The sequence below is a fragment of the Pseudomonas sp. MF5691 genome, assembly GCF_016405645.1.
GTDB classification, from domain to species: domain Bacteria; phylum Pseudomonadota; class Gammaproteobacteria; order Pseudomonadales; family Pseudomonadaceae; genus Aquipseudomonas; species Aquipseudomonas shahriarae.
The window spans coordinates 1-57,671 of record NZ_JAEKDC010000004.1; the positions used below are offsets into that span (position 1 = coordinate 1).

The following is a 57,671-nucleotide window of genomic DNA, read 5'->3' on the forward strand; positions in this document are numbered from 1 at the left end:
ACGATCAGGTCGGCTGTCAGGCCGCCTCGCTTTGCTTGTGATTTTGATCTTAGGCGCCCCGTTAAACCACGCTGGCCGTCATCCGATATTGATTTGGGGGGTAACCCGGCAGGACGCCGGGTTAGCCACGCTGGGCCATGGATGGCCCATCGCGGCGGCCCCCCAAATCAATGTCGGATGACGGGCACACCGAGCCTAGGCGAGGTGCCGAGTGGTGGGGCAAAAGCCCTTTGCTTACTTTGGGGCTTTTCCAAAGTGAGCCGCTGTAAGAGCGGAACCCTAAGTGGCCATGACCGCAGCAACGGATATGTACACAAACCTAAGAATCACTAAAGAGATGTGTAGCCCATCGCAGGCAAGCCCGCTCCCACATTTGCTTGTGTTCAGCCAGCAACAACCTGCGCATCCATCTTCTGGCGCAAGCTCAGCGGGCGCATATCAGTCCAGACCTCTTCGATGTAAGCCAGGCACTCTTTCTTCATCCCGCTTTTACCCACGGTGCGCCAGCCCTCTGGCACGGCCTTGTAGTCAGGCCAGATGGAATACTGTTCTTCATGGTTGACCACCACCTGGAACAGGATGTCTTCGCGGTCAAATACTGAGGTCATTGCGGTTCTCCGTCACTCAAAGGCTGCCACGCACTGCGCGTGGCTGATGTATGTAGGAACGTATAGCGGCGCAGGAAAATTAGAGGCTGGCCACGGCCGCCGCCAAAGCCCGGCCGAAGATCTCTGCCACGCGGTCGATTTCTGCGGCGGTGATGACCAGCGGCGGCAGGAAACGCACCACGCTGCCATGGCGCCCGCCCAGCTCCAGAATCAACCCGCGCTTGAGGCACTCGCGCTGTACCAGCGGCGCCAATTGTCGATGGACCGGCGGGTGCCCCTGGACATCCGGCGCGCCGCTCGGGTTCACCAGTTCCACGCCCAGCATCAGGCCGCGCCCGCGGATATCCCCCAGTTGTGGAAAGTCCCGCTGCAGGATGCGCAGATGTTCACTCAAGCGCTCACCCATGGCGGCGGCGTGGTCGGCCACGTTGTGCTGCTTGAGGTAGCGCATCACCGCCGACCCCGCCGCCATGGCCATCTGATTGCCCCGGAAGGTGCCGGCATGGGCGCCCGGCAGCCAGGTGTCGAGCCACTCGCGATAGACCACCACCGCCAGCGGCAGGCTGCCGCCAATGGCTTTGGACAACACCACCACATCCGGAACAATGCCGGCATGTTCAAAGGCAAACATCTTGCCGGTGCGCCCGAAACCGCTCTGGATCTCATCCACGATCAGCGCCACCCCGGCCTGCTCGGTAATCCGCCGCAGGCCGCGCAGCCAGTCGAGGTCGGCCGGGATCACGCCGCCCTCGCCCTGCACCACTTCGACGATCACCGCCGCCGGTAGCAATACGCCGGCCTCCGGGTCGTTGAGCAGGTTTTCCAGGTAATGCAGGTTGACCTTGACCCCCTCTGCCCCACCCAGACCGAACGGGCACCGGTAATCATAGGGGAAAGGCAGGAACTGCACGCCGTTGGCCAGCAAGGCACCCAATGGTTTTTTCGGCCCCAGGCTGCCCATCAGGCTCAACGCGCCCTGGCTCATGCCGTGATAACCGCCCTGGAACGACAACACCGTGCTGCGCCCCGTGGCGGTGCGTACCAGCTTCAGCGCGGCTTCCACTGCATCGGTGCCGGTGGGCCCGCAAAACTGGATCTTCGCCTCCCGCGCCAGTTCCGCAGGCAGCAGGCCGAACAGGTCCTGCACAAACTGATCCTTGACCGGCGTGGTCAAGTCCAGGGTATGCAGGGGCAACTCGTCCTGCAGCACCTGCTGGATCGCCTCGATCACCACCGGGTGGTTATGCCCCAGGGCCAACGTACCGGCCCCGGCCAGGCAGTCGATAAAACTGCGCCCCTCGACGTCCTCGACATAAATGCCCTTGGCCCGCTTGAGTGCCAGGGGGATACGCCGTGGGTAACTGCGGGCATTGGACTCCTGCAGGCGCTGGCGGGCCAGCAGCGGTGATTCATCGAACTGGTAAAGCGTTTCCGCCGGCGTCGGGCTGGCCGACACCTGCAAATCGTCAATGCGACTGGTAGCGACTGACATCTCTAGATCCCTCAATACGCGGATGATGGTGACCAAACTGCCAACCCGTTGACGTCTGGCCCCCAAAGGGCATGCGCACGGATTTCCTGTTCTGGAAACGCTTCAGCGGCGTGAGGATTTACACCTGGGTCGTTGAAAAAACGGCGAATGGCTCACTCGCCGGCACTGCTGTACCTTTCGTTCAACGCATAGAGAATCGCGCAGGTGTCGATATCCAGTTGCCCACGATAGTCGGCTGGCCGGAAGTGCATCTGGAACGCACGCACCCGTTGCTGGAACGCCTGGCGGTTTCGTGCCGGGGCGTAGCCGTAGCGCTGAAAGGCCCGTTCGATCTCCACCTCCTGGGGCAAGCCCATGCGAAAGCGGCGCACATAGGCGTTTTTGACCTCTTCATCGAACCAGGCGCCAATGCCCGCCTCGAACAAGCCGTGCCAGGGCAGCCGTGGACCCGGGTCACTTTTGCGCCAGAACGCCACATCCGAATGGCCGACGATATCGGTGGCGCCGATCTGCGGATGACGGGCGCAAATGTCGTGGATCAGCGCGATCAGTACCTCGATTTGCTCCGCCCCGTAGGCAGGAAAGGTAAAAACCCCACCATCGTCGCGAGCCAGATTGACGATCTCGATGCCGATGGAGCGGGTGTTGACGTTATCGCGGCCCGCCCAATGACTGGCCCCCGCATGCCAGGCGCGCTGATGTTCATCCACGAGTTGGAATACCCGCAACTCGTCGTAGCCGGCGTCTCGATAACCCGCCTCGAGGGGGTCGGGCAGCAGGTAATGGGCACTGACACCCTGCTGCGTCAGGGTGCGCAGGGAAGAGGCGAAGGGCGCGGCGGTGTAATGCACCACCAACTGGCGCACGGCTTCGCCATTGCGTTGATTAAAATCCTGGGCGGGATAAGTGGAGTCGATGACCAACATAGGCGCTGTCCTTTTCAATACAGGCTGAGTCATTCAGCCGGCAAACCTGCAAACACAAAAATTAACGCCATCCTGAAGCGTCGGGCCTGAGGATGGCGGTAGTTATGTGGGTGCAAGGAAAGATCAGCGTCGCAGCGGCATCCCTAGGTCGACCCGCAGGCCGTCGGGCTGGCTGTCGAACGCCAGGGAACAGGAACAGCGCTGGACAATCGCCTGCACGATGGCCAGGCCCAGGCCACAACCACCGCTGTTGCCATTGCGCCAGAAACGTTGAGTCAGATGTTGCAGGTCTTCGCTGGAGATCGGCGCGCCATGGTCGCGCACGCGGAACACCACCTGATTGCCCTGGGTAAACACACTCAGTTCCACCCGCGTATCGGCCGGGGTATGGCTCAGGGCGTTATCCAGCAGGTTACGCAAGGCGGCAACCGCCAGGCCCACGGGCATTTCCACCGGGTTATCGGGCAGGTTGTCCGGCAAGATCAGGTCGATGCGCCGGTTGTCGCCGGCGTTGGCGTCCTGGATCGCCAGGCGCGCCACCTGCTCGGCACTGGACTGCAAGCCGTCATCAAACGACAGGCTGCCCTCGACCCGCGCCAGCAACAGCAATTGCTCAAGGGTGCGATGCAGGCGGTCGGCGCCCTCCTCGGCATGGGCCAGGGATTGGTCGCGGGCCGCGCCGTCGGTCATGCGTGCCACTTGCAGGTGGGTCTTGATCGCCGTAAGGGGGCTGCGCAGTTCGTGGGCGGCATCGCCCGTCAGCCGGCGCTCGCGCTCAATGGCCTTGGCGATGCGTTGCAACAGCTGGTTCTGAGTGTCGAGCAACGGCTTGAGCTCGCTGGGCAACGGGTGAATCTGCAAGGGCTCGAGGGAGTCGGCGCTGCGGCGCATCAAGGCATCGCGCATGCGGTTGAGCGGCACCAGGCTCTGGCCGATCCCCAGCCACAACAGGCACAGGCAGCCCAGCAGGGCCACGCCCACCGGCACCGAGGCCGCCAGCAGGATCGACATATTCAGCGCCTCGCGCTCCACCTGGCGGTCGGCGGTGGTGATAAACAAATCGCCCCGGGCCAGGGTAAAGCTGCGCCAGGCGGCGCCGTCGATGATCTGGTCGCGAAAGCCGCTCTGCCGGGATTCCAGGCCCTGATCCGGGGTGGTATGGCTGCGCGCGAGGACTTCGCCACGCAGCGAACTGACCTGGCACGCCATGCCCCCCGGCACATTCAATTGCTCGGCGCCAAAGCGTTTGCCCTCGCCCACACTGGCCAGGCCGGGCATCTGCTCCATCAGCCCGGCCACCATGCGCGCCGACGCCACCAGCCGCTGATCCAGGGAAAACATCATCTGGTTACGCAGGTCGTTGAGCATCCAGGTCGCTGCCAGCACCCAGATCAGCACAAAAGCGGCGCCCAGCTTGAACGTCAGGCGCAGACGCAGACTCATCACGAAGCGTCCTCTCCACCGTCCGCCGGGCCCAGGCGGTAGCCCAGGCCACGCACGGTCTCGACAATGCCATTGCCCAATTTGCGGCGCAGGTGGTGGATATGCACGTTGAGGGCGTTGCTTTCCAACTCGTCGTTAAAGCCGTAGACGCTGTCTTTGAGCTGCTCGCTGGACAGCACCCGGCCACGGTTGTGCAGCAGTGCCTGCAACAACGCCTGTTCACGGCGGGACAAGTCCACCGATTGGCCGCCCAACAGGGTTTCCCGGCTGCTGGGGTTGTAGGTCAGCCGGCCATGCTCGATCAGGTTGACGCTACGCCCGGCCACCCGGCGCAGCAGGGTTTGCAGGCGGGCCGCCAGTTCACGCAAGTCGAAGGGCTTGAGCAGGTAATCGTCGGCGCCGGCCTGCAGGCCGTCGACCCGATTGGTCACCGAATCCCGCGCGGTGAGGATCAGCACCGGAATCTCCAGGCCTGCACTGCGCTGTTGTTGCAGCAGTTTCAGGCCGTCTTCATCCGGCAGGCCGAGGTCGAGCACCATGATGTCAAACTCCGCCGCCTTGAGCATCGCCCGCGCGGCTGCGGCCGTGGCTACGCGCTCGACCGTAAAGCCCTGGGCGCCGAGACCGGCAACGATGCCACTGGCAATCAGGTCATCGTCTTCACAGACCAGTACGTGCATGCTGAACCCTTTGCAAAAATGCTGATTTAAAGGAGGGCGGATTAAGCGCGCATTATGCCGGCAAAAGAGGCGCGCCTCGAAAATCCCTACACTCTAGAATAGCCCGGTTAATCATCGGTTAATCAGCACCCCACATTGTGTGCCCCACTTGCATCGAACTAAGGCTTGACCATGCGGCATCTGTTTATCTTCCTGTTGGTGTTGTTCACCGGATTGGCCCAGGCCGCGCCTGGCAACAATCCGTTCGAGACCAAGGCCGAGTTCCTCCCGGTAGGCAAGGCCTTCACCTTTACCTCCGAGCGCCTGGCTTCCGGTGAAACCCAGCTGTATTGGCAGGTTGCCGACGGTTATTACCTGTACCAGCAACGCATGAAGTTCGAAGGCCTGGCCGAACAACCCGTGCTGCCCCAGGGCGAAGCCCATAGCGACGAGTTCTTCGGCGAGCAACAGGTGTACCGCCAGGGCCTGGAAGTGAAGCTTCCGGCCGGTGCCACCGGCAAGGTCAAGCTGGGCTGGCAGGGCTGTGCCGATGCCGGCCTGTGCTACCCACCGCAATCGCTCACCGTGGACCTGGGTGGTAACCCCGCCGTGGCCGCCACCGCCGAGGCCCAGGATGAAAGCCTGGCCAGTGGCCTGCAGCAACGCAGCCTGGGCTGGAGCCTGCTGGTGTTCTTCGGCCTGGGCCTGCTGCTGGCGTTCGCCCCGTGCTCGCTGCCGATGCTGCCAATCCTTGCTGGCCTGGTGGTAGGCAGCGGTGCCAGCCCACGCCGTGGTTTTGCCCTGGCCAGCAGTTATGTGGTGTGCATGGCTCTGGTGTATGCCGCCCTCGGCGTGCTGGCCGCGCTGGCCGGCAGCAACCTCGCCGCGCTGCTGCAAACCCCGTGGATCCTCGGCAGTTTCGCCGGGTTGTTTGTGATCCTCGCCCTGCCGATGTTCGGTTTCTTTGAACTGCAACTGCCGACCTTCCTGCGCGATCGCCTGGATAACGCCAGCCGCCAGCAAAACGGCGGCAGCCTGGTCGGCGCCGGGGTGCTCGGCGCCTTGTCCGGTCTGCTGGTGGGCCCGTGCATGACCGCGCCCCTGGCCGGCGCCCTGCTGTATATCGCGCAAAGCGGCAATGCCCTGCACGGCGGCCTGATCCTGTTTGCCATGGGCATCGGTATCGGCGTGCCCTTGCTGTTGCTGGTGACCGTGGGCAATCGCTTCCTGCCCAAGCCGGGCACCTGGATGAACGTGCTGAAGGGCGTGTTTGGCTTCCTGTTCCTCGCGACCGCCGTGTTGATGATTCGCCCGGTCGTCGACGAAAGCCTGTGGCTCGGCCTGTGGGGTGTACTGGCGCTGGTCATGGCCTACTGTGGCTGGAGCCTGGCCCGTGAGTACGGGCTGATCGCCAAGGCACTGGGTGCCGGCTCCCTGGTCCTGGGGCTGTGGGGCGCGATCCTGGTGATCGGCGCCGCCGCTGGCAGCGACGACCTGTGGCAGCCGCTCAAGGTCTTCGGTGGCTCGACGGTGGCCGGCGCGCCGACTGCCCATGACAGCTTTATCACCCTCAACGACCCGGTAGCCCTGCAAGCCCAGCTCGACAGCGCCAAGGCCCAGGGCCAATGGGTGCTGCTGGACTACTACGCCGACTGGTGTGTGTCGTGCAAAATCATGGAAAAACAGGTGTTCGGCAAACCCGAAGTGATGGACGCCCTGAAGGACGTGCGCCTGCTGCGCCTGGACGTTACCGCCGACAACGCCGCCAGCCGTGAGCTGCTCGGTCGCTACAAAGTCCCTGGCCCACCGAGCTTCGTCTGGATCGGCCCCGACGGTGCAGAGCGCCGCGCCCAACGCATCACCGGCGAAGTGGATGCCGCAGCCTTCCTGCAACGCTGGACCCAGACCCGGGAAGCACTCTGATGCTGACCTTGACCATCGGCACCTTTGCCATTGCCTTGAACCATCTGCTGCTGATCAGTGCGCTGATCCTCGCCACAGTCGTGGGCTGGCGCGTGGCCAAGCGGGGCGGCGAGAACCCCGAATCGGTGCTGTTCAGCCTGTTCCTGCTGGGCATGCTCAGTGCGCGTATCGGCTTTGTCTTGATGTACTGGTCGTACTACCGCGACGACCCGTTGCAGATCGTCGACCTGCGCGACGGCGGTTTCCTGGCCTGGCCTGGGGTGATCGTGCTGATCATCGCCGCCCTACTGTGGAGCTGGCGCCGCCCGGCCCTGCGCAAACCGCTTAGCGCCGGTGTGGTCAGCGGCCTGGCCTTCTGGGCACTGGCCAGTTTCTCGTTGAACATCTACGAAAAAGGTACGCGCCTGCCGGACATCGCCCTGCGCAATGCCGATGGCGAAACCGTGCAACTGGCTGACTACCAGGGCGGCCCGCTGGTGATCAACCTCTGGGCCACCTGGTGCCCGCCCTGCCGGCGGGAAATGCCAGTGCTGGAAAACGCCCAGAAGCAGCGGCCGGACGTGACCTTCCTGTTCGTCAACCAGGCCGAAAGCATGCAAAGCGTCAGCACCTACCTGGCTACCCAAGGCCTGAACCTGGACAACGTGCTGTTCGACGCCAGTGGCCGCCTGGGCCAGGCCGTGGGGTCCATGGCCCTGCCGACCACCCTCTTCTATCAAGCCGATGGCCGGCTGATCAACAGCCACCTGGGCGAACTGTCCCAGGCCAGCCTGGCCCGCGCCATGGAATATTTCGACCCCATGGACAAGACTGCCGCCAAGACGGCCCCTGCAAGGAAACCCTTATGCCCCGCCTCCGCCACCTGCTAACCCTGCTGCCCCTGACCCTGGCTGCCAGCCTCGTCCACGCCGAAGAATGGCCGGCGCCGATCAAACAGATCGAAGCCAAGGGCGCCAAGATCATCGGCAGCTTCGACGCGCCGGGCGGGCTCAAGGGCTATGCCGCGCAATACCAGAACCGCGGCATGGCGCTGTACCTGACCGCCGACGGCCAACACGTGATCGCCGGCAATCTGTATGACGCCAAGGGCAATGACCTGAGCACCGCGCCCCTGGAAAAACTGGTCTACGCCCCAATGGCCAAGGAAATCTGGGCCAAGATGGAACAGAGCAGCTGGATCCAGGACGGCGATAAAAACGCGCCGCGCACCGTCTACCTGTTCAGCGACCCCAACTGCCCGTACTGCAACATGTTCTGGGAACAGGCACGGCCCTGGGTCAAGGCGGGCAAGGTACAGTTGCGCCACATCATGGTCGGGATTATTCGCGAAGACAGCCCGGGCAAATCGGCGGCGCTGCTGGCAAGCAAGGACACAGCCCAGGCCCTGGAAGAACATGAGTCTGCCGGCAAAGCCAGCAAGCTCAAGGCCCTGACCAAGATTCCGGCCCAGATCCAGGCCAAGCTCGATGCCAATATGAAGTTGATGGAAGAGCTGGAGTTGTCGGCCACGCCGGCGATTTTCTATCTGGATGACAAGGGCCAGTTGCAGCAACAGCAGGGGGCGCCGTCGCCGGATAAGTTGGGGAAAATCCTCGGGCCCAAGTGACTCGGATTAACCACACGCCACTAACAAGAATGCCCGCACAAAGCGGGCATTCTTGTATCTCGTTGGTCCAATACCTAACGGCCGAACCCGAGCGTTTGCTCACCCCTTTTCTGCAGGGCGGGCATTAGCTCAATGACGATAAGTCTCGCCACCATGCCAGATGGTTAGCGAATCAATCGCTCCATGCACAAGACACAAAACGTCAATACGGACTATTTTTGCTCCGTTTTCAGCTTCGAAATCGACCCAGGTCCTAGTCGCTGCCTCACGTGTCCCAAGTAGCTGATTATTTTCACCAAAGAACCTGAACGTCGCGATATCGGTGCCGGTATTTGCATAACCGAATCTCACCCGTGCGCATCTGAACTTAAACTTCAGACGTGATAGCTGCATTGTATTAGCGCTACCGCAGCGCACTGCCAATGCCTTGCCCTCAATCATTCCCGGCACCAGTTCTCCGGCAGTTCTGACTGGATGAAGTCCAATTCCAGGGGGAGATGAGGCTGGTAATTCAAAATCCAATAAGCGCGTATTGATGATAGTCCCTGCCCCCAGATACTCCTGGCTCGGATAACTCTCAAAATCATCAAAATCGGTTAAGAAATTGGCCCGGATAATCAGCTCCAGAATCGGAAACGCCAGCGCTTCACTTTCACGGGTACTGCCATCGGCGGTCACCTTACAGGTAAACATCAGGCGGCTGAGGTCCTTCAAGAGCTCAAGTTCGAAACGCTGTAACGCCTTTTTCAAACCTGTACTCGCTTCACCTGCTGTCACCCCCTGACCCAAGTAAACGTTGATCGTATAAGGGTTGCCATTCTTTTGGGTACCGACGCCCCGCAACCATACTTTCTGGTCCGGCAAGATAAACCACCAGGGTTCAACGGTGATATCCGCGTTCCCATTAAAGGTGCGCAAGTCCAGAATATTGTTGGTTGCCTGCGGCACCACCGGCACCGGCAAATGTATCGGATCGCTGATTTGCAGATCGAGGTCCGGGGAAGTCGCCACTTTGCACAGGCTGGTAACGGTGTAGTTGATCTTCACCGTCTTGCCAATCCCACGAATCACCGCCTCCCGGGGGATATGGAAATCCACGTAATCCGGGTCATTGCTGCCAGGCTTCGAGGCCAGCGGCAGGCAGGTACCGTCTGCGCGTTTCCAGCACACGCTGATTGCATGGCCGGGGCTGATCAGGTCATAGGCCACTTGCACCGTCACGCCATCGCGGCCGTTGTATACCGTGAGCTGCGAGCCTACCGCTTCGCGCACCGTGGGCGCTTCGAGTACCAGGTCCTCCTGGGCGATTTCGAGGGTCAGCGATGCAAATTCCTTGGCGCTGGCCTTGTCGGACTCGCCATTGAAGTTCACCGCGAAATGCACTTCAAACGCACTGCAATCCGCCAGTTTTTGCAGTTCGTTGCGCGCCAGTGCCGCGGTGACGCCACCGGCCAGCCATTCCTCGGTTACCGCCTGACCTTCCAGCACCTCAAAACGGTAGGGGCTGCCATCCTCCAACTCACCCGTCACCCACAGCCAGCAAGGTTGGCCCAGGGCCAGATAGAACCAGGTAGCCACCATCGCCGTGGCATCACCCCCGAAGGTATTAAGGTCCAACGTGCTGCCCGTGGCCTGTTCCACCGCAGGCGCGGGCAGGCCGCTGAGATCCAGGACCTGCACCTCTTTCACCGGCGACTCCCAGAAGCCACCGCAGGCACGCGATACATTGTAAGAAACCGATATTTTCTGACACAGGTTGGCGCTGATCGCAGAGGCCGGAATCGGGAACACCATGTTTCGCTCATCTACACCGACAGTACGACACTCCAACGCCGGCGAACCGAGCCCTGGTGTGCCGGTAAACGTCGGGCACACCCAATCCCCCGGACACATATGCCCGTACGCTACCTGAAGATGCGCGCCCTCCACCGTGTTCACCGGGTTGAGTAGCCAGCCGTCGGCGCCGCAGTCTACGGACTCAACGAGATGGGGGGCCGTCAACTCCAAGTGGGGCTCGGTGAGCAGATTCACCAGCAGTGAAGGAAAAGACCTGTAGACCGGCCTTGAATCCTTACGCGGAAGAAACTCGACACTAAAGAGAACATACAACTGGCTGTCATGTTTGAGCGCCGCCAGTTGGGCCCGAGACAAGGTTCTGGTCCAACCGCTACGCACGTCTTCTTCAGTAATCGGCGCGTCATCAAAAGGGAGCAGCCGGGCTTTCGAGCCATCCGGGTAAACACCACCGATAAACAACTGAATAACCTGGCTGGTGCCGATAAACGGCCAAGGCGCGACATGAACAGTCACCGGGTCATCACAGCACATCCCTCCAAGGTCCAGGGTGTTGAACGGCGCTTCGAAAATCTGCGGCTGGGGCAGGTTGGCCGGCAGTGGGATCCTGACCACACCTTCAGGCGACGTGTACGGCTCCCCATCCCGGGTCACGGTATAGGAGAAATGCGCGAAGTTATCCAGGCGCATGCCCACGTATTCCGGCGGCACATGGAAGTCGATGCACCCCTCCTCTACGCCATACTGCGGTGCAATCGGCGCGCAATCACCGAAGGTGGATTCCCAGCACAGGGCAATATGGTCCGTGCTCTGCATATCCTCGTAACAAACACGTACCGTGGCCCCCTCCAACAACTTGAGGGGATCAACCTGGCCCTGGCCTTGCGCCTCGACCAATGTCGGGGCTTGCAAATGCAGGGAGGTATCGACAAACAACAGCGCCGTGTTGCGAGGATGAAATTCGTGGGCGTTTTCGGGCAGTCGGGTTTCGTAGATCGGATCGACCGGTACCGGCGGCTTGGGATCGGTGCCATCAAAGATCACGGCGATATGAAGGGTCAGTGCCGAATAGTCTTCCCGTCGCGCCATCCAGCCCCGTGACAGCTTGAACTCAAAGACATGATCGTCATGGGCTTCGGCCTCCATGACCACATGGTCCCGCGCCACCCAGCTAAACGCGAACGGCGGCTTGTGCTGATCACCGGCCACATTGATAAACAGGCGCTGCCCGGCCTGAATCATGGGCCAGGCGTTAAGGCGGATGGTCTCATCGCCCCTGAATGTCTTCATATCCAGTTGCCAGGTGCTATGGACATACTGGGCATGCTCAAACTTCGGCAGCGACTCCTTGAGGTCCGCCTCCCTGATCTGCTGGACCTCCAACTCCAGCACCAGCGATTCCTTCAACTGGCCCGCCACCCGCGCGGTGTACCAGACCAAAACCGTATGCCCAATGCTGGTGCTGACCGATTGCCAGGGAACCGGAATATCAATACTGCCGCTGGTACTGCCCGGTTGCACAACAGGTTCAAACACCGGCTCGTCCTGGCCCTTGATCGCCCAGTACAAGGTGATAGGACCCGTGCCCATCCCCGTAAAAGCGACGGTCGCGACAGTGCCGTTTTTCGCCTTGATGGGGTCCAGGGTGTTGTTATTGACGGCGTAGCGAATCTGCGGATAGGGCAATTCGACAGCAACCTCGGCAGGTGCCTGGGTAGCCGCCAACGGCGGGTTTTGGGGGGTGGTTTTTTTGACCATGATGCGACCTCCTGTCTGGGAAAGATAACCAGCAAGCCTGCTGGGCAGGCCCAAATCTGCAGTTATCTAGCCCCGGAAACAGGAGGTTTGCCTACTGTCAGAATTGACAGTAGGCACCCCAAAAATGTGCAAAACCGACCAATGGCGTGCCGCCTGTATGGCGACCCGTTCGCCGACTCAAAGCCCCTCCAGCTCCGCCATCAAATCGCTCAGGCGGTCCACCGTGCCGGCACTGATGTCACTGGCGGCCAAGCCCTCGATGTACGTCGCCAACTCCGCCACCGTGCTGCATTCGAACATCGCCCGCAGCGGCACATCCCGTTGCAGGCTCTTTTGCACCCGCGAGGCGATTTGCGTGGCCAGCAACGAATGCCCGCCCAGCTCGAAGAAGTTATCCAGCACGCCCACCTGCTCGACCTTCAGCACCTCGGCCCAGATTGTGGCCAGGGTCTGCTCCAGCTCGCTGCGCGGCGCCAGGTAATCCTGGCTGTGCAACTGACCGATCTCCAGAGCCGGCAAGGCCTTGCGGTCGAGCTTGCCGTTGGCATTCAACGGCAGGCGCTCCAGCCACAGCCAGTGCAACGGCACCATGTACTCCGGCAGTTCGCTGCGCAGGCGCTGCTTGATGCGGTCCAGGCGTTCGCCAGGGTTAAGGCTGGTATCGCTCGCCACCAGGTAACCCACCAAGTGCTTGCCATTCACGCCCTCCTGCACACCCACCGCCGCGTCGCGCACCTCGGGTTGCTCATGCAGGCGCGCCTCGATTTCACCGAGCTCGATGCGGTAGCCGCGAATCTTCACCTGATGGTCGATGCGCCCGACGTACTCCAGCACCCCATCGCTGCGCCGCCGCGCCAGGTCGCCGGTGCGATACAGGCGTTCTCCCGGCGCACCAAATGGATCCGCCACAAACACTTGCGCAGTACGCAGCGGGTCGCTGACGTACCCGCGCCCTACCCCGGTGCCCGCCACACACAACTCACCCACCGCCCCTTGCGGCACCAACTCCAGCGCGCCGTCGAGCAGGTACAAACGGTTGTTGTCGGTCGGCGTGCCGATCGGCAGGTAGGTGCCACGGGTCGAGGCCAGGTCGACGCAAAAGAACGCCACGTCATCCGAGCATTCCGCCGGGCCATAGGCGTTGACCAGGCCGATATCCGGGTAACGCAGCAGCCATTGGTGCGCCAACTCTGGCGGCATGGCCTCCCCCGTCGGCAGCATCCAGCGCAGGCCCTGCAGGCTGATGCGCTCCTGGGCAAGCATGCCCTGGATCAGCGATGGCACGCTTTCCAGCACCGTGATGCCCTGGGCCTGGACATGGGCCAGCAGGCCCTGCGGATCATGGGCAATGGTGTTGGGCACAATGTCCACCCGTGCGCCAAACAACGGCGCGGCGAGGAATTGCCACACCGAAATATCGAAGCTTTGCGACGCGGTCTGGGCGATCACATCCTGCTCGCTCAACTGCAGGTACGGCACCTTGCTCAACTGGTTATTGAGCATGCCGCGCTGCTCGACCATCACGCCCTTGGGCAGCCCGGTGGAGCCGGAGGTGTAGATCACATAGGCGAGGTTGTCCGGGGCACTGTAGATCCCCGGATTGCTATCCGCGCCCACCAACTCCTCCCACACCAGCAACTTCGGCCGCGCGCCGCAGGCAAAGTCTTCGAGCAACACCTGCGCCTGTTCAAGGCAGGCTGCCGTGCACACCAGCAGCGGCGTGCGGCTCAGGTCGATGATCCGGCTCAGGCGCTGGGCCGGCAGGCCGGGATCCAGCGGCAAATAACCGGCACCGGCCTTGAAGCTGCCGATGATCATGCCCAGCAGTTCCAGGCCGCGCTCGGCCAGCAGCGCCACCGGCTGATCCAGGCCGACACCTGCCGCGACCAGGGCATGGCCCAGGCGGTTGCTGTGCTGGTTCAGCTCGGCATAGCTCCATTGCCGCTCCAGGCAACTGGCGGCAATGCGCTGCCCATGCTGCGCCACCTGCGCTTCAAACAGTTCAACGTAGCTGCTTTGCAGCGGGTAGTCGTGGGCGCTCTGGTTGCAAGCGTGCACCAGGAACTCACGCTCCTGCTCGCCAATCAGCGGCAGGTCGGCCATATCGCCATGGAAGCCCTGCACCAGCGCCAGCAGCAGGCGCTTGAACTCAGCAAGCATGCCCTGCACGGTGCTTTCATCGAAATAACGCTGGTCGTAGGACAGGTGCAGGCCCAGGTCATCCCCCGGGTAACACACGGCGGTCAGCGGGAAGTTGGTGTGGGTACGGCCCGAGTCCGAGGTGGCGTTCAGGCTTTGCGCACGGTCCAGCACCGAGACTTCCACCGGAGCGTTTTCAAATACAAACAGGCTGTCGAACAGCGGCTGGCCCTTGGGCAGTTCGCTGTGTTCCTGGATTGTCACCAGCGGCAGGTATTCGTACTCGCGCAGCTGCATATTGCTGTCGAGCAAGGCGCTCAACCAGTGGCGCACGCTGCACGGCTGATCGTCCTCGGGCAACTTGACCCGCAGGGCGATGCTGTTGATAAACAGGCCGACGGTACGCTGCATGTGCGGCATGTCCACCGGGCGCCCGGCCACCGTGACGCCGAACAACACGTCACGCTCGCCGCTCAAGCGCCGCAGCACCAAGGCCCACGCCGCCTGGGCGAAGGTATTGACGGTCAGTTGATGAGCCTGGGCCAGCTCGCGCAATTGCGCACCATCACGGGCATCCAGACGGGTATAGCAATCCCCCACCACCATGCCGCCACTGTGGCCGGCGTGTTCACGCAGGAATGGCCGGTCGCTGGGGATCGGCGTGGTGCGCTCAAACCCTTGCAGGTTCTGCTGCCACCACTGCCGCGCCTCGGCCAGGTTCTGACGTTGCAGCCAGGCGATGTAATCGCGATAGCGTGGCGGCACAGCCAGTTGTGCTTCGCGACCTTCACCCAGGGCGGTGTAGATATCGAAGAAATCATTCATCAACAACGAACGGCACCAGGCATCAATCAGGATGTGGTGGTTGCTCATCATGAACCAGTAACGGGCCTCGCCGACGCGGATCAGGCGCAGGTGGAACGGCGCCTGATTGAGCAGATCGAAACCGGCCTCGCGCTCGCTTTTGAGCAACGCTTGCAGGCGCGGCTCCTGTTGCTCGGCCGGGGTGCCGGTCCAGTCCAGGTATTCGATCGGCGTGCTGCCGGGCTTGTGGATCACCTGCAACATCGCTTCGCCGACGTTCCAGCAGAACGACGCACGCAAGGCTTCATGCCGGGCGATCACGGCTTTCCAGGCCAGGGCAAAGCGCTCGGGGTTGAGCTCGCTGTTGATGCGGTAGCGGTCCTGCATGTAATAGAGGCCGGTGCCCGGCTCCAGCAGGGTATGCAACAGCAGGCCTTCCTGCATGGGCGTCAGCGGATACACATCCTCGATGGCGCTGGCCGGCACCGGCAACGCGTCCAGTTGCACCTGGGTCAGGTGCGCCAGGGGGAAGTCGGACGGCGTCAGGCCGCCGGCATCATCGCGCAGGCAATGGGCGATCAGGCTCTGCAACTCACTCAGGTAGGCCTCGGCCAGTTCGCTGATGGTCTGGTGGTCGTGACGCTCGCGGCTGAAGGTCCAGCGCAGCAGCAGTTCGCCGCCGTACACCTGGCTGTCCACACTCAAGGCGTTGGGCAGTGGCGCATCCGGGTCATGGGCCGGGCCGGCAGACACGTCCAGCGGGTGGAACAGCGCCTGGCTGTCGAAGCTCTGGTCGAACTGCCCGAGGTAGTTGAAGGTAATCGAGGCGTTCGGCAACGCCGCCATGGCCTGGCGACAGGTACTGTCGGCCAGGTAGCGCAGCACGCCATAGCCCAGGCCTTTGTGCGGCACCGCGCGCAGTTGCTCCTTGATCGCCTTGATCGACGCGCCCTGGCCGCTGGCCTCCTCGATATCCAACGGGGTCAGGCGCAGCGGGTAAGCGCTGGTGAACCAACCGACACTGCGGGTCAGGTCGATCTCATCAAACAGGCTTTCGCGGCCGTGGCCTTCCAGCTGGATCAGGGTCGATGCGTGGCCGCTCCAACGGCACAGCACGCGGGCCAGTGCAGTCAGCAACAGGTCGTTGACCTGGGTGCGGTAGGCGCTCGGTGCCTGTTGCAGCAACTGCCGGGTGCGCTCGGCATCCAGGCGCACGCTGACAGTCTCGGCGTCGCGGTTGCGCAGGCTGCCGTCCGCCCGGTCCACCGGCAGTTCAACCGGCGGGCCAGCCAACTGTTGCTGCCATAGACTCAGTTCTTCACGCAGGGATTCGCTACTGGCATAGGCCTGCAAACGCGCGGCCCAGTCGCGCAAGGCGCTGGTCTTGGCGGGCAGGCTGACGGCCTGGCCGTCGCTCAATTGGCGATAGACGTTTTGCAGGTCTTCGAGCAATACGCGCCAGGACACGCCATCCACCACCAGGTGATGGATCGCGATCAGCAAGCGTTGCTGGCCAAGCGGCCCTTCCACCAGCAAGGCGCGCAGCAGCGGGCCGTGCTCCAGGTCGAGGCTGCGCTGGGCATCGGCGAACAGCGCCTCGCACTGCGCCATATCCGCCACCTGGGCCAGCCACAACACACCGCCTTCCGGCACGGCCAGATGCTCGGCGTGCCATTGCGCGTCGCGCTGGGTGAAGCTCAGGCACAAGGCGTCGTGGTGTTCCAGTACGGCCAGCAGCGCCTGTTCCAGGCGGTGCGGGTCCAGGGCCTGCACCGGCGCCAGCACCAATGCCTGGTTCCAGTGCTGACGCGCCGGGATTTCGCTGTCGAAGAACCAATGCTGGATCGGCGTCAGGCCCGAGGGGCCGGTCAACAGCCCTTGCTCGGCAGTGACCTGCTCACTGCACGTGGCCACTGCGGCCAGGGCCTGCACGGTCTGGTGCTGGAACAGGTCGCGGGGGCTGAAGTGAATCCCCGCCTGCCGCGCCCGGCTGACCACCTGGATCGACAGGATCGAGTCGCCACCCAGCTCGAAGAAGTTATCGTGCAGCCCGACCTGCTGCACATTGAGCACCGCACACCAGATCGCGGCCAGGCTCAGTTCCAGCGCATTGCTCGGCGCCACGTACTGCTGCCGATTGGCCTCGGGGTCCGGTTGCGGCAAGGCGCGGCGGTCGAGCTTGCCGTTGGCGGTCAGCGGCATGCTGTCGAGCACCATCAGGTGCGCCGGCACCATGTAGTCCGGCAGTTGCGCCTTGAGGTGGGTCTTGAGCGCCTCGCGCAAGGCGGCGTGATCGCGGGCATCGCTGACCAGGTACGCCGCCAGTTGCTTGCCACTCGGCGCATCCAGGGCCAGGACCACCGCTTCGCGGACCGCCTCATGCTCAAGCAGGCGGGTTTCGATCTCGCCCAGTTCGATGCGGAAACCACGGATTTTCACCTGATGGTCGATCCGCCCCAGGTACTCCACCAGGCCATCGGCACGCTGGCGCACCAGGTCGCCGGTACGATAGAGCCGCCCGCCATCGGCATACGGGTCGGCCACAAAACGTTCGGCGGTCATGCCCGCACGCTGGTGATAACCCTGGGCCAGGCCGGCACCGCCCACGTACAGCTCGCCAGTCGCGCCTTGGGGCACCAGCGCCAGGTCGGCATCCAGAATATAGGCGACCCGCGCGCCGATGATGCTGCCGATCGGCACGCTGCCGGCGCCCTCCTCCAACACCTCAGGGGCCAGGCTGGCCAGGGGCATGACCACCGTTTCGGTCGGCCCATAAGCATTGAAGAACAGCGCCGGCTGGAACGCCGCGCGGATGCGCTGCAGGTGCTCGCCAGTCAGCGCCTCGCCACCGGTGATGCACATGCGCACCGGCAGGGTCTGGTTTTGCGTGGCCAGCCATTGCGCCAACTGGCTGCCATAGCTAGGGGTGAAGCCGAGGATATTGATCCGATGCTCACGGATCAGCCCGCAAATTTCTTCGGCATCCCATTGCCCCTGGGCGCGCAACACCACCTGCGCACCACTGAGCAGCGGCACCAGCAGGCGCTCGGTGGCGGCGTCGAAATTGATCGAATAGAAGTGCAGCTCGCAATCGTCGGGGCGCATGCCAAAGCGCTCGATCACCGCCTGGCAATGCATGGCGATTTCACCGTGGGACACCACCACGCCCTTGGGCTTGCCGGTGGAGCCGGAGGTGTAGATCAGGTACGCCTGATGCTGCGCCAGGCTGATCGCCGGCAGGTCACTGGCCGGGTAGTTGGCGAGCACCGGCAAGTCATCTTCCAGGCACCAGCAACTGACGCTGGCGGGTAACTCACCAAGGGCGTCGAACATCGCCGCATCGCTGAGCAACAGGCCGATGCCGCTGTCTTCGATCATGTAGTGCAGACGGTCCAGCGGGTATTCCGGGTCCAACGGCACATAGGCGCCACCGGCCTTGAGGATCGCCAGCAGGCCGATGACCATTTCCAGTGAGCGTGGCAGCGCCAGGCCGACCCGCACCTGCGGGCCCACCCCACGCTCGCGCAGCATCCAGGCCAGGCGGTTGGCGCGGCTGTCCAGCTCGCGGTAACTCAGGGTTTGCCCGGCGAAGGTCAGCGCGGGCGCATCCGCACGGGCCTGCACCTGTGCGCTGAACAGCGAATGAATGCACTGGTCGAGACGGTGCTCGCCGGCCTCGATACCGAGGCCGTCTTGCAGGGCGCGTTGCTCATGTGCCTGGAGCATCGCCAACTCGCTCAAGCGCTGTTGCGGATCGGCAATCAGCGCCTCCAGCAGGTTGCGCCAATGGGCGGCCATGCGCGCAATGCGCGGCTCGTCGAACAAGTCGGTGCTGTAGGTCAGGCAGCAACCCAGGCGATGATCGAGGTCGGTGACTTCCAGGTTGAGGTCGAACTTGGTGGCACGCGCATCGTTGGCCAGGTACTCGACGGTCATCCCGGCCAGTTGCCGGCTTTGCTGGAATTCCCAGCGCTGCACGTTGCACATCACCTGGAACAGCGGGTTATACGCAGCACTGCGCGGCGGCTGCAGGGCTTCCACCAAGTGGTCGAACGGCAGGTCCTGATGGGACTGGCCTTCGATTACGGTGTGGCGCACGTGCTCAAACAGCTCAGCAACGCGCATCTGCCCGTCGAGCTGGCAACGCAGCACCTGGGTGTTGAGGAACGCGCCGATCAGCCCTTCGCTTTCCGGACGGATGCGGTTGGCCACCGGCGCACCGATGCGCAGGTCGGTCTGGCCGCTGTAGCGGTAGAGCAGCGTCGCCAGGGTTGCAGTCATGGTCATGAACAGGGTCAGGCCATGTTCGGCATTGAAGGCGCGCACCTTGGCGGCCAGTTCATCGCCAAGGTCAAAACGGTACAGCTCGCCCTGATGACTTTGCACCGCCGGGCGTGGCCGGTCGCTGGGCAGTTCCAGCAGCGGATGCTCGTTGCCCAGTTGCGTGGTCCAGTAATCGAGCTGGCGCTGGCGTTCACCGGCCTCCAGCCATTGGCGCTGCCACACGCTGTAGTCCAGGTATTGCACCGGCAACGGTTCCAGGGGCGATTCGCGCTCGTCGATAAAAGCTTCGTACAGCGCGCTGAGTTCACGGGCAAAGATGTCCATGGCCCAGCCTTCGGTGACGATGTGGTGCAGGGTCAGCACCAGGTAGTGTTCCTGCTCGCCGGCCTTGACCAGACAGGCGCGCAGCAACGGTCCGGTTTCCAGGTTGAACGGGCGGTGGGCTTCCTGGTCGGCCAATTGCTGCACGCGCAGTTGGCGCTCGGCTTCGGTAAACGCCGAGAAATCCTGCCAGTTCATGCGCACGCTGCTTTGCGCGGCGACGTTCTGCCGGGCCACACCATCGACACTCGGGAAGGTGGTGCGCAGGGTTTCGTGGCGCATGATCAAGGCTTGCAACGCCGCCTCGAAACGCCCCACATCCAGCACCCCGCGCAAGCGCGCCATGCCACCGACGTTATAGGCCGGGCTGTCCGGCTCCATTTGCCAGAGGAACCACATGCGCTGCTGGGAATAGGACAGCGGCACCGGCTGGCGACGATCCACCTTGCCGATCGCGCTCTGTTGGTTGCGTTGGCCGCTGGCCTGGATCAGGCGCACCTGTTCGGCAAACGCCCCCAGCTCACTGGCTTCGAACAAGGTACGCAGGGGCAGCTCCACATCACAGGCCTGGCGTGTGCGGGAGATGATTTGCGTGGCCAGCAGTGAATGGCCGCCAAGGGCGAAGAAATCGTCGCGCAGGCCGACACGCGGCAGGCCCAGCACTGTGCGCCAGATCGCGGCGATCTGCTGTTCCAGGGCGGTCTGCGGCTCGACATGCTCACGCACCTGCCACACCGGCTCCGGCAAGGCGCGGCGGTCGACTTTGCCGCTGGGGCTCAGGGGCATGACGTCGAGGCGGATCAGTTGCGCCGGCACCATATACTCCGGCAACTCGGCGGCCAGTGCGGCTTTCACGTCCAGCTCATCCAGCTCGCCGCTGGCCGTGTAGTAACCGATCAACTGCGCACCGCCGGCGGTCTCGCGAACCAACACCAGCGCCTGGGCGATGCCCTCCTGGGCCAGCAGCCGCGCCTGGATTTCTTCCGGCTCGACCCGAAACCCGCGCAGCTTGACCTGCTGATCCAGGCGTCCGAGGTACTCCAGCACGCCATCAGCCGTCCAGCGCACGCGGTCGCCGGTGCGGTACAAACGGGCGCCCGCCGCGCCCAGTGGGTCGGCAACAAAACGTTCGGCGGTCAGCCCGGCACGCCCCAGATAACCGCGGGCCAGGCCAATCCCGCCGATGCACAGCTCACCCGGCACCCCTGCGGGCAGCAGGTTGAACTGCTCGTCCAGCACCCGGCAAAGCACGTTGCCCAATGGGCGGCCGATTGGCGAGCGCTCGCCGTCGGTGCGCTGGCAGTGCCAATGGGTGACGTTGATTGCCGTTTCGGTCGGGCCATAACGGTTGTGCAACTGCACCGCCGGCAATTGCGTGAGGAGCCGATTGCGCAACTCGGCGGGCAAGGCTTCGCCCCCGGAAAATACCCGGCGCAGGCTGGTGCATTCGGCCGCCAGCGGCTCATCGACAAACAGCTGCAGTAGCGGCGGCACAAAATGCAGGGTGGTCACGCCATGCTCCTGCACCAACTGTGCAATGCGATGGGGGTCGCGATGCTCGCCGGGGCCGGCCAGTACCAGGCGGCAACCGCTGATCAGTGGCCAGAAACACTCCCACACCGACACGTCAAAACTGATCGGTGCCTTTTGCATCAGCACATCGCTTTCATCCAGCTGGTAAGTGGCCTGCATCCACTGCAAGCGCTCGGCCAGGGCGCCATGGGTATTACCCACGCCCTTGGGCTGGCCGGTGGAGCCGGAGGTGTAAATCACATAGGCGAGGTTGTCGGCATTCAAGTGCAGGCCCGGCGCCTGGGTCGGCCAGCTGTCAAGCTTGAGGCTGTCCATGGCGATCACCGAAACGCCCTCGGCCACCGGTAGCTGTTGCAGCAGAGGGGTCTGGGTCAGCAACAATTGCACGCCGCTGTCGGCCAGCATGTAGGCCAGGCGGTCGGCGGGGTAGTCCGGGTCCAGTGGCACATAGGCGCCGCCGGCCTTGAGGATCGCCAGTAAGCCGATCAGCAGTTGCGGCGAACGCTCGGCGGCAATCGCCACGCACACGTCCGGGCCGACGCCTTTGTCGCGCAGGTAATGGGCCAGGCGGTTGGCCTGGGTGTGCAGTTGGGCGAAGGTCAGGCTGGCGTCCTGCCAGACCAGGGCGGTGCGCTCGTCGCTGTGTTGGTTGAGTTGTTCCGGCACCAGGCGCTGCGCCGGGGCGCACGGGGCCTCGCTCCAGTTGCGTTGCTCGGTGTGCTCGGCGGCCTGCAGCAGCGCAAGGTCGCCCACCGCTTGGTGCGGTTGCGCACAGGCCGCTTGCAACAGGTTAATCAAATGCGTGGCCAGGCGCGCGATGGTGCTGGCGTCGAACAGCTCGTCAGCGTAGTCGAATGACAGGCTCAGGCGCCCGTTGCGGTCTTCTTCGCTGTGCAGTTGCAGGTCGAACTTGGCTTCGCGGCTGTGCCACGGCAGCTCTTCGGCCAGCAGGCCCGGCAGGCGGCGCAAGGCACTCAGGTCACGCTGCTGGTGGTTGAACATGACCTGGAACAGGCCTTGTTCCCGGGCTTGGGGGAAGGCTTCCAGCAGTTGTTCGAAGGGTAAGTCCTGATGGGCCTGGGCCTCGGTGGCGGCCAGGCGCGTCGCCGCCAGCAGCTCGCTGAAGGGCAGGCGCGCATCCACCTCGGCGCGCATCACCAGGGTATTGATAAAGAAGCCGATCAGGCCCTGGGTTTCGTGGCGTGTACGGTTGGCGTTGGGCACACCGATGCGGATATCGCGCTGGCCGCTGTAGCGGTACAGCAGGCTCTGGAACGCCGCCAGCAACAGCATGAACGGCGTAGCCTGGTGCGCTTGGGCGGTCTGGCGGATCGCTTCGCCCAGGCTGGCGTCCAGGCGCACGCTGTAGCGTGAAGCGCTGCGCCGTTGCTGGGCCGAGCGCGGGTGGTCGGTGGCCAGGCTCAAGATGGGATGTTCGTCACCCAGTTGCTGCTGCCAGTAGGCCAACTGGCGCTGGCCCTCGCCTGCGGCCAGCCATTGGCGCTGCCAACTGCCGTAGTCGGCGTACTGCACAGCCAGGGCCGGCAACTCGAGGCGCTGGCCCTGGGACGCAGCAGCGTAGAGGCGCGAGAACTCGTCGAGCAATACAGTCAGCGACCAGCCATCGGCGATGATGTGGTGCAGGGTCACCAGCAACTGGTGATCTTCATCGTCCAGGCGCAACAGCGTGACCCACAACAACGGGCCTTGCTTCAGATCGAACTGGGTGCGTGCCTCGTCCTCGCGGATCTGCGCGGCGCGGGCTTCACGCTCGGCCAGCGGCAGGTCACGCAGGTCGATGACTTGCACGGCAAACTCACGCTGCGCATCCACGCGCTGGTAGCCCTGGCCGTCGCGCTCATAGAACCGCGTACGCAGCGCTTCGTGGCGCTGGATCAGTTGCGCGAAGCTTGCGTGCAGCGCGTCTTCATCCAGCTCGCCGCGTAGGCGCAGGGCGCCGGGGATGGTGTAGGCGCTGCTCTGCGGGTCCAGTTGCCAGGTGATCCACAGGCGATTTTGCGCCAGGGATTGCGGCATATCCTGCTGGCGTGACAAGGCGCTGATTGCGCCCTGGGCCACGCCCCCGTCCGCCTGCAGTTGGCCGACACTGACGGCGAAATCGGCCAGCACCGGCGCCTCGAACAGCAGGCGCAGATTGAGTTCCAGGCCCAGGGTTTCGCGCAGGCGGGCAACCACTTGGGTGGCGCTGATGGAGTTGCCGCCGAGCAAGAAGAAGTGATCATCGCCAGCCACTTGCGCCACCTGCAACTGTTCGCACCAGATCGCGGCGATCTGCTGTTGTAGGTCTGACGCCAGTGCCCCATCGCCCGCCTGCGCGCGCTGATCGGGGAACTGCGCGTAGCTGTCGAGGCTGCCATCGGCCAGGCGGGTGCGGCAGGCCGAACGCTGGACCTTGCCACTGGAGGTTTTCGGCAACGCGCCGGGGTTGAGCAACACCACCACGCAGGGCGCTTCTTGATAGGCCTCGGCCACTGCCTGGCGAATGGCTTTGATCAGGGCTTCCGGCGGCAGGATCTTCTGCACGCTGCGGCTGATTTCTGCGGCGATGCCGATGCCTTCCAGGCCCTGGTCATTCACCGCAAATGCCGCGACACGCCCCTTGCGCACCACTTCCACTTCGCGTTCGACGGTTTGCTCGATGTCCTGCGGGTACAGGTTGTGCCCGCGCACGATCAGCAGGTCTTTCAGGCGCCCGGTGATAAACACCTCGCCGTCGCGGATAAAGCCCAGGTCACCGGTGCGCAACCAGGTGCGACCGGCGTGCTGTACAAACGTCTCGGCGGTGGCTTCGGGGTTGCGCCAGTAGCCGTGGGCAATGCTCGGGCCGGTGGCCCAGATTTCGCCGACGCAGTTGTCGTCCAGCTCGGCGAGAGTCTGCGGCTCGACGATCAGCACCGCGTGCTCGGGCTGGCTCGTGCCACAGCTCATGATCGCAGTGCCCTGCCCTGGTTCGGCACGGTTGGCGGCCAGCGCCTGTTCGTCCAGGCGCAACGCCGGGATGCCCTGGCCACGGGTGCCGCCGGCGACAAACAGGGTCGCTTCGGCCAAGCCATAGGAGGCGAAGAAGTTGTTCGGGGTAAAACCGCACGGGGCGAACTTCTCGGCGAAGCGCTCCAGGGTGTCGAGACGGATCGGCTCGGAACCGGAATAGGCCACGCGCCAATGGCTCAGGTCCAGGCGCTCAAGGGCCGAGTCGCTGACCCGCTCGCTGCACAGGCGGTAGGCGAAGTCCGGGCCACCGCTGATGGTCCCGCGGTATTGGCTGATCGCTTCCAGCCAGCGCAACGGGCGGCCAAGGAAGTACGCCGGCGACATCAACACGCAGGGCACGCCGCTGAAGATCGGTTGCAACAGGCCGCCAATCAAGCCCATGTCGTGGTACAGCGGCAGCCAGCTGACAATCACGTCATCGGGGTTGAGGTCGATGCCAAAGCCGCGACGGATCAGCAATTCGTTAGCCACCAGGTTGCCGTGGCTGACTTGCACACCTTTGGGCAAGGCGGTGGAGCCGGAGGTGTATTGCAGGAAGGCGATATCGTCGTCCTGCAGGTTTGGCGCGACCCAGCCGGCGGCGATTTCGCTGTGCAGTTCATCCACGCAGAGCAAGGGCGGCGCTTGCTCGATCTGCCCCAGGGCGTCGCGCAAACCACTGCTGGTCAGCAACAGCCTGGGCTCGGCATCGGCGATGATCGACAGCAACCGCTCCTGGTGATGCCGGCGAGTGGACTCCGGCGGATAGGCCGGCACCGCGATCACCCCCGCGTACAGGCAGCCAAAGAACGCCGCGACATAATCCGGGCCGCTGGGGAACAGCAGCACCGCACGCTCACCCAGCCCGGCCGAGGCCTGCAAGGCGGCAGCGATGGTGCGGGCGCGCAGGTCCAGGTCACGGTAGCTGAGCACCACGGTCTCGGCGGCAGACTCAGCCAGAAAGCGCAGGGCCACCTGGTCCGGGGTCTGCGCGGCGCGGCGCTGGAGAGACTGGACCAGGGTGCGGGGAAGTTCGAAGGCGTCCATCATGAGGGGTTCCTGCCTGAAATCGGCTTACGGGGAAATCGGGGATAGAGGGCATGGGCGCGCGGCGGCGTGTTCAGCCGGTCGCCAGGGCCGCCCGCCGTGCAGCGCTATGGCGCCAGCGGGTCAAGTGCTCGTCGGCGTAGCGGCGCAGGCAGCGCAACAGTGAGTTTTCCTGTTGCACCAGAAAGAAATGGTGCCCCTCGAACATGTCCAGGGAGAAACCACTGGCGGTGTCTTCCTGCCAGTCGAGCAATTCGTCGGCGCGCACGTCGTCCTGCTTGCCGCCAAACACATGGATCGGCATCGACAACGGCTCGCGCTCGCCGTACTGGAAACTGCCGCACAACAGGAAGTCGGCGCGCAGGATCGGCAGCGTCAATTGCATCAATTCGCGGTTGGTCAACGCGTCTTCGGGCGTGCCCTTGAGCTTGCGCAGGCGCTCGATCAGTTGGGTGTCGTCTTTTTCAATGGCGTATTCGCTGACATCCCGTCGCGCCGGGCCGGCGGTGGCCGAAGCAAACAGCGCCAGGGGTGCAGGCAGCCCGCGTTCGCGCAGGGCATGGGCCAGCTCGAAAGCCAGCAAACCGCCCAGGCTATGGCCAAACAAGGCGTAAGGGCCGTCGAGTTCGGCGCTGATCTCATCCGCCAACTGCGCGGCAAGCACCTTGATATCGCGCTGCAAGGGCTCGTCCATGCGCATGCCACGCCCCGGCAACTCCAGCGGGCGCACTTGCAACCACTCCGGCAGTGCCCGACGCCAGCGGCTGTAGAACATGGCGCTGGAGCCCGAATAGGGCAGGCAAAACAGGCGCAAGCGGGTCGACGTGCTCATCTCAGACCACCCCTGCCTGGATCGCTGGGTTCTCGCGATAGAAACGCATGTCGTCCTCCTCCGGGTGCAAATCCATGGCCGGCGTGTTGGCTGGCCTGTCACCAATGAGAACGGATGGCCCGGCAAAATAATTAGTCTGCCTGCCTGCCAGGGCCGGTACACAAAGAGAAGCGCCTCACAGTTTGTATTTCGGTATAAGATTAGTTCCACTTCTCATTTGACAATCATTATCATTAAGCATAATTTGTTGCCCGATGTGTAGGAGGCCTCAGCAGGGATGCCCTCCACTAACCATATTTGCAGCAAGGTGATTTCCATGACGGAACAAGTATCCACAAGCAGGTGCGATTCACCGTTACTCCAGGCGTTTGTCGATAATCGACTGACCCTGGTCAAGATCGCGGCGCGCATTACCGGCTGCCGTTCCCGTGCCGAAGACGTGGTGCAGGACGCCTACTTCAGACTGCAATCGGCCCCGCAGATCACCTCATCGTTCAAGGCTCAACTGAGCTACCTGTTCCAGATCGTGCGTAACCTGGCTATCGACCACTACCGTAAACAGGCCCTGGAACTGAAGTACTCCGGGACGGAAGAGGAAGGCTTGAATGTGGTTATTCATGGTGCTTCACCGGAAACCTCGCACATCAATTTTTCCACCCTGGAAAACATCGCCGACGCCCTGACCGAACTGCCCCAACGCACGCGCTACGCGTTCGAGATGTACCGTCTGCATGGCGTGCCGCAAAAGGACATCGCCAAGGAACTCGGGGTGTCGCCAACGCTGGTCAACTTTATGATCCGTGATGCGTTGGTGCACTGCCGTAAGGTTTCGGGGACCCATAGCGATACGTTTGCGCGACGGGTCTGAGCACCACGCCATTGCAATGAGGCATGAGCTTGTGTGGCAGCGGGCTTGCCCGCAATGGCATTGGATCAGCCAGTCAATCCAGTGGCTGACACACCGCTATCACGGGCAAGCCCGTTCCCACACAAGCCCCCACAGTTGATCTTCATTGCCCCCAAGGTCTCAGGCCAACCCACACCGCTCAAAAAAACGCTCCCGCCCCAGCATCATCAGCGCCGCGCGCTTGTGGGGGAAATCGAACTCCTTCTCGCAGTGGAAACACTGGTTCTGCATATACCCAATCATCTTCGCGTTGTCGGCCCTGGGCTCCGCCACCACCCGCTGGGTGCGCGGGTCGTCGAGAAACAGATAGTGCACCAGCGCCGCCAGCCAACTGGCCACCTTGTGCGGCCCGCGGTGGTGCTCCTCCCCCACCAGCATATGGATGCCCCGATCGTAATCGTCCACCTCATAGAACGGCGCAATGCGATCCTCCCTGGCCCAATACGCCTCGAAATAGGCAAACGGCTCATCGTCGAAACAACCGATCAGCGTCAAGGCATGTGGGTCAGCTGCAAGCTTCTCCAGATAGTCCCGATGCTGCTCCAGGCTGCCGCTTTCCTGCCAGAAACTGGCGACCCGCGCGCTGTTCTGCCAGCGATTGAAGCGGGCCAGGTCCACGTCGATCTCCAGCGTACGCAGTGAAATCCACGCGCCCAGACGTGCGTCGAAACGTCGGTAGACTTCGCCGCACGGTTTGGGCGCACGCACCGGATGGCGCTTGCCATTGCTGAGGATCATTTGCTGCGGATAAGCGCCACTCACCGGCTGGCCCAACCACGGCTGTGGCAATTGCCAGAACAGAGTGCGCTCGCAACGGAACCGCCCTGCCACATCCGTGGCCAGCAGCAGGCCGCTGCGCAGGGCCTCGTCAGGGGCGTGTTCGAGGTGCCAGACCAGTTGCTGGCGCTCAGGCTCACGGGCAAACAGCCAGTAACAGGCGGCCCACAAGGCCTGCACCGACGGCACCTCACCGGGGCTTTGCAACTGCAGGTGCAGCTCTTCGCCGCGCGCCAGGCGCAGGCGCACCAGCGGCTGGCCAGCGAGAGTCAGGGTCAGGCGGCCATCGCTTTCGTCTGCGTTAAGGGCAGGCCCTGCCGGGAGTGGCAGGACTGACAAGTCTTGGGGATTGGGCATGGAGGGGGCTCACGATAATCGTCGACAGTTAGACGAAGTGACGTGAACCAGCAGCAAAAATTTAAGCGGGCGTTGCCCAGATCAGGGTGCGTCAGCTACCGGCAGCACATCAATGCGGTACGGTTCAAAGATCTTCAACAGCTCGCCGCTGTCGCGCAGATCCTTGAGCAATGCGGCAAACGCCGGGCCGCTGATCGCCGCCTTGGGCCGCAGCAAGGCGTAGTGGTGGTACACCTGATCAATGCGCTCCGACACCAGGAACTGCCCGGCGGTGTCGGGATTGCGCACCATAAAGTCACTGAGGTAGGAACGCGTGACCAGGGCGATATCCGCGCGGCCACGGGTCACCATCAGCAAGTTGCTGTCATGGGAATAGGTCAAGGTGGCGTTGAACTGCGTGGCCATGGCCTTGGGGTCGGGGTTGAAGTTGGCGAAGGCGTAGTGATAACCGCTGAACACCGCCAGGCGCTTGCCCGCCAGATCGGTGAAATAGCCCTGGTCGCGGCCGGTCTGGCGCTGGGTGACGAATATCTCGGCGTCCTCCAGGCCCATGTCGACACTGGTATGGGGGATATCCTGCCACCCCCACTGCGGGTTCTCGAAGATGGCCATATCGACCCGGCCCTGCTGGAAATCACGAAAACGCCGGGGAATGGAGGTGGGTACCAGCACAAACTGGTACTCGCGCTGCGCACGGTTCAGCGCCTCCAGCAATTGCGGGAGCAGCCCGCTGTCGGCGCCCTGCTCCGGGCGCACCGTATACGGTGGAAAATGCGCAGCACCGACCCGTACCAATTGGGCCGCCGAAACCTGCGCCTGCCACAAGGTGCCCATTGCCAATACTGTTAATCCTGCAGCCAGCCGCAATGGCGAAAACATCAGGCACGCACCGTTCAAAATCTGGATCTCGCTAAGCTAGGCGTTTTTGTCCGGGGAGACAACTTCCGGCCCGACAATTAAATCGCTTGCTTTACCCGCCTAATCCGCCTTCAGCACCAGCAGCAATGCTTCATCGGCCAATTGCTCGAGGGTCATGCTGCCCTGGGCGCGGAACCAGGTCGTGGTCCACGACAGCGCCCCGGTCAGGAAACGCCGAGTGATAAATACATCACCCTTGATATACCCAGCCTGCTTGGCCTCCCCCAATACCTGCAACCAGATCTCTTCGTAGACATCGCGCAATGCCAGCACCTGGGCCTGCCCTTCTGCCGACAGCGAACGCCATTCATACACCAGCACCGCCATGGCCTCGCCGCTGCCGCCCATGATCGACTGCAACTCACAGCGAATCAGCGCCAGCACCCGTTCGCGCACGCTGCTCGCCTCGGCCAGGGAGGCGCGCATCATCGCGGTGTTGTAATGGATGGTTTCTTCCATCACCGCCCGCAGGATTTCATCCTTGCTCTTGAAGTGGTGGAAGATGCTGCCGGACTGGATTCCCACCGCACTGGCCAGGTCGCGCACGGTGGTGCGTTCATAGCCCTTGTTGCGAAACAGGTGAGCCGCGGTCTGCAGCAGCTTGCCCCGGGCGCTGTCGGGGTCGGTCAGTTGCCCGCCGTCCACCATGGTGCGCATCACCTCCAGGGCTTTTTGCTCATCCATGCTGCTCTCCTCAACTACTTTGATTGCGTCATGGCCGGCAATTTAGGCCGTGGCAGCCACCCAAGCAAGCGCTTGGGCATAAGTTGTGTACACAGTTTACAAACCAAGCGCTTGCTTGGTAGTCTCGACCCAGCGATTTTGCAGAGAAGGACGTCCCATGAACAAGACCGTTCGTATCGGCTGCGCCAGTGCATTCTGGGGCGACACCTGCACCGCCGCCGCGCAGTTGGTGCAAGGCGGCGCGCTGGACTACCTGGTGTTCGACTACCTGGCCGAAGTCACCCTGTCGATCCTCGCCGGGGCGCGCATGAAAGACCCCCAGGCCGGCTATGCCCCGGACTTCGTCGAAGTCCTGGCGCCCTTGCTCGGTGATATCCAGCGCCAGGGCATCCGGGTGATCAGCAACGCCGGCGGCATCCACCCCCAGGCCTGCGCCGCCGCCTTGCAGGCCGCCTGCGACCAGGCCGGGGTGCCGCTGAAAATCGCCGTAGTGCTGGGCGATGACCTGCAACCGCAGTTCAAACAACTGCAGGGCATCAGCGATATGTTCAGCGGCGCGCCTTTGCCGGCGATGTGCGTGTCGACCAATGCCTACCTCGGCGCGCCGGGCATCGTCCAGGCCCTGCAACTGGGCGCCGATATCGTTATCACCGGGCGCGTGGTGGACAGCGCAGTGGTCAGCGCGGCCCTGGTGCACGAATTCAACTGGGGGTGGCAGGACTACGACCACCTGGCCCAGGCCGCACTGGCCGGGCATATCATCGAATGTGGCGCGCAGTGCACTGGCGGCAACTTCACCGATTGGCGCGAGGTGCCGGACTACGAGCACATCGGTTTCCCGATTGTCGAGGTCAGTGCCGACGGCCAGTTCACCGTCAGCAAAGTGCCGGGCACAGGCGGCCTGATCAGCGAACTGAGCGTCGCCGAACAACTGCTGTATGAGATCGGCGACCCACGCGCCTACCTGCTGCCGGATGTGATCTGCGACTTCAGCCAGGTCACGCTGGAGCAACAAGGCGAAAACCGCGTGCGTCTGCGCGGTGCCAAAGGGCTGGCACCCACCGACCAGTACAAAGTCAGTGCCACCTACCCCGACGGTTTCCGCTGTACCGCCAGTTGCCTGCTGGCCGGTATCGACGCAGTGGCCAAGGCCGAACGGGTCGGCCAGGCGATCATCAACAAGACCTCGCAGTTGTTCAGCCAGCGCGGCTGGGCACCCTATACCGAGGTCTGCATCGAGTTGCTCGGCAGTGAGGCCACCTACGGCGCCCATGCCCGGCGCCAGGACTGTCGCGAAGTGGTGCTCAAGCTGACGGTGCGCCACCCAAGCAAACAGGCCCTGGTGCTGTTCGCCCGGGAAATCGCCCAGGCGGCCACCGGCATGACGCCGGGCCTGACCGGCATTGTCGGCGGCAGGCCCACGGTGTATCCACTGATCCGCCTGTTTTCGTTCCTGATCGACAAAAGCGCGTGCCGCCTGAGCGTCGACTTCCAGGGGCAATCCCACCCTTGCGAACTGCCTGCCACGGCCGCCCTGAGCACGCCCCACGCGCCCCTCGACCCGCCCAAACCCGAAGGCCGCGCCGAGGCCAGCGTGCCCCTGGTCAAGCTGGCCGTGGCGCGCTCCGGGGACAAGGGTAATCACAGCAATATTGGCGTGATCGCGCGCCGGCCCGAATACCTGCCATGGATTGCCGAAGCACTGACCCCAGAGGTGATCGTCGACTGGATGAGCCATGTACTCGACCCATTGCACGGGCGCGTCGAGCGCTGGTACCTGCCGGGCAGCCACAGCCTCAACTTCCTCCTCGAAAACGCCCTGGGCGGCGGCGGTATCGCCAGCCTGCGCATCGACCCTCAAGGCAAGGCTTTCGCCCAGCAACTGCTGGAAATCCCGATTGCCGTGCCCCGCCACATCGCCGATCAACTCACCTAAGGGACTCTCGCCGTGGCCTTCGACTCGATCTTCAAAGCCGACCTGTTCCAGGGGCAGACCCTTATCGTCACCGGTGGCGGCAGCGGCATTGGCCGTTGCACCGCCCATGAACTGGCGGCACTCGGCGCCCATGTGGTGCTGGTGGGGCGCAAGCCGGAAAAGCTGCAACGGGTCAGCCAGGAAATTACCGAAGACGGCGGCCACGCCAGCTGGCACGCCTGTGATATCCGCGATGAAGAAGCGGTGAAGGCGCTGGTCAGCCAGATCATCGAGGCACACGGGCCGATCCAGGGTCTGGTGAACAATGCCGGCGGCCAATACCCCTCGCCCCTGGCGTCGATCAATCAAAAAGGCTTTGAAACCGTAATGCGTACCAACCTGGTGGGCGGTTTCCTGATGGCGCGGGAAGTGTTCAATCAGTCAATGAGCAAGCACGGCGGTGCCATCGTCAACATGCTGGCCGACATGTGGGGCGGCATGCCCGGCATGGGCCACTCGGGCGCGGCGCGCGCGGGGATGGACAACTTCACCAAGACCGCCGCGTTCGAGTGGGGTTACGCCGGGGTGCGGGTCAACGCAGTGGCGCCGGGCTGGATCGCCTCCAGTGGCATGGACACCTACGAAGGCGCGTTCAAGGCGGTGATCCCGACCCTGCGCGAGCATGTGCCCCTCAAACGTATTGGCACCGAATCGGAAGTCAGTGCGGCGATTGTGTTCCTGCTCAGCCCCGCCGCCGCATTCGTCAGCGGCAGCACCTTGCGCATCGACGGCGCCGCCAGCCTGGGCAGCCGCGCCTGGCCGCTGCACAAGGCGCAGCCGCCGAGCCCGTCGTTCAATGGTTTTCACCGCGCCTACCTGCCGGATGTGCTCAAGGAGGGCCAATAAATCATGCCGGTCATCGACTCCCTACTCGACACCCACAACCCGCAGTTCGCACAGAACCGCGAGGCCATGCTCACCGCCATCCATCATCTGCGCCAACTGGAACAGAACCTGTTGGACAAGGCCGCCGAGGCCAAGGGCAAGTTCGACAAACGCGGCCAACTGCTGCCCCGTGAGCGCCTCAACCTGTTGCTCGACCCCGGTGCGCCCTTCCTCGAACTGGCAAGCCTGGCCGGTTACAAGCTGCACGATGACAAGGATGGCAGCGCGGCCGGCGGCGGGCTGATTGCCGGTATCGGCTATGTCAGCGGCGTGCGCCTGCTGGTGGTGGCCAACAACAGCGCAATCAAGGGCGGGACGATTTCCCCCAGCGGCTTGAAAAAATCCCTGCGCCTGCAACAGATCGCCATGGAGAACAAACTGCCGGTGGTGACCCTGGCCGAAAGCGGCGGCGCCAATCTTAATTACGCGGCGGAGATTTTCGTCGAAGGTGCGCGCAGCTTCGCCAACCAGGCGCGGATGTCAGCCATGGGCCTGCCGCAGATCACCGTGGTGCACGGCTCGGCCACCGCCGGCGGTGCCTATCAGCCGGGGCTTTCGGATTACGTGGTGGTGGTGCGCGGCAAGGCCAAGCTATTCCTGGCCGGCCCGCCGCTGCTCAAGGCCGCCACCGGCGAAGTGGCGACGGACGAGGAACTGGGCGGCGCCCAGATGCATGCGCAAACCGCCGGCACCGCCGAATACCTGGCGGAAAATGACGCCGACGGCGTGCGCATCGTGCGCGAGATTGTCAGCCTGCTGCCCTGGGACGACCGGCTGCCACCCCAGCCGGCGCGGGCCTATACAGAGCCGCTGTATCCGATTGAAGAGCTGCTGGGCCTGATCCCCTCGGACCCGAAAAAGCCCTATGACGTACGGGAAATCATCGCGCGTATCGCCGATGGCTCCAACTTCCTGGAGTTCAAGGGCGAGTTCGATCCCCACACCGTCTGCGGCCACCTGCACATCCAGGGCCGGGCCTGCGGGTTTATCGGCAACAACGGCCCGATCACGCCCAAGGGCGCGAGCAAGGCCGCGCAATTTATCCAGCTGTGCGACCAGAGCCAGACGCCGCTGCTGTTTTTCCACAACACCACCGGCTTTATGGTGGGCACCGAATCCGAGCAACAAGGCGTGATCAAGCACGGCGCGAAGATGATCCAGGCGGTGGCCAATGCCCGTGTGCCCAAGCTCACGGTAGTGGTCGGCGGTTCCTACGGCGCCGGCAACTATGCGATGTGCGGCCGTGGCCTGGACCCACGCTTTATCTTCGCCTGGCCCAATAGCCGCACCGCCGTGATGGGCGGCGCCCAGGCCGGCAAGGTGCTGCGTATTGTCACCGAGGCCAAGCAGTTGAAAGACGGCCTGGTGCCCGACCCCAAGGTGCTCGACATGCTCGAGCAGGTCACCGCGCAGAAACTCGATAGCCAGTCCACGGCCCTGTATGGCAGCGCCAACCTGTGGGACGACGGGCTGATTGACCCGCGGGACACCCGCACGCTGCTGGGCTACCTGTTGGATATCTGCCAGCAAGCCCAGGTGCGCCAATTGCAACCCAACAGCTTTGGCGCCGCGCGCTTTTAACGATCAGGAGAACAATAAAAATGATCTTCACCCAGGAACACGAAGAGCTGCGCCGTACCGTACGGGGTTTTGTCGAGCGCGAGATCAACCCCCACGTCGACGAATGGGAAAAAGCCGGGCGCTTTCCCATCCACGAGATCTTCCGCAAGGCCGGCGACCTCGGCCTGCTGGGCATTTCCAAGCCTGAAAAGTTCGGCGGCATGGGCCTGGACTACAGCTACTCGATTGTCGCCGCCGAAGAGTTCGGCACCATCCGCTGTGGCGGCATCCCGATGTCCATCGGCGTGCAGACTGATATGTGCACCCCGGCCCTCGCACGTTTTGGCTCCGATGAACTGCGCGACGAATTCCTGCGCCCGGCCATCAGCGGCGAACAGGTGGGTTGCATCGGCGTCTCGGAAACCGGCGCTGGCTCCGACGTGGCCGGCTTGAAAACCCACGCCCGCAAGGACGGCGACGACTACGTGATCAACGGCAGCAAGATGTGGATCACCAACTCCCCCAGCGCCGACTTTATCTGCCTGCTGGCCAACACCTCGGACGGCAAGCCGCATATCAACAAGTCACTGATCATGGTGCCGATGAACACCCCCGGGATCAGCGTCAGCCCGCCCCTGGAAAAGCTCGGCATGCACAGCTCGGAAACCGCCCAGGTGTTTTTCGATGATGTGCGCATCCCACAGCGCAACCGCATCGGCCACGAAGGCGCGGGCTTCATGATGCAGATGCTGCAGTTCCAGGAAGAACGGCTGTTTGGCGCGGCCAATATGATCAAGGGCCTGGAGGCCTGCGTCGACAGCACCATCGCCTACTGCAAGGAGCGCCAGACCTTCGGCAAGGCCCTGATCGACAACCAGGTGATCCACTTTCGCCTGGCCGAACTGTCCACCGAGATCGAGTGCCTACGCGCCCTGGTCTACCAGGCCACCGAGCAATACCTCAAGGGCCAGGACGTGACGCGGCTGGCCTCGATGGCCAAGCTCAAGGCCGGGCGCCTGGGCCGCGAAGTCAGCGACAGCTGCCTGCAGTACTGGGGCGGCATGGGCTTTATGTGGGACAACCCGGTGGCCCGCGCCTATCGTGATGTGCGCCTGGTGTCGATTGGCGGCGGCGCCGACGAGATCATGCTGGGGATCATCTGCAAACTGATGGGTACGCTGCCGGGGAAAAAGTCGTGAACGCCTGTGAAACCTTGCTGCTGGAGCCGCACAACGGCGTGCTGCACATCACCCTCAACCGCCCGCAGAACCGCAATGCCATGAGCGTGCAGATGGTCAGCGAACTGCGCGCCGTGCTGACGGATGTCGCCCGTGACGAGCAGGTGCGGGCATTGGTGATCAGTGGCGCGGGCGGGCACTTCTGTGCGGGCGCCGATGTTAAGGACATGAGCCGCGCGGGCAGCCGCGAAGGCTTGCGTGATTTGAACCGGGTGTTTGGCGCGCTGTTGCAAGAAGTCGAAGCCCTGCCCCAGGTGGTGATTGTGGTGTTGCAGGGCGCGGTGCTGGGCGGCGGTTTTGGCCTGGCGTGTGTCAGCGACATCGCCATTGCCGACCACCAGGCACAGTTCGGCTTGCCGGAAACCAGCCTCGGCGTGCTGCCGGCGCAGATCGCGCCGTTTGTGGTGCGGCGCATCGGCCTGACCCAGGCCCGGCGCCTGGCGCTGACTGCGGCGCGGTTTGACGGGGTCGAGGCGCAGCGCCTGGGGGTGGTGCATTTTGTCGAGCATGACCCCCAAGGATTGGCGCAGCGCCTGGATGAGGTGTTGGGGCAGGTATTGCGCTGTGCACCGCGCGCCAATGCGCGAACCAAGGCGTTGTTGCTCCAGAGCCTGGATCAGCCGTTGGAGCTGCTGCTGGATCAGGCTGCCGATTGGTTTGCCGAGGCGGTGACCGGGGAAGAAGGCATTGAGGGGACGCGGGCGTTTGTCGAGAAACGCAAGGCCAGGTGGGTGAGTTGATCTTGAAAACGCCACATCCCCTGTAGGAGCTGGCTTGCCTGCGATGCGGGCACCTGGGTCTGTCAGGGATACCGAGGTGATGCAATCGCAGGCAAGCCAGCGCCTGCGCAACCAATCAAACAGGGACCCAAAATGCCCAGTTTCAATAAAATACTGATCGCCAACCGCGGCGAAATCGCCTGCCGAATCCAGCGCACCGCCCAAGCCCTGGGCTACCGCACCGTGGCGGTTTATAGCGCAGCCGACGCCAACGCCCTGCACGTACAAATGGCCGACGAAGCGGTGAACATCGGCCCCGCCCCGGTGCAACAGTCCTACCTGAACATCCCGGCGATCCTCGATGCCGCACGCCTGACCGGCGCCGATGCGATCCACCCCGGCTACGGCTTTCTCTCGGAGAACCCCGAGTTCGCCAAGGCCTGCATTGCCGCCGGCCTGGTATTTATCGGCCCCAGCGCCGACGCCATCGCGTTGATGGGCAGCAAGCGCCTGTCAAAAATCGCCATGCTCGACGCCGGGGTGCCGTGCATCGCCGGCTACCAGGGCAGCGCGCAAGACGACGCCACCCTGCAGAGCGAAGCCGAGCGCATCGGCTACCCGCTGATGATCAAGGCCAGTGCCGGCGGCGGCGGACGCGGCATGCGCCTGGTACACGCGCCGGCGCAGTTGCTCGAACAACTGCACACCGCACGCTCCGAGGCCCTGAATGCCTTTGGCAGCGACGAACTGATTCTGGAGCAGGCGCTGATCGAACCGCGCCATGTGGAAATCCAGCTGTTCGGCGATGCCCACGGCAACCTGATCTACCTGGGCGAACGTGATTGCTCGGTCCAGCGCCGCCATCAGAAGGTCATCGAAGAAGCACCCTGCCCGGTCATGACTACCGAACTGCGCCAGGCCATGGGCGAAGCGGCGCTCAAGGCCGGACGCGCAGTGGCGTATGTCGGCGCGGGCACTGTGGAGTTCCTGCTGGACCGGAGCGGGCGGTTCTATTTCCTGGAAATGAACACCCGCCTGCAGGTGGAGCACCCGGTCACCGAACTGATCACCGGCCTGGACCTGGTGGACTGGCAACTGCAAATCGCCGCCGGCCAGCCCCTGCCCTTGCGCCAGGACCAGGTGACGCTGAGCGGGCATGCCATGGAAGTGCGCCTGTACGCCGAAGACCCGGCCCAGGGTTTCTTGCCACAAACTGGCGAGGTGTTGCGCTGGGAGCCGGCGGCCGGGGTGCGGGTCGATCATGGATTGCAAGCCCCGCAGCGCATCAGCCCGTTTTATGATCCGATGCTGGGCAAGATCATCGCCCATGGCGCTACCCGCGAAGAGGCACGGCGCAAGCTGCTGCGGGCGGTGCAGGACTGCGTGCTGCTGGGGATCCCCAGCAATCAGCGGTTACTGGTGGACCTGCTGAGGCATGCGCAATTTGTCGCGGCGGATTTCAGCACCGGATTTATTGCCGAACACTTCAGTGACATTGCCCGCCCTGCCGTCAGCGAAGAAGACCTGGCTCTGGCCGCCGCCCTGTTTTATCGGCACAGCGCGGCAGTGCATGGCCCGGCCCTGGCAGGCTGGCGCAACAATGCCAGCGTGCCCTGGACCTACCGCCTGGGCGTCGATGAGCACCGCCATGAGGTCAGCGCCCGCTTACTGGCGGAGGATCATCTGCAAGTCGGCAACATCGACATCCACCTCCTCGACAGCGACGGACGCTGGGCCAGCCTGGTCATCAACGGCATTCGGCGGCGGATTGCCTATCACCTGCAAGGCTCCCAGCTCTGGCTGTTGAATGCCGGCACCAGCCTGTGCGTGAGCAACCAGACGCAAACCGTGGCCAGTCGTGAAGCGCCCGTCAGCAGCGGCACGGTCAAGGCGCGGATGGACGGTGCCATTACCCTGCTGCAGGTGCGCGAAGGGGATGTGGTGAGCAAGGGCCAACTGCTGCTGGTGCTCGAAGCGATGAAAATGGAGCATCCGCTCAAAGCGGGCATCGACGGGGTGGTCAAGGCCATTCACGTCAGCGCCGGTGATCAAGTGCGCAATCGCCAGGTATTGCTGCAGATCGAGTAGCCCTGGGCGGAACTACCAGGCTTGGCTACGCTCTATCCCCATCAGAAAGGGATGAGTACGGGAACCTGCGATGCCTCATTGGCTGATTATTGATCTTGAAGCCACAACGGATGACGGCGGCTGGCCCGTGTCGGAGATGGAAATCATCGAAATCGGCGTGAGCCTGGTCAACCGCCAGGGCCGCGAGCTGGACCATTTCCAGCGCTTCGTGCGGCCCTTGCGCCGCCCGTTGTTGACGCCGTTCTGCCGCCAGCTGACGCACATCAGCCAGGCCAGTATCGACAGCGCAGCGCCCTTGACCGAGGTCTGGCCGCTGTTCGAACGCTGGCTGGGCCAGCATCATCCGCGCCTGGAAGGCTGGGCCAGCTGGGGCGACTATGATCGCCAGCAACTGGAGTTGGAGTGGCAGCGCCATGGCCTGGCCAGCGCGCTAAGCCAGACACCCCATGTGAACCTCAAGCAGCGCTTCGCCAAGGCCCGACGCCTGGACAAGCCGTTGGGGCTCAATGGCGCCTTGCAACTGGCGGGCATGCAGTTCAACGGCCAGCAACACCGGGCACTGGAAGATGCGCGCAATACCGCACGTTTGCTGCCGTTGATTTTGCCCGTGTAGAAGGCATACTGGCCGACCTTTCTTGCCCCTTTTTTCGAGGATTCGCCCATGTTCAAAGTCAATGAGTACTTCGACGGCACCGTCAAGTCGATCGCCTTCGGCACCCCTGAAGGTCCGGCGACCATCGGCGTGATGGCTCCGGGTGAATACGAATTCGGCACGGCCCAGCGTGAAATCATGCACGTGGTCTCGGGCGCGCTGACCGTCAAGTTGCCAGGCAGCGACGCGTGGGAAACCTTCGCCGCCGGCAGCCAGTTCAATGTGCCTGCCGACAGCAAGTTCCAGCTCAAGGTGGCCGTGGACACTGCCTACCTCTGCGAATACCGCGGCTAAGCTTTTCCCGCGCACAAAAAAATGCCCGCCTCCCAAGAGGCGGGCATTTTTCATGGGCGACGGTTATTCGAGGATCGTCACCGGCATGCCGACTTCCAGGCGGCCCGCGCCGTCATTGACCAGGTTCTGGCCGAACATCACGCCATCGGGCTGTTTGCGGTAGGTTTCCAGGGTCGCCAGCGGCTGGCGATCGGCACTGCGCTCCCCGGTCGCCGGGTCGATGGTGGTGAGGATGCACCGCGAGCAGGACTTGACCACCCGGAACTCCACCTCACCAATGCGCACGCGCTTCCAGCCATCCTCGGCAAAAGCCTCGCTGCCTTCGATCACCAGGTTGGGGCGAAAGCGCAGCATTTCCATGGGCCGGCCGACGCGTTGCGACAAGTCGTCGAGAGACGCCTGGCCTATCAGCAACAAGGGGAAACCGTCGGCGAACGCCACCTGGTCATCGTCCTTGCCGTAGCCGGCCGCCGTGGTGCGCGCGCGCTCCAGCGGGACTTGCACCAAACGTGTCGGTTTGCCGATGAACTGGCTGACCCAATCGGCGGCCTCTGCACCGGCGTCCGGGACCCGCAGGGTGTCGCGCCAGATGGTGACACCGCGCAGCTCGGCATCGGCGCCGGGCAACGCCACATCCAGGGTGGGCAGGCCAGCAGCGCTCAAGGTCAGGCCACCGGCGGCATTCCATAACGCCGACAGCTGGCTCATCTGCGCCACGGCACGCTGGGTCAGGAATCGCCCGCTGGCCTCGTCCACCAGCATCCAGCGTCGGTCCCCGTCCAGCCCGAGTTTATCCAGGCCGATATGCGACAAGGTCTCTGCCTTGCCCGACTTCAAGGGGTACCGATACAACGCGCTGAGACGAAGCATGAGCGTGGGTTCCTGTGAGCAAAAGCGTCACCCTATACGAGCACGCCGACAGAATCAAAATTTCCCCAGGCCGGCAATTAGAGGCCCCCTCGTCACAGGCCGGAATCAGGCCGGCACTTCGTCCAGCATCAGGCGCTGGCGCACCACATCCACCAACTTGTCGGGCTGGAATTTGGAGAGGAAGTTGTCGCAACCGACCTTCTTCACCATCGAGTCGTTGAAGCTGCCCGACAAGGATGTGTGCAGCACCACATAGAGGCCGCGCAGGCGTGGGTCGTTGCGGATCTCGGTAGTCAGGCGGTAGCCGTCCATCTCGGGCATTTCGGCGTCGGTGAAGATCATCAACAGTTTGTCGGTCATCACCTGGCCGCTGTCCGCCCATGCCTTGAGCATGTTCAAGGCCTTGAGGCCGTCACTGGCGATATGCATCTTCACCCCCAGTTGCCCCAGGGTGTCGCGCAGTTGCGACAAGGCCACGTTGGAGTCATCCACCAACAGCACTTCGCGACCACGGGCACGTTCGAGCACCGGATCCTCGAGTTTTTCCCGGGAGACCTTGGCGTTGTAGGGCACGATCTCGGCGAGAACTTTTTCCACGTCGATGATTTCCACCAACTGCTCATCCACCTTGCTGATGGCCGTGAGGTAGTGCTGGCGGCCGGCGCTCGCCGGCGGTGGCAGGATCGACTCCCAGGTCATGTTGACGATGCGGTCGACGCCGCCCACCAGGAACGCCTGTACCGAGCGGTTGTACTCGGTAACGATAATGGTGCTGTTGGGCCCCGGTACCAGCGGACGCATGCCAATGGCCTGGGACAGGTCGATCACCGGCAGGGTCTGGCCGCGCAGGTTGACCACGCCGCAGACAAACGGGTGACGCTGGGGCATCAGGGTCAGCTTGGGCAACTGCAGGACTTCCTGCACCTTGAACACGTTGATTGCGAACAACTGGCGCCCTGCCAGGCGAAACATAAGGATCTCCAGGCGATTCTCACCCACCAGTTGCGTGCGTTGATCTACCGTGTCGAGAATGCCAGCCATTGAAGACTCCTGGGGTGTGCTGAAAGATTTGCTGCTTACTGGAGAAAGATATCGGCAGACAGTGCCAAACCTTGACCCCCCGGTAAAATGCCACGTAAATGCATTGATGTCACACTGACATCATGCTTTACTGGCCTCACCTTACCGTCCGGTCGTCAAGCCACGCCGCAGGACCCTCAAACGGGCATAAGGTTCCGCCGCGTAAGGGATTCCCCTAGTCGCAATCAGGTCCAACCTGATATTCCCGATATCCAATAGCCATTAATGTGACGCCATTCTCATTGCATGAACGGAGTCAGGCTTTTGTTTGCTATCGCAAGCCCACGGCCCAAGGGCCTTCCAGGCATTAACGCCTGGGCAATCGAAGTAATGCGAATGCCTCTGGTTGTTTCCACTGCAAGCAGCGCCAGCAGTCGCGACGCTGGTCATTCAAATAAAAGTACTACTCAAAATTCAGAAATGAACTACAGATCTCGGTCATATTTCGGCGCTAGTTTTAAGCCGTTGCTCCGGTATTACATCTCATTGTCTGACCGTACGTTGTGGAGACTTTCATGATGAACGACGGTAAAGAGTGGCAAGACGCACTTCCCGAGTTCCTCCTGGAGGCAGAAATGCTGCTGGCCAAGTCTGAGGAATGCCTGAGCCATCTGCATTTGATCCGCAACGATAACGATGCCATCGACTGCATGAAGAACAGCCTGGTCAAATTGGCGGAAAAGGCCGATGCCATGGCGCTGGAAGCCATTGGCAGCTTTTCCCGGCATATCCAGGACCTGATCAGCAACGCCCAAAGCCCGATGCAGCTTCACGATGCGGCACTTGCAGCCCTGCATGACTGCCTGACGCTGCTGGCCTGGCAACTGGAACTGATCGACATCAAGACCGGCAAACTGAGCCTGGATGACGCCGAGCAAACCACGTTGATTGAAACGGTTGTCCAGCAGATCCCCCAGAAGGATGTTGACGCTCACCATCGCCACTCCATGCCCTACGCTTCCTGAACCTGCCGTGCGGTTAACCAGGCCGCCGGCGGGCGCCCAACTAATACCCGTCAAATATTTAGCCAGCCAACTATCAATAACCCAATATGGGTAATAGCGATACAAAACCAAATTAATAGTACAACTAGACACCGCTGAACTAAGCCTTGTAGCAGGCGACCAACGGTAATTGTTGGTGGTACTATTAGCGCGCTCGAAGTGGCTGCCCGTGAAGACGTAATAAATCTGAGAAGCGCCTCGAACCAACACTAAACCCAATCGCTTTCCAAACAGAGCCCGGCCAGCGGTCATGACCGGTCTACCCGCAGCGAACACCCATCGGCTCCATCTGCTATGTACGCCAGCCCCAAGTCACTCATCACCAGGTTCGTCCTCTCGGGCAATACCCGTTGGATTACCCTGGGTCTTTGCCTGTGCGCGACTCTGGTCAGCCTCTGGGTCTATGCCCACAAAGCACCGCTGCCGCTGTTTTTGCTGTTGCTCAACCTCGCCGCCCTGACCGCCGCCGGCCTGCAGCGTTGGCGCTCGCGCAAGTCGATCAAGTTCCAGCCCCAGGAATTGGCCGACCGCCTGCTGCAAGTCCAGGAAAACGAGCGCCATCGTCTCAGCCGCGAGCTGCATGACGATATCGGCCAACTGCTGACCGCTGCCAAACTGCAAAGCGACTGGCTGCAACGCCGCTCGCCGGCAGAGTTGCAGGACCAGTGCGGCGTACTGTGCAACACCCTCAACGAAACCCTGGCCAAGGTGCGGGACGTATCGGCCATTCTCAATCCCCGGCAACTGACCAGCCTGGGCCTGGAGGCGAGCCTGCGCGCGCACCTGCTCAAGACCCTGGCAAACACCCCGGTGCATTGGAGCCTGGAATGCCAGCAACGCCTGACCGGGATTCCCGAAGAGATGGCGGTGGCGGCCTTTCGTATCACCCAGGAAGCCGTGACGAACATGTTGCGCCATGCCCAGGCGCGCAACCTGCTGGTGCGCCTGCAACGTTTGCCACAGGGGTTGTCGCTGTTTATCAGCGATGACGGCCGGGGGTTCTCCCCCGCCACCGACCCGGCCCTTGCGGGGCAACGGGGCATGTCAGGCATGTGCGAGCGCATTGATCAACTGGGCGGCATGCTGACGGTCAATAGCCAACCCGGCTTTGGCACGCGAATCGAAGCGCTGTTCCCCTGGGCGCCCCGTACCCTCGAACGGGCCAATTCCCCTGAGGTTCTAGAGTGACCTGCAATTTACTGCTGGTAGATGACCACGCCCTGATCCGCGCGGGTGTGCGCGCACTGATCCTGGATATCCCCGGCTATGCGGTGATTGGCGAGGCCACCGACGGCGCGCAGGTACTCGCACAATTCAATGCCCTGCAGCCCGATATCGTCCTGCTGGACCTGTCGATGAAGCACACCAGCGGCCTGGATGCGTTGCAGCAACTCAAGCACGCCTACCCCAAGAGCAAAGTGCTGATCCTGTCGATGCACACCGACCCGCAATTGATCATGCGTGCCCTGGAGGCAGGCGCCCACGGCTACCTGCTCAAGGACACCACCGCCAACGAGCTGGAACATGCGCTGCTGGCACTGCGCAACAACGAGCGCTACCTGAGCCCGGCCATCGCCCACACCGTGATCAACCAGGCCTTGATCCACAGCCAGTCCCACCCGGAGGCGCCCGTGCAGCGCCACAACCTGACGGCGCGCCAGCTGGAAATCCTGCGCCTGATCGTACGCGGCAAATCCACCCGGGAAATCGCCCACGGCCTGGGCCTGAGCATCAAGACTGTGGAAGCTCACCGCTCGCAGATCATGAAGCGCCTGCAGATTTTTGATGTGGCCGGCCTGGTCCTGTTCGCCGTGCGCGAACAGATCATCAGCCTGGACGATTAGCCAGCAACGGTGAATCCACCGGCAAGTGCACCTGCAAGGCATTGGGCAAGGCGCTGAAGCGCAGGTCACTGCCCTTGAGCGGTTCGCCATCCAGGTTGATATCCAGTCCTTCGGCCACCTTGATTTCCACCCACGGCAGGCGTGCCCGCACAAACAGGTTGTCCAGGCCCCAGCCGTCGGTCATCAGGCTGCGCAAGGTGCCGACCACTTCCTGAGGCGCCGGCAGGATGCTGATATCCAGCAAGCCATCATCGGCCATTGCCCCCGGGCACAGCTCGTGCCCGCCACCGGCCTGGCGACCGTTGCCGATGCCCAGGGCCAGTAACTCGCCGCGCCAGTGAAAGTCCGGCCCCACCAGCTCCCCATAAGCCGCCCGCAACTCGCTGAAACGCGACAAACCGGTAAACAGATAGGCCGCACCGCCCAGCACCTTTTTCAGATCCTCGGAAGTGTTGGCCGTAACCTGGCTGCCAAAACCGCCGGTGGCCATATTGAGAAACACCTGCCCGCCAACCTCCCCCAGGTCGATAGCGCGCGGCGCAACGTCCAGCAGCGCCAGGGCCTCACGCGGCTCCAACGGCACGCCGGCCGCACGGGCGAAGTCATTGGCAGTGCCCAGGGGCATCAGCACCAGGCTCGCGTCGGTCTTGGCGCGGGCCATGGCCTCGGCCACATCACGCAGCGTGCCGTCGCCGCCGCCCGCGATCAGGCGTGTGTAGCCGGCATCCAGGGCTTCACCCACCAGGCGTTGGGCATCGCCACCCTCCCAGGTGACGCGCACCGCCAGCTCCCACCCCTGCTCGCGCTTGCCTTGCACTGCCGCCCGCACGTCTTCGTTGAGGGCTTGCTTGCCGTGCAGAATCAACAGTGCCTTGGGTTTACTCATGGGGTGAAGCTCCTATTGTTGGAGGGGACCTGAGGGATGTTGACCTTCGGCAGTCAGAAAAAAGCCATTGGGCTGTAAATAAATTCTTCAGCCCAACACTTCACTCAGGGGAATGAAATTCACCCGATCACCGATGGCCAAGGTGCTGCCCTCCACGACTTCCACCAAACCCTCGGCCCAGGCGGCACTGCGCAATACACCGGAACTCTGGTTCGGGTAGATCACCGCCCGTCCTTGCTCCAGGCGCCCGCGCAGGTATTCGCGACGGTTGCCCGGCTTGGCCCACACGAACCCTGCCGGCACCTCGAAACGCAACGGCTGCACCACCGCGACACCCTGACGGCGCAACAGATATGGGCGCGCCAGCAAGGCGAACGTAACCAGGGTGGACGCCGGATTCCCCGGCAGGCCGATCACCGGTACGCCGCGGAAATGACCGAATGTCAAAGGTTTGCCAGGCTTGATCGCCAGCTTCCACAAGGTCAGCTCACCCTCCTCGCGCAATGCGATACCGAGGAAGTCCGCTTCCCCCACCGAGACTCCGCCGGTGGACAGGATCAAGTCCACCGAACCCAGTGCGCCCAGGCGGGTGCGGGTCAATTCCAGGTCATCGGGCAAGATACCGGCGTCGATCACCTCGCAGCCCAGGCGTTGCAACCAACTGCACAACACCCGCCGGTTGCTGTTGTAGATCTGTCCCGGCCCCAGTGGCAGGCCCGGTTCGATCAACTCGTCGCCCGTAGACAGCACCGCCACACGCACGCGGCGCACCACCGCCAACCGGTCGCGCCCCAGGGATGCCGCCAAGCCCAGTTCAATCGGGCCGAGCCGTGTACCGGCAGCCAGGACTTCCTCACCGACTGTAGTCTCCTGCCCCTTGGGGCGGATGTTTTGCCCTACGCGCAGCGCCTGGGTAAAGCTCACGCGCTGATCGGATTGCAGCTCGGCGTTTTCCTGCATTTCCACGCAGTCGGCCCCGTCGGGTACCGGAGCGCCGGTGAAGATCCGCGCACAGGTACCCGCCGCCAAGGGCTCAGGGGCCTGGCCGGCGAAAATACGCTGGCTCACCCGCAGCGGCTCGCCTGTCCAATCGGCAGTGCGCAGGGCGTAGCCGTCCATGGCACTGTTGGGCCACGGCGGCAGGTCGAGGGTGGAAACCAATGCCTCGGCCAATACACGCCCATCGCACGCGGCCAATGGCAGGTGTTCCTGCTCACGGATCGGCGCGGCCTCGGCCATGTTCAGCAGCCGTTCCAGGGCTTCTTCCACCGGCATCAGGGCGCCGGTCTTGCCCGGCTTATCCACGGGATTCACACGGCTCGGCCAGCTTGAGGTGCGGCACAAAATTGCATGGGCGATGGCGGGCATCCAGCTGTTCGGCGAGAATCCCGTCCCAACCGGTACGCACCGCATTGGTGGAACCCGGCAGGCAGCACACCAGGGTGCCATTGGCCAGGCCGGCCAGGGCACGGGACTGCACGGTAGAGGTGCCGATATCGGCGACCGAAATCTGCCGGAACAGCTCGCCAAAGCCGTCCACTTGCTTGTCCAGCAAGCAACTGACCGCTTCGGGGGTGCTGTCACGGCCAGTGAAGCCGGTGCCACCGGTAATCAGCACCACTTGCACCACATCCTCAGCAATCCAGTGGGCGACTTGCGCACGGATTTTGTAGAGGTCATCTTTGAGCAATACCCGTTCGGCCAGGCGATGCCCAGCAGCGAGCAGGCGGTCAACAAAGACCTGCCCGGAGGTGTCGGTTTCCAGGGTGCGGGTGTCGCTGACGGTCAGTACAGCAATATTAAGAGGTACGAAAGGCGCATCAGCCTTGGCTTTCATGGCTCGGTCCGGTTGTCGAAGGAACAGCCCGATGTTATATCACAGCCCCCTATTTCACTGCCGCTGCGGAGCCATCATGCCACTCAATTCTTCGCCCCTGCCCTGCTCGATCCTGTTGCTGGCCGGCGGTCGCGGCCAGCGCATGGGCGGCCTGGACAAGGGGCTGCTCGACTGGCACGGGCAGCCGCTGATTGCTCACCTGCACCAACTAGTGCGGCCGTTGACCGACGACCTGATCATCTCCTGCAACCGCAACCAGGCGCAGTACGCCCCGTACGGCGACCAGTTGGTGAGCGACGACAGTCCGGACTTCCCGGGCCCCTTGGCCGGTATCCGCGCCGGCCTGGCCGCGGCGCGCCATGAACATCTATTGATCTTGCCCTGCGATGTGCCGCATATCGACGGGCAACTGCTGGCAGACCTGCTCGAAACCGCGCGGCAGCACCCCAAGGTGCCGGTGATGACCCGCCACGGGGCGTTCTGGGAGCCTTTGCTCTGCGTCATACCGACGCGCCTGCGCGACGCGGTGGAGGACGCCTGGCTGGCTGCAGAGCGCAGCCCGCGCCAGATCCTGCTGAAACTAGGGGCCCAGGCGCTCGATTGCGCCGAGAACGACCCGCGCCTGGCCAACCTCAATACACCAGAGTTGTTGCACCCACGCCCCGGCGTGTCAGAATGAGCGCTAGACAAGGAACTTTGCCGACGTTGCATACGTCACAAGGTCAGAACTCAACACAGTATTACTCTCGGAGAAGACTCATGACCCAACGGACCATCGCCGCTCTCATGCTTGCACTGGGCCTTGCTACCCTCGCCGGTTGCGCCTCGCCTACAGTGATCACCCTGAATGACGGTCGCGAAATCCAGGCTGTCGATACCCCTAAATTCGATCAGGATTCGGGCTTCTACGAATTCGAACAACTGGATGGCAAGCGTACCCGCATCAACAAGGATCAGGTTCGCACCGTTAAAGACCTGTAAGTCTTAACGCCAGATACAACAAAGCCCGCTCTTAAGCGGGCTTTGTTGTATCTGGCGCATGGGAAACATCACCACTCAAGCACGATCCGGCTGCTGAAGTCGCGCTGCTCACCGGTCACCGGGTCGATAAACCGTACGCCCTGGGCCAGCAACTTGAGCGGGTTGGCGTAGTCATCCACGGCATCCTTGATGACCTCGGGATAAAACGGGTCATTGCAGATGCTCGCCCCCAGTGCCGTCATATGCACGCGCAGTTGATGCTTCTTGCCCGTCACTGGAAACAGACCATAGCGCCACAGGTCGCCATTCTTCTCGCGCACCTGCACCGCCGTTTCCGTGTTGCTTGCACCAGGCCCTTCCTGCATGCGGAAGAACGGTTCGCCCTCCACCAGGCGACTCTTGTGCACCAGCGGGAATGTCAGCGCGGGCAAGGCCGGGGCAATGGCTTCGTAGAACTTATCAATCTGGCGGGTGGGGAACAGTTGTTGATACGCCGAGCGGCTCTGCGGGTGGGCAGAGAACAGCACCAGCCCGGCAGTATGGCGATCAATGCGATGCAGCGGCACCAGCGACGGGTTATCCAGGCGGCGGATCAGGCGGCGCAGTAAAGTCTGCTCGACATATTCGCCGGCGGGCGTCACTGGCAGGAAGTGTGGTTTGTCGGCCACCACCAGATGCTCATCGGCATACAGGATGGACTCCTGCACCGGGATCGGCTTCTCATCCGGCACTTCGCGAAAGTAGTGGATGCGCAAACCTTCCTTGTAGGCCAGATCCACGGCGATGGGCTGGCCATTGCCATCCAGCACCCGGCCACGGGCGATGCGGTCCAGCCACTGCTCGCGGCCGATGGCGCGAAAGTGCTCGCACAGGCAGTCGAGCACCGTCGCCCAGGGCCCAGGCGGCAGGTACAGCGTACTGGCTTGGTTCTGGGCAGCGGAAAAACCGGTATCGGACATGCGTACACTCAAGGGCCTGGAAATACTAAGGGGGCATTATCCCCCAGAATCTCAAGCCCTGGCCAATTCGGCCCGCAGCACCGGCGAGGCGCTGGCAGCCTCGGTAAACTCCTTGAGCCACCGCAGGACGTCCACCGCTTCCCAGCGGCCGGGATCGTACAGCGCATACAGCAAGCCCTGATACCCGACCACATCCAACTGCTTGTGATAACCGGCGCGCTGGAACAAGGCTTCGATTTCGGCAAAGCAGGTATTGAAATGCACTTTGTTGAACGGCGTCTTGCCTTCCGTGACCAGGCCATCGAGCCGCAGCTCATTCACCGCATCGCGTACGATATCGACGGACATGCGGTTGACGCTGCTTTTCAGTTGTTCGACATTCACCACGGGCGTTCCCTCTCACTCAAATCGCTGTACAAACATACAGTAACCGAATAATCAGCAACCTGCCACGGGATTAGCGCTAACTTAAAAAGGCGACCACCTGTTCAGTTTCGAACGGCCAGCCCAGTTCCGCCCCGGTATCCACCCGGCGCAGCACCGGAATACTTAGGCCATAGGCTTCAAACAGCTCTTGCGAATCGGCGATATCCACCAACTCGACCAACAGCCCGCATTCGACCAACGGCATGATTTCAGCTTCCGCAAGCTCACACAGATGGCAGCCCAGGGTGCCGAACAACTGGCATTCAGGAGGCATGGCGAACAGATCCGATAAGAAACAGGTACCCATTCTAGGCCGCGAGAAAAACCTCGTCGAGTCATGCCAAAGACCTGATCCAGATCACCATGACCTATAACTGATTCAGCGATTCTCGCGGCTTTTTTCCTGCAACACCCCGACGGAGATGTTTGTGTTTGCCAACCTGCTGATCATTCTTGCCTCATCCCTGGTCGTCATTGCGCTGTTCCGTCGGCTGCAACTGCCACCGGTGCTCGGCTACCTGTGCGTGGGCCTGGCCGTCGGGCCAACAGCCCTGGACTGGGTCAATGACAGCGAAGACCTGCCAGACCTCGCCGAACTGGGCGTGGTATTCCTGCTGTTTTCCCTGGGCCTGGAGTTCTCCCTGTCCAAGATGCTCAGCCTGCGCCGGGTGGTGTTCGGCCTCGGCAGCCTGCAGGTGCTGTGCTGCGCGGTAGTGCTGGGTGCCCTGCTGCTTTTGATGGGCATGTCGCCGGTGGCCGCCTTGCTGCTGGGGGCCGGGCTGGCACTGTCATCCACCGCCATTGTGAGCAAGGAGCTGACCAGCCTCGGGGAGATATTCAGCACTCATGGGCAGAATGCGATTGGCGTGCTGTTGTTCCAGGACGTGGTCGCGGTGCTGTTGCTGACCCTGGTCCCGGTGTTCGCCGGCAGTAGCGAGCAGGCCTGGTACTGGGCACTGCCCCTGACCCTGGGCAAGACCGTGGTGTTGTTCCTCGGCCTGCTGCTCGCCAGCCGTTGGCTGCTGCCGCGCCTGTTCCATGAAGTAGCCGCCTCGCATTCGGCGGAACTGTTCGTGCTGCTGGCCCTGGTGATTGTGTTGCTTACGGCCTGGCTCACACACCTGCTGGGCCTGTCGCCAGCCCTCGGCGCGTTCCTGGCGGGCATGCTGCTGGGGGAAAGCCATTACCGGCACCAGATCGAAGCGGATATCCGACCGTTTCGTGACATCCTGCTGGGGTTGTTCTTTGTCAGTATCGGCATGCTGATCGACTTGCAACTGTTCGTCAGTCACGCCCTGCAGATCCTCGGACTGACCCTGGCACTGATGTTGATCAAGGGCTGCATTGTCGCCGCGCTGGTCAAGCTGCGCGGCAGCGACAGCGAGACAGCCTGGCGCAGCGGCCTGGCCCTGGCCCAGGGCGGTGAGTTCTGTTTTGCACTGATGGCGCAAATGCAGTTGAGCAATATGCTGCCCGGCGAAATCAGCAGCCTGCTGCTGGCCGCGACGTTCTGCTCCATGCTGCTGACGCCCCTGCTGCTGCGGGCCGCTCCCTCTATTGCCCTGCGCCTGCACCGCAAGCCCAACCAGCAAGTGCAGCTGGAGGCAATCACCGCGCTCAACGCCGAGCTGCGCGGGCATGTGCTGATCTGCGGTTATGGCCGGGTCGGCCAATCCATCGGGCGTTTCCTGCGCCGTGAACAACAGGCGTTCATTGCCCTGGACGATGACCCCGAACGGGTGCAGGAAGCCGCCACCGAGGACAGCAGCGTGCATTATGGCGATTGCCGGCGCGGCGCCCTGCTCAGCGCAGTCGGCCTGGAGCGAGCACGCCTGGTGGTGATTGCCGTGGACAATAGCGACGTGGCCCTGGTGGTGCTCAAGGAAGCGCGACGGATCAACCACAAAGTGCCGATCCTGGTGCGCACCCGCGACGACAGCCAGTTGACTGAACTGAAGGCCGCCGGGGCCAGCGAGGTGGTGCCCGAACTACTGGAGTCGAGCCTGATGCTCGCATCGCACGCAATGATCATGCTCGGCCTGCCCGACCAGCAGGTGCGCGACCGCGTCGACGAAGTACGGCGCAATCGCTACCGCTTGCTCCACGGTTTCTACCAGCATACCGACGACAACCGTGAAGCCCCGATCAATCCTGACTGACTGCACCAATCTTATGGATCGACAAGTCCGCGCCGTAGTACTCCTCTTCCTGGCTCAAGCGCAGGCCGCAGAGGCGCTTGAGCACGCCGTACACCAGCAACCCGCCCGCCAGGGCCACTACCACCCCCAGGGCGGTACCGATCAACTGGCTGATCAGGCTCACGCCACCCAGTCCACCCAAGGCGCTCTGACCGAAAATCCCGCAGGCAATCCCGCCCCACACACCACACAAGCCATGCAACGGCCAGACACCCAGCACATCGTCGATCTTCCACAGGTTCTGGGCGGCGATAAAGCACCACACAAACAGGCCACCGGCCACCACGCCGGTGACCAGCGCGCCCACCGGATGCATCAGGTCGGAGCCCGCGCAGATCGCCACCAGCCCGGCCAACGGGCCATTGTGCAAGAAGCCCGGGTCGTTACGCCCGATCACCAGTGCCGCCACGGTCCCACCTACCATGGCCATCAACGAGTTGACCGCCACCAGCCCGCTCACCCCGGACAAGGTCTGCGCACTCATCACGTTGAAGCCGAACCAGCCGACGATCAATATCCACGAGCCCAGTGCCAGGAACGGAATGCTCGACGGCGCAAACGCCACCAGACGCCCGTCGCGGTAACGCCCCTGACGCGGCCCCAGCAGCAACACCGCCGCCAGCGCCAGCCAACCGCCCATGGCATGTACCACCACCGAACCGGCAAAGTCATGGAAGGATGCGCCGAAGGTCGCCAACAACCAGGCTTGCAGGCCAAAGTTGCCATTCCACACCATGCCCTCGAAAAACGGGTAGATGAATGCCACGATCAGCGCCGTGGCACACAGTTGTGGAACAAAGCGTGCACGCTCGGCAATGCCCCCGGAGATGATCGCCGGGATGGCAGCTGCGAAGGTCAGCAGGAAAAAGAACTTCACCAGGCCATAACCATGGTCGGCACTGAGCACGGCGGCCGGCTGCATAAAGCTGACCCCGTAGGAGATCCAATAGCCTATAAAGAAATAGGCCAGGGTCGAGACCGCAAAATCACTGAGGATTTTCGACAACGCGTTGACTTGGTTCTTCTGCCGTACCGTACCGACTTCCAGAAACGCGAAGCCGGCATGCATCGCCAGGACCATCACCGCGCCAATCAGAATAAACAGCGTATTGGAGCTATGGACGAGAGTGTCCACCGCGCTTTGCACATTTTCCATGGGGATTGGCAGGCCTGCAGTTCAGGAAAAAGCACCAAAGCAGTTCATTGCCCAACAATCGCGCACTAAATTGGCACTGCGCGTTCTACCCTTCTTCAGAGGGAATGAACCGCTTTGGCGCGACGACCATTGAATAAGGCAGTGACTTGCGGGTTTTTCCACGGGTTTTAGGGATTTAGGGTAAGGTTTTTCAAGGCGTTGGCCGAAACCGCCCACATTGCGCGCAAGCCTTGCGGCTGACGCACCAAGGCAAAGCAAAAGCTGTACCAGACAATTGCAGTGAACCTTCACCAATACCGGTGACTCTCAAGCAAAACCCTGTAAAAGCACCAGACAGCCACTCACGGAGATAACCATGGCCAGAAAATCGGCAAAGACTGCTCAAGAAATATTGATGGAAGATTTCCAGACCCTGGTCAGCGATACCGAAAAGCTGCTGGACGACACCGCGATTCTGGCCGGTGACCAGGCTGACGAGCTGCGCTCGAAGATCCATGACAGCCTGCTGCAGGCCCGGGAAACACTGAAGTTGACTGAGGACTCCCTGCGCGAACGCGGCAAGGCAGCAGTCACTGCCACCGAGAACTACGTGCAGGCCAACCCTTGGCAATCCGTTGGCATCGCTGCCGGCGTGGGCTTCCTGATCGGTCTGCTGGCTACAAGGCGCTAATCATGTCTATCGGCGAAACCGGCTCGTCCGCGGGCCCAAGTTCCACATCGCGGCGCCTCGGCGCGGCTGTCCTGGGCTTGCTGCACAGCCATGTCGAGCTGTTCGGCATCGAGTTGCAGGAACAGAAAGCACGCACCGTCAGCCTGTTGCTGTTTGCCGGGCTGGCACTGGTGTTCGCCCTGTTGCTGCTGGTGGGGTTATCGGCGCTGGTCATGATCCTGGTCTGGGATACCTACCGCCTGACCGGGATCATCAGCCTTTGCGTATTTTACGTTCTGGCCGCAGGGTTCTGCGGGTTGCGCTTGAAGGCGGCGGTATTCGATGAATCCACGCCTTTCCACGCCACCCTCGAAGAGTTGGCCAATGATCGGGAGCGCCTGCTGCCATGAGCCTGACTGAATTGCCGCACACCAACTCCCGGCGAGAAATGCGCAAGGCCTTGATCCGCCTGCGCATGGAAATGCACCGCCAGGAAATTCGCCACGAGTCCCAGCAATTGCTGCTGCCCTTGCAAAAGGTGCGCAACATGGGCCAAAGCTGGCAGGACGGGTTTGGTATCAAGCATGCGCCGCTGTGGGGCGTCGCCGCTGTGACCCTGCTGGGATTCTTCACCGGCAAAGGCGCCAAGGGTGGCGGCATCGGCACCATGACCCGCCTGGTACGGCTCGGTGCGGGCCTGATCCCGTTGATCAAGCTCGCCATGCAGGGTGCGTCCCGCAAACCCTGACGTAACTGGCTGCATTCTTGCAAACGGATCTGGCCCGGCGCCCTCTCTGTAGGGGCCGGGCCTTTTTCATGCCGAAGCACCTAAGGAGGCTCTGTGATTGACGGGCAACCGCTCGCCTGTTTTCAACCGTTTATCGACACCGCCACCGGACGCATTGCCGGGGTGGAAGCGCTGGGCCGCCTGCTCCAGACAGATGGGCAACTGCACTCGGTAGGCCCACTGTTCGCCGATGCACGCACGCCCACCTCGGCGTTACGCCGCCTGGACCGCAAGATCCGCGACAATGCCCTGAGCCGCCTGCATGAAGCACCTGAAGACTGGTTTCTGAGCCTCAATATCTCGCCCCGCTGGATCACGTTGCTGCGACCCGGACAAGCCCTGCCCAGCCTGAAACAGTTGCAGGCCCATGGCGTCGATCCAAAACGCATCGTGTTTGAGATCACCGAGCTGGGTGGCGACAGCCAGCGCCTGGCCGAAGTCGTCGCCCGCTATCGTGAGGCGGGCGCACGAATTGCCATTGATGATTTCGGCGCCGGGTATTCGCAACTGGATCGGGTCCTGGCCCTGCGCCCGGATATCCTCAAGCTGGATATGCGCCTGTTCCAGGCCGCGGCACTGGGTGGCCCGAGCGGCGAGGTGGTGCGCGCCCTGGCGCAAATGGCGGAAAAAACCGGATGCTGGATCATCGCCGAAGGCGTGGAAACCGAAGCGCAACTGAGCTTTGCCCTTGAGTGTGGCGCACGTTATGTCCAAGGCTATCTGTTTGCCCAGGCGCAACGGGACTGGTTCGCCGCCGATGCCTTCGTCCCGCGCTTTGCCGTGCTGCGCCAGGCTTATGTGCAGCAGAAACTGACGGAGCGCGGACGGATCATGCAATTGCGCCAGCAATTGATCGAACTGATGCAGATCCTGCAAGGCTGGGCCCTGGCCCAGGCCCCCCTGAGCCAACTGCCATGGCTGCCGGGTTTTCCCCGGTTACTGCGGTTTTATCAGTGCGATAGCCACGGCACCCAACTGACCCCCAACTTCGAATGGCGCCAGGATGCCTGGCAAGCCGACAGCCGCTACCTGGGCCACAACTGGTCATGGCGCCCCTACTTCTATCATCTGCTGGCCGAAGGCTGGGAAGAGCGCCGCCTGATTCTTTCCAACACCTACCGTGATGCCACGACCAATCAATACTGCCTGACAGCAGGACAATTCTTCGATAACGGTCAGCGCTTGCTGTTAATCGATATTGACGCCGCCGGACTGTAGTTTTTCGCTTGCTCCCGGCACGCCGAACCGGGAAGCTGGGGGTCGACATTCATCCTACGGAGAGCACTCGCCTTGGATTGGCCTACCCTGCTTACCCGCGAACGCCTTGGAAAACCCCTGCACAGCCCGGAAGAACTGGGCCGCAGCCCGTTTCACAAAGACCATGACCGGATTATCTTCTCCGGGGCCTTTCGCCGCCTGGGCCGCAAGACGCAAGTTCACCCGGTGACCAGCAACGATCATATCCATACCCGGCTGACCCACTCGCTGGAAGTCAGTTGTGTGGGGCGTTCCCTGGGTATGCGCGTCGGCGAGACCATTCGCAGCGCCCTGCCCGACTGGTGCGACCCCAGTGACCTGGGGATGATCGTGCAATCGGCCTGCCTGGCCCACGACATCGGCAACCCACCGTTCGGTCATTCCGGCGAAGATGCCATTCGCCATTGGTTCCAGCAGGCAGCCGGCCGTGGTTGGCTGGATGACATGAGCAGCGCCGAACGCAATGACTTCCTCAATTTCGAAGGCAACGCGCAAGGCTTCCGCGTGCTGACACAGCTGGAATACCACCAGTTCGACGGCGGCACGCGCCTGACCTACGCCACCCTGGGCACCTACCTGAAGTACCCGTGGACCGCCCGCCACGCCGACTCCTTGGGCTACAAGAAACATAAGTTCGGCTGCTATCAGAGCGAGCTGCCGATCCTTGAGCAGATCGCCCAGAAGCTCGGCCTGCCACAACTCGAGGAACAGCGCTGGGCGCGCCACCCACTGGTCTATCTGATGGAGGCGGCCGACGACATCTGCTACGCCCTGATCGACCTGGAAGATGGCCTGGAAATGGAGTTGCTGGAATACGCCGAGGTCGAGTCGTTGCTGTTGAACCTGGTCGGTGATGACCTGCCGGAAACCTATCGGCAGCTGGGGCCCGAGGATTCCAGGCGACGCAAACTCGCGATCCTGCGGGGTAAGGCGATCGAGCACCTGACCAACGCCGCCGCGCGGGCGTTCGTCGAACAACAGCCTGCGCTACTGGCCGGGACCCTGCAAGGCGACCTGGTGGAACACATGCACGGCCCGGCCAAGCGCTGCGTACTGAATGCCAAGGACATGGCCCGCAAGAAAATCTTCCAGGACAAGCGCAAGACCCTGCATGAGATCGGCGCCTACACCACCCTGGAAATCCTCCTGAACACGTTCTGCGGCGCGGCCCTGGAGCAACATGGCGGCCGTACACCATCCTTCAAGAATCGACGCGTCCTGGATCTGCTGGGCAACAGCGCCCCCCATCCTGACTGGCCACTGCATCGTTCATTCCTGCGCATGATCGACTTCATCGCCGGCATGACCGATAGCTACGCCAGCGAAATGGCCCGGGAGATGACCGGCCACTCAAACCCTCAATGACCCACACCCCGGGCAGGTTTTCCTGCCTGGGCGCTTACCTCAAAGAATCGACCTACGCAGGCACCAGAGCAGCCTGATCGAATTCGCCCCAACACCCGATGAATAATCACCCCTCTCTTATCCGCTCCAGCGATCAGCTCCTACATTCACGCAACCCCACGATAGCCCAGCGCCTGGCTCACCGAGCAAACAGACACAGGCATCGGCCGACGTGTTTCCGACCGCTGCTACTTCCACGGAAACTCCTATGCCCGAACGAAAATTGCGCATCCTGTTGGTGGAAGATCACCCTTTTCAACTCCTGGCCATTCAGTGCCTGCTCAAGAGTTTCGGCTTCAACCAACTGACCCCTGCCGAGAGTGCGGAGCAGGCGATCAAGTTGATGAGAACAACCGAGGCCCCCTTCGATATCATGTTATGCGATCAATGCCTGCCGGACCTCACCGGGTTGGAGCTGGTGGAGATAGCCTGCCATACGGGCTTCGTCAAAAGTGCGGTATTGCTAAGTGGACTGCCCGCCCTCGAACTGGAGTATTTGAAAACCCTGGCAATACAACGTGACTTGCGCCTGCTTGGATATTTGGCTAAGCCCTTGAATAAAGAAGCCTGGATCGAATTGATCAGCCAATCGGGGCTTGCCGATGATTAAAGAGTGCGCCCTTGCACTTGCCCAGAAACCATCTGACCAAACTGCTCCCCCACTACATCAACACACCGAGCCCAGCCAAAGTATTTTTTCAAATATTAATGTAGGACATTAAACACTCTTGCAACTGAAATATTACCTCCATCCAAGTGACAAATAACACCGCACAACTTTCAAACCTTTCACCTAAGAAACTCTTACAATACGACCAATAAAGCCTTAGCAGGTCGTAGTCCAATACCTTTTTGGACGTAGGAATTTTCCTGTTTTATATCTACTCAGTCTTCCCTTCATGCTCCTGCCCTACCTTCTGAGCTAATGTGCGCGCTTATTTGCACTAGTATGGAATTGGCTCATGAATACAGTTTTTATTATTGACGACCACCCGGTCATTCGACTTGCAATCCGAATGTTGCTGGAACATGAAGGTTACAAAGTAGTCGGCGAAACAGATAACGGTTGTGATGCAATACAAATGGTCCGCGAATGCCTCCCAGACCTCATAATTCTTG

Annotated in this window: 44 protein-coding genes and 1 pseudogene (1 of these 45 running past the window's edge); 25 read left to right on the forward strand and 20 right to left on the reverse strand. The window is 62.5% G+C overall.

Features of this window, described 5'->3' with window-relative positions:
* Window positions 1–383: 383 nt before the first annotated feature.
* From JFT44_RS07540 to JFT44_RS07560, 5 genes are all read right to left on the reverse strand, one after another.
* Entirely contained in the window at window positions 384–608 is a 225-nt protein-coding gene (locus JFT44_RS07540) for an MbtH family protein (protein ID WP_032862749.1), read from the reverse strand.
* Between the two features lie 79 nt (window positions 609–687).
* Window positions 688–2,100 carry an aspartate aminotransferase family protein gene (locus JFT44_RS07545; protein ID WP_198830480.1) on the reverse strand — a complete coding sequence of 471 codons (1,413 nt, stop codon included), beginning with the start codon at window positions 2,098–2,100 and terminating at the stop codon, window positions 688–690.
* Between the two features lie 152 nt (window positions 2,101–2,252).
* Window positions 2,253–3,026: an N-acetylmuramoyl-L-alanine amidase gene (locus JFT44_RS07550; protein ID WP_057439142.1), complete on the reverse strand. Its 774-nt coding sequence runs from the start codon at window positions 3,024–3,026 to the stop codon at window positions 2,253–2,255.
* A gap of 123 nt (window positions 3,027–3,149) precedes the next feature.
* A complete protein-coding gene (locus JFT44_RS07555; RefSeq protein ID WP_057960212.1) occupies window positions 3,150–4,469 on the reverse strand; it encodes an ATP-binding protein in 1,320 nt (439 codons plus the stop codon).
* Window positions 4,469–5,149 carry a response regulator transcription factor gene (locus JFT44_RS07560; protein WP_057439143.1) on the reverse strand — a complete coding sequence of 227 codons (681 nt, stop codon included), beginning with the start codon at window positions 5,147–5,149 and terminating at the stop codon, window positions 4,469–4,471. Before JFT44_RS07560 ends, JFT44_RS07555 begins: the two co-directional genes overlap by 1 nt.
* A 171-nt stretch (window positions 5,150–5,320) precedes the next feature.
* Between JFT44_RS07560 and dsbD the strand changes: the two genes are divergently transcribed.
* The 3 genes from dsbD to dsbG are packed head-to-tail and all read left to right on the forward strand — an operon-like array spanning window position 5,321 to window position 8,657.
* Entirely contained in the window at window positions 5,321–7,051 is a 1,731-nt protein-coding gene (gene dsbD / locus JFT44_RS07565) for a protein-disulfide reductase DsbD (RefSeq protein ID WP_198830481.1), read from the forward strand.
* Window positions 7,051–7,920 (forward strand): TlpA disulfide reductase family protein, encoded by an 870-nt coding sequence (locus JFT44_RS07570; RefSeq protein WP_057960214.1) that lies wholly within the window; start codon window positions 7,051–7,053, stop codon window positions 7,918–7,920. Before dsbD ends, JFT44_RS07570 begins: the two co-directional genes overlap by 1 nt.
* Window positions 7,896–8,657, forward strand: a complete 762-nt coding sequence (dsbG, locus tag JFT44_RS07575; protein ID WP_057439145.1) for a thiol:disulfide interchange protein DsbG — start codon at window positions 7,896–7,898, stop codon at window positions 8,655–8,657. Before JFT44_RS07570 ends, dsbG begins: the two co-directional genes overlap by 25 nt.
* A gap of 129 nt (window positions 8,658–8,786) precedes the next feature.
* Here dsbG and JFT44_RS07580 read toward each other — a convergent pair whose 3' ends face one another.
* The 3 genes from JFT44_RS07580 to JFT44_RS07590 form a co-directional block, all read right to left on the reverse strand.
* Window positions 8,787–12,209 carry a hypothetical protein gene (locus JFT44_RS07580; RefSeq protein ID WP_198830482.1) on the reverse strand — a complete coding sequence of 1,141 codons (3,423 nt, stop codon included), beginning with the start codon at window positions 12,207–12,209 and terminating at the stop codon, window positions 8,787–8,789.
* Between the two features lie 177 nt (window positions 12,210–12,386).
* Window positions 12,387–25,331, reverse strand: a complete 12,945-nt coding sequence (locus JFT44_RS07585; RefSeq protein ID WP_198830483.1) for a non-ribosomal peptide synthetase — start codon at window positions 25,329–25,331, stop codon at window positions 12,387–12,389.
* 70 nt (window positions 25,332–25,401) lie between these two features.
* Window positions 25,402–26,160, reverse strand: a complete 759-nt coding sequence (locus JFT44_RS07590) for a thioesterase II family protein (protein WP_198830484.1) — start codon at window positions 26,158–26,160, stop codon at window positions 25,402–25,404.
* Between the two features lie 316 nt (window positions 26,161–26,476).
* Here JFT44_RS07590 and JFT44_RS07595 point away from each other — a divergent pair, with 316 nt between their 5' ends.
* The gene (locus tag JFT44_RS07595) at window positions 26,477–27,028 is read left to right on the forward strand and encodes an RNA polymerase factor sigma-70 (RefSeq protein WP_198830485.1); all 552 of its coding nucleotides are present in this window, start codon (window positions 26,477–26,479) and stop codon (window positions 27,026–27,028) included.
* Window positions 27,029–27,187: 159 nt separating this feature from the next.
* On the opposite strand, the gene JFT44_RS07600 is transcribed toward JFT44_RS07595, so the two are convergent.
* From JFT44_RS07600 to JFT44_RS07610, 3 genes are all read right to left on the reverse strand, one after another.
* Window positions 27,188–28,201, reverse strand: coding sequence for a GNAT family N-acetyltransferase (locus tag JFT44_RS07600; protein ID WP_198830486.1), 1,014 nt, complete (start codon window positions 28,199–28,201; stop codon window positions 27,188–27,190).
* 81 nt (window positions 28,202–28,282) lie between these two features.
* The gene (locus tag JFT44_RS07605; RefSeq protein ID WP_170045406.1) at window positions 28,283–29,080 is read right to left on the reverse strand and encodes an ABC transporter substrate-binding protein; all 798 of its coding nucleotides are present in this window, start codon (window positions 29,078–29,080) and stop codon (window positions 28,283–28,285) included.
* 99 nt (window positions 29,081–29,179) lie between these two features.
* Window positions 29,180–29,803, reverse strand: a complete 624-nt coding sequence (locus tag JFT44_RS07610; RefSeq protein WP_057439148.1) for a TetR/AcrR family transcriptional regulator — start codon at window positions 29,801–29,803, stop codon at window positions 29,180–29,182.
* A 157-nt stretch (window positions 29,804–29,960) separates the two neighbouring features.
* On the opposite strand from JFT44_RS07610, the gene JFT44_RS07615 reads away from it, so the two are divergent.
* From JFT44_RS07615 to JFT44_RS07650, 8 genes are all read left to right on the forward strand, one after another.
* Window positions 29,961–31,739 carry an acyclic terpene utilization AtuA family protein gene (locus tag JFT44_RS07615; RefSeq protein ID WP_198830487.1) on the forward strand — a complete coding sequence of 593 codons (1,779 nt, stop codon included), beginning with the start codon at window positions 29,961–29,963 and terminating at the stop codon, window positions 31,737–31,739.
* Window positions 31,740–31,751: 12 nt separating this feature from the next.
* On the forward strand, window positions 31,752–32,624 hold the full coding sequence (locus tag JFT44_RS07620; protein WP_198830488.1) for an SDR family oxidoreductase: 873 nt from the start codon (window positions 31,752–31,754) through the stop codon (window positions 32,622–32,624).
* 3 nt (window positions 32,625–32,627) lie between these two features.
* Window positions 32,628–34,244: a geranyl-CoA carboxylase subunit beta gene (gene atuC / locus JFT44_RS07625; RefSeq protein WP_198830489.1), complete on the forward strand. Its 1,617-nt coding sequence runs from the start codon at window positions 32,628–32,630 to the stop codon at window positions 34,242–34,244.
* A 20-nt stretch (window positions 34,245–34,264) separates the two neighbouring features.
* Window positions 34,265–35,422 carry a citronellyl-CoA dehydrogenase gene (atuD, locus tag JFT44_RS07630; RefSeq protein ID WP_057439150.1) on the forward strand — a complete coding sequence of 386 codons (1,158 nt, stop codon included), beginning with the start codon at window positions 34,265–34,267 and terminating at the stop codon, window positions 35,420–35,422.
* Entirely contained in the window at window positions 35,419–36,201 is a 783-nt protein-coding gene (locus JFT44_RS07635) for an enoyl-CoA hydratase/isomerase family protein (RefSeq protein WP_170045402.1), read from the forward strand. Before atuD ends, JFT44_RS07635 begins: the two co-directional genes overlap by 4 nt.
* A gap of 132 nt (window positions 36,202–36,333) precedes the next feature.
* Window positions 36,334–38,268, forward strand: a complete 1,935-nt coding sequence (locus JFT44_RS07640) for an acetyl/propionyl/methylcrotonyl-CoA carboxylase subunit alpha (RefSeq protein WP_198830490.1) — start codon at window positions 36,334–36,336, stop codon at window positions 38,266–38,268.
* Window positions 38,269–38,338: 70 nt separating this feature from the next.
* A complete protein-coding gene (locus JFT44_RS07645) occupies window positions 38,339–38,881 on the forward strand; it encodes an exonuclease domain-containing protein (protein ID WP_057439153.1) in 543 nt (180 codons plus the stop codon).
* Between the two features lie 48 nt (window positions 38,882–38,929).
* Complete coding sequence (locus JFT44_RS07650) at window positions 38,930–39,214, forward strand: pyrimidine/purine nucleoside phosphorylase (RefSeq protein WP_032862771.1); 285 nt, start codon at window positions 38,930–38,932, stop codon at window positions 39,212–39,214.
* A 63-nt stretch (window positions 39,215–39,277) separates the two neighbouring features.
* Here JFT44_RS07650 and JFT44_RS07655 read toward each other — a convergent pair whose 3' ends face one another.
* Window positions 39,278–40,084 (reverse strand): MOSC domain-containing protein, encoded by an 807-nt coding sequence (locus JFT44_RS07655; RefSeq protein WP_057439154.1) that lies wholly within the window; start codon window positions 40,082–40,084, stop codon window positions 39,278–39,280.
* 105 nt (window positions 40,085–40,189) lie between these two features.
* Window positions 40,190–41,125 carry a chemotaxis protein CheV gene (locus JFT44_RS07660; protein ID WP_057960227.1) on the reverse strand — a complete coding sequence of 312 codons (936 nt, stop codon included), beginning with the start codon at window positions 41,123–41,125 and terminating at the stop codon, window positions 40,190–40,192.
* Window positions 41,126–41,679: 554 nt separating this feature from the next.
* Here JFT44_RS07660 and JFT44_RS07665 point away from each other — a divergent pair.
* The 3 genes from JFT44_RS07665 (at window position 41,680) to JFT44_RS07675 (ending at window position 44,012) form a co-directional block, all read left to right on the forward strand.
* Entirely contained in the window at window positions 41,680–42,129 is a 450-nt protein-coding gene (locus tag JFT44_RS07665) for a hypothetical protein (RefSeq protein WP_198830491.1), read from the forward strand.
* Window positions 42,130–42,462: 333 nt separating this feature from the next.
* Window positions 42,463–43,356: a sensor histidine kinase gene (locus tag JFT44_RS07670; RefSeq protein ID WP_057439156.1), complete on the forward strand. Its 894-nt coding sequence runs from the start codon at window positions 42,463–42,465 to the stop codon at window positions 43,354–43,356.
* Window positions 43,353–44,012, forward strand: coding sequence for a response regulator transcription factor (locus JFT44_RS07675; protein WP_057439157.1), 660 nt, complete (start codon window positions 43,353–43,355; stop codon window positions 44,010–44,012). Before JFT44_RS07670 ends, JFT44_RS07675 begins: the two co-directional genes overlap by 4 nt.
* On the opposite strand, the pseudogene yegS reads toward JFT44_RS07675, so the two are convergent.
* The 3 genes and pseudogenes from yegS to moaB form a co-directional block, all read right to left on the reverse strand.
* A pseudogene (gene yegS, locus JFT44_RS07680) lies at window positions 43,974–44,898 on the reverse strand (lipid kinase YegS); the annotation flags it as partial. The gene JFT44_RS07675 and the pseudogene yegS sit on opposite strands and share 39 nt — an antisense overlap.
* A gap of 87 nt (window positions 44,899–44,985) precedes the next feature.
* Window positions 44,986–46,173 carry a gephyrin-like molybdotransferase Glp gene (glp, locus tag JFT44_RS07685; RefSeq protein WP_233098318.1) on the reverse strand — a complete coding sequence of 396 codons (1,188 nt, stop codon included), beginning with the start codon at window positions 46,171–46,173 and terminating at the stop codon, window positions 44,986–44,988.
* Window positions 46,174–46,195: 22 nt separating this feature from the next.
* The gene (moaB, locus tag JFT44_RS07690) at window positions 46,196–46,735 is read right to left on the reverse strand and encodes a molybdenum cofactor biosynthesis protein B (protein WP_029298095.1); all 540 of its coding nucleotides are present in this window, start codon (window positions 46,733–46,735) and stop codon (window positions 46,196–46,198) included.
* A 76-nt stretch (window positions 46,736–46,811) separates the two neighbouring features.
* On the opposite strand from moaB, the gene mobA reads away from it, so the two are divergent.
* Entirely contained in the window at window positions 46,812–47,414 is a 603-nt protein-coding gene (gene mobA / locus JFT44_RS07695; protein ID WP_198830494.1) for a molybdenum cofactor guanylyltransferase MobA, read from the forward strand.
* A gap of 80 nt (window positions 47,415–47,494) precedes the next feature.
* Complete coding sequence (locus JFT44_RS07700) at window positions 47,495–47,716, forward strand: YgdI/YgdR family lipoprotein (protein ID WP_029298091.1); 222 nt, start codon at window positions 47,495–47,497, stop codon at window positions 47,714–47,716.
* Window positions 47,717–47,784: 68 nt separating this feature from the next.
* Here the strand turns inward: JFT44_RS07700 and JFT44_RS07705 are convergent, their stop codons facing one another.
* From JFT44_RS07705 to JFT44_RS07715, 3 genes are all read right to left on the reverse strand, one after another.
* On the reverse strand, window positions 47,785–48,675 hold the full coding sequence (locus JFT44_RS07705) for a pseudouridine synthase (RefSeq protein WP_198830495.1): 891 nt from the start codon (window positions 48,673–48,675) through the stop codon (window positions 47,785–47,787).
* Window positions 48,676–48,726: 51 nt separating this feature from the next.
* The gene (locus JFT44_RS07710) at window positions 48,727–49,062 is read right to left on the reverse strand and encodes a transcriptional regulator (protein ID WP_198830496.1); all 336 of its coding nucleotides are present in this window, start codon (window positions 49,060–49,062) and stop codon (window positions 48,727–48,729) included.
* 76 nt (window positions 49,063–49,138) lie between these two features.
* A complete protein-coding gene (locus JFT44_RS07715) occupies window positions 49,139–49,375 on the reverse strand; it encodes a glutaredoxin family protein (protein WP_057439227.1) in 237 nt (78 codons plus the stop codon).
* Window positions 49,376–49,523: 148 nt separating this feature from the next.
* Between JFT44_RS07715 and JFT44_RS07720 the strand changes: the two genes are divergently transcribed.
* Window positions 49,524–51,260 (forward strand): monovalent cation:proton antiporter-2 (CPA2) family protein, encoded by a 1,737-nt coding sequence (locus JFT44_RS07720; RefSeq protein WP_178124576.1) that lies wholly within the window; start codon window positions 49,524–49,526, stop codon window positions 51,258–51,260.
* Here JFT44_RS07720 and JFT44_RS07725 read toward each other — a convergent pair.
* Window positions 51,247–52,455, reverse strand: coding sequence for an ammonium transporter (locus JFT44_RS07725; RefSeq protein ID WP_057439162.1), 1,209 nt, complete (start codon window positions 52,453–52,455; stop codon window positions 51,247–51,249). The two genes, JFT44_RS07720 and JFT44_RS07725, sit on opposite strands and share 14 nt — an antisense overlap.
* A 355-nt stretch (window positions 52,456–52,810) precedes the next feature.
* Between JFT44_RS07725 and JFT44_RS07730 the strand changes: the two genes are divergently transcribed.
* The 7 genes from JFT44_RS07730 to JFT44_RS07760 all read left to right on the forward strand — a co-directional run.
* Window positions 52,811–53,125, forward strand: a complete 315-nt coding sequence (locus JFT44_RS07730) for a YqjD family protein (RefSeq protein WP_198830497.1) — start codon at window positions 52,811–52,813, stop codon at window positions 53,123–53,125.
* A gap of 2 nt (window positions 53,126–53,127) precedes the next feature.
* Window positions 53,128–53,514 carry a phage holin family protein gene (locus tag JFT44_RS07735; protein ID WP_057439164.1) on the forward strand — a complete coding sequence of 129 codons (387 nt, stop codon included), beginning with the start codon at window positions 53,128–53,130 and terminating at the stop codon, window positions 53,512–53,514.
* Entirely contained in the window at window positions 53,511–53,852 is a 342-nt protein-coding gene (locus tag JFT44_RS07740) for a hypothetical protein (protein ID WP_057439165.1), read from the forward strand. Before JFT44_RS07735 ends, JFT44_RS07740 begins: the two co-directional genes overlap by 4 nt.
* A gap of 93 nt (window positions 53,853–53,945) precedes the next feature.
* The gene (locus JFT44_RS07745) at window positions 53,946–55,109 is read left to right on the forward strand and encodes an EAL domain-containing protein (RefSeq protein ID WP_198830498.1); all 1,164 of its coding nucleotides are present in this window, start codon (window positions 53,946–53,948) and stop codon (window positions 55,107–55,109) included.
* A 72-nt stretch (window positions 55,110–55,181) separates the two neighbouring features.
* On the forward strand, window positions 55,182–56,513 hold the full coding sequence (locus tag JFT44_RS07750) for a deoxyguanosinetriphosphate triphosphohydrolase (RefSeq protein WP_057439167.1): 1,332 nt from the start codon (window positions 55,182–55,184) through the stop codon (window positions 56,511–56,513).
* Window positions 56,514–56,760: 247 nt separating this feature from the next.
* Entirely contained in the window at window positions 56,761–57,162 is a 402-nt protein-coding gene (locus tag JFT44_RS07755; RefSeq protein WP_115127859.1) for a response regulator, read from the forward strand.
* A gap of 352 nt (window positions 57,163–57,514) precedes the next feature.
* Window positions 57,515–57,671 carry the start of a response regulator transcription factor gene (locus JFT44_RS07760; protein WP_057439169.1) on the forward strand. Its footprint extends 470 nt past the window's final position, so only the first 157 of its 627 coding nucleotides appear in the window; it begins with the start codon at window positions 57,515–57,517; its stop codon lies beyond the right edge, outside the window.

Excerpts from the sequence above, each read along its gene's own strand:
- JFT44_RS07540 (WP_032862749.1), bottom strand. The coding sequence starts at position 608 with ATGACCTCAGTATTTGACCGCGAAGACATCCTGTTCCAGGTGGTGGTC.
- JFT44_RS07545 (WP_198830480.1), bottom strand. The coding sequence starts at position 2,100 with ATGTCAGTCGCTACCAGTCGCATTGACGATTTGCAGGTGTCGGCCAGC.
- JFT44_RS07550 (WP_057439142.1), bottom strand. The coding sequence starts at position 3,026 with ATGTTGGTCATCGACTCCACTTATCCCGCCCAGGATTTTAATCAACGC.
- JFT44_RS07555 (WP_057960212.1), bottom strand. The coding sequence starts at position 4,469 with ATGAGTCTGCGTCTGCGCCTGACGTTCAAGCTGGGCGCCGCTTTTGTG.
- JFT44_RS07560 (WP_057439143.1), bottom strand. The coding sequence starts at position 5,149 with ATGCACGTACTGGTCTGTGAAGACGATGACCTGATTGCCAGTGGCATC.
- dsbD (WP_198830481.1), top strand. The coding sequence starts at position 5,321 with ATGCGGCATCTGTTTATCTTCCTGTTGGTGTTGTTCACCGGATTGGCC.
- JFT44_RS07570 (WP_057960214.1), top strand. The coding sequence starts at position 7,051 with ATGCTGACCTTGACCATCGGCACCTTTGCCATTGCCTTGAACCATCTG.
- dsbG (WP_057439145.1), top strand. The coding sequence starts at position 7,896 with ATGCCCCGCCTCCGCCACCTGCTAACCCTGCTGCCCCTGACCCTGGCT.
- JFT44_RS07580 (WP_198830482.1), bottom strand. The coding sequence starts at position 12,209 with ATGGTCAAAAAAACCACCCCCCAAAACCCGCCGTTGGCGGCTACCCAG.
- JFT44_RS07585 (WP_198830483.1), bottom strand. The coding sequence starts at position 25,331 with ATGATGGACGCCTTCGAACTTCCCCGCACCCTGGTCCAGTCTCTCCAG.
- JFT44_RS07590 (WP_198830484.1), bottom strand. The coding sequence starts at position 26,160 with ATGAGCACGTCGACCCGCTTGCGCCTGTTTTGCCTGCCCTATTCGGGC.
- JFT44_RS07595 (WP_198830485.1), top strand. The coding sequence starts at position 26,477 with ATGACGGAACAAGTATCCACAAGCAGGTGCGATTCACCGTTACTCCAG.
- JFT44_RS07600 (WP_198830486.1), bottom strand. The coding sequence starts at position 28,201 with ATGCCCAATCCCCAAGACTTGTCAGTCCTGCCACTCCCGGCAGGGCCT.
- JFT44_RS07605 (WP_170045406.1), bottom strand. The coding sequence starts at position 29,080 with ATGTTTTCGCCATTGCGGCTGGCTGCAGGATTAACAGTATTGGCAATG.
- JFT44_RS07610 (WP_057439148.1), bottom strand. The coding sequence starts at position 29,803 with ATGGATGAGCAAAAAGCCCTGGAGGTGATGCGCACCATGGTGGACGGC.
- JFT44_RS07615 (WP_198830487.1), top strand. The coding sequence starts at position 29,961 with ATGAACAAGACCGTTCGTATCGGCTGCGCCAGTGCATTCTGGGGCGAC.
- atuC (WP_198830489.1), top strand. The coding sequence starts at position 32,628 with ATGCCGGTCATCGACTCCCTACTCGACACCCACAACCCGCAGTTCGCA.
- atuD (WP_057439150.1), top strand. The coding sequence starts at position 34,265 with ATGATCTTCACCCAGGAACACGAAGAGCTGCGCCGTACCGTACGGGGT.
- JFT44_RS07640 (WP_198830490.1), top strand. The coding sequence starts at position 36,334 with ATGCCCAGTTTCAATAAAATACTGATCGCCAACCGCGGCGAAATCGCC.
- JFT44_RS07645 (WP_057439153.1), top strand. The coding sequence starts at position 38,339 with ATGCCTCATTGGCTGATTATTGATCTTGAAGCCACAACGGATGACGGC.
- JFT44_RS07650 (WP_032862771.1), top strand. The coding sequence starts at position 38,930 with ATGTTCAAAGTCAATGAGTACTTCGACGGCACCGTCAAGTCGATCGCC.
- JFT44_RS07655 (WP_057439154.1), bottom strand. The coding sequence starts at position 40,084 with ATGCTTCGTCTCAGCGCGTTGTATCGGTACCCCTTGAAGTCGGGCAAG.
- JFT44_RS07660 (WP_057960227.1), bottom strand. The coding sequence starts at position 41,125 with ATGGCTGGCATTCTCGACACGGTAGATCAACGCACGCAACTGGTGGGT.
- JFT44_RS07665 (WP_198830491.1), top strand. The coding sequence starts at position 41,680 with ATGATGAACGACGGTAAAGAGTGGCAAGACGCACTTCCCGAGTTCCTC.
- JFT44_RS07670 (WP_057439156.1), top strand. The coding sequence starts at position 42,463 with ATGTACGCCAGCCCCAAGTCACTCATCACCAGGTTCGTCCTCTCGGGC.
- glp (WP_233098318.1), bottom strand. The coding sequence starts at position 46,173 with ATGCCGGTGGAAGAAGCCCTGGAACGGCTGCTGAACATGGCCGAGGCC.
- moaB (WP_029298095.1), bottom strand. The coding sequence starts at position 46,735 with ATGAAAGCCAAGGCTGATGCGCCTTTCGTACCTCTTAATATTGCTGTA.
- mobA (WP_198830494.1), top strand. The coding sequence starts at position 46,812 with ATGCCACTCAATTCTTCGCCCCTGCCCTGCTCGATCCTGTTGCTGGCC.
- JFT44_RS07700 (WP_029298091.1), top strand. The coding sequence starts at position 47,495 with ATGACCCAACGGACCATCGCCGCTCTCATGCTTGCACTGGGCCTTGCT.
- JFT44_RS07705 (WP_198830495.1), bottom strand. The coding sequence starts at position 48,675 with ATGTCCGATACCGGTTTTTCCGCTGCCCAGAACCAAGCCAGTACGCTG.
- JFT44_RS07715 (WP_057439227.1), bottom strand. The coding sequence starts at position 49,375 with ATGCCTCCTGAATGCCAGTTGTTCGGCACCCTGGGCTGCCATCTGTGT.
- JFT44_RS07720 (WP_178124576.1), top strand. The coding sequence starts at position 49,524 with ATGTTTGTGTTTGCCAACCTGCTGATCATTCTTGCCTCATCCCTGGTC.
- JFT44_RS07725 (WP_057439162.1), bottom strand. The coding sequence starts at position 52,455 with ATGGAAAATGTGCAAAGCGCGGTGGACACTCTCGTCCATAGCTCCAAT.
- JFT44_RS07730 (WP_198830497.1), top strand. The coding sequence starts at position 52,811 with ATGGCCAGAAAATCGGCAAAGACTGCTCAAGAAATATTGATGGAAGAT.
- JFT44_RS07735 (WP_057439164.1), top strand. The coding sequence starts at position 53,128 with ATGTCTATCGGCGAAACCGGCTCGTCCGCGGGCCCAAGTTCCACATCG.
- JFT44_RS07740 (WP_057439165.1), top strand. The coding sequence starts at position 53,511 with ATGAGCCTGACTGAATTGCCGCACACCAACTCCCGGCGAGAAATGCGC.
- JFT44_RS07755 (WP_115127859.1), top strand. The coding sequence starts at position 56,761 with ATGCCCGAACGAAAATTGCGCATCCTGTTGGTGGAAGATCACCCTTTT.